The 56,023-nt window shown below is 66.9% G+C and carries 52 protein-coding genes and 1 pseudogene (2 of these 53 cut by a window edge); 33 read left to right on the top strand and 20 right to left on the bottom strand.

Annotated elements, in window-relative coordinates; all coding sequences use genetic code 11:
- On the bottom strand, positions 1 to 743 hold the 5' portion of the coding sequence (locus tag ACNKW1_RS09460; protein WP_418364332.1) for a YdcF family protein. Its footprint begins 40 nt before the window's first position; 743 of the gene's 783 nt are visible here — the first part of the coding sequence; the start codon lies at positions 741 to 743; the stop codon falls past the left edge of the window.
- Positions 744 to 916: 173 nt separating this feature from the next.
- Here ACNKW1_RS09460 and ACNKW1_RS09455 point away from each other — a divergent pair, with 173 nt between their 5' ends.
- The 10 genes from ACNKW1_RS09455 (at position 917) to ACNKW1_RS09410 (ending at position 9,941) form a co-directional block, all read left to right on the top strand.
- Positions 917 to 1,567, top strand: coding sequence for a DUF2802 domain-containing protein (locus ACNKW1_RS09455; protein WP_418364331.1), 651 nt, complete (start codon positions 917 to 919; stop codon positions 1,565 to 1,567).
- A complete protein-coding gene (locus ACNKW1_RS09450; protein ID WP_418364330.1) occupies positions 1,564 to 2,187 on the top strand; it encodes an SPOR domain-containing protein in 624 nt (207 codons plus the stop codon). Before ACNKW1_RS09455 ends, ACNKW1_RS09450 begins: the two co-directional genes overlap by 4 nt.
- 78 nt (positions 2,188 to 2,265) lie before the next feature.
- Complete coding sequence (fliW, locus tag ACNKW1_RS09445) at positions 2,266 to 2,709, top strand: flagellar assembly protein FliW (protein WP_418364329.1); 444 nt, start codon at positions 2,266 to 2,268, stop codon at positions 2,707 to 2,709.
- Positions 2,710 to 2,844: 135 nt separating this feature from the next.
- Complete coding sequence (locus ACNKW1_RS09440) at positions 2,845 to 3,225, top strand: RidA family protein (RefSeq protein WP_418364328.1); 381 nt, start codon at positions 2,845 to 2,847, stop codon at positions 3,223 to 3,225.
- A gap of 90 nt (positions 3,226 to 3,315) precedes the next feature.
- On the top strand, positions 3,316 to 5,358 hold the full coding sequence (gene recG, locus ACNKW1_RS09435) for an ATP-dependent DNA helicase RecG (protein ID WP_418364327.1): 2,043 nt from the start codon (positions 3,316 to 3,318) through the stop codon (positions 5,356 to 5,358).
- Between the two features lie 26 nt (positions 5,359 to 5,384).
- On the top strand, positions 5,385 to 5,978 hold the full coding sequence (locus tag ACNKW1_RS09430) for a chorismate--pyruvate lyase family protein (protein ID WP_418364326.1): 594 nt from the start codon (positions 5,385 to 5,387) through the stop codon (positions 5,976 to 5,978).
- The gene (gene ubiA, locus ACNKW1_RS09425) at positions 5,975 to 6,856 is read left to right on the top strand and encodes a 4-hydroxybenzoate octaprenyltransferase (protein WP_418364325.1); all 882 of its coding nucleotides are present in this window, start codon (positions 5,975 to 5,977) and stop codon (positions 6,854 to 6,856) included. The genes ACNKW1_RS09430 and ubiA overlap by 4 nt, the downstream gene beginning before the upstream one ends.
- Positions 6,857 to 6,925: 69 nt before the next feature.
- On the top strand, positions 6,926 to 7,750 hold the full coding sequence (pyrF, locus tag ACNKW1_RS09420) for an orotidine-5'-phosphate decarboxylase (protein ID WP_418364324.1): 825 nt from the start codon (positions 6,926 to 6,928) through the stop codon (positions 7,748 to 7,750).
- 131 nt (positions 7,751 to 7,881) lie between these two features.
- A complete protein-coding gene (ubiD, locus tag ACNKW1_RS09415; protein WP_418364323.1) occupies positions 7,882 to 9,372 on the top strand; it encodes a 4-hydroxy-3-polyprenylbenzoate decarboxylase in 1,491 nt (496 codons plus the stop codon).
- A 149-nt stretch (positions 9,373 to 9,521) separates the two neighbouring features.
- Positions 9,522 to 9,941 (top strand): DUF4870 family protein, encoded by a 420-nt coding sequence (locus tag ACNKW1_RS09410; protein ID WP_418364322.1) that lies wholly within the window; start codon positions 9,522 to 9,524, stop codon positions 9,939 to 9,941.
- A gap of 22 nt (positions 9,942 to 9,963) precedes the next feature.
- Here ACNKW1_RS09410 and dacB read toward each other — a convergent pair whose 3' ends face one another.
- Positions 9,964 to 11,412: a D-alanyl-D-alanine carboxypeptidase/D-alanyl-D-alanine-endopeptidase gene (gene dacB, locus ACNKW1_RS09405; protein WP_418364321.1), complete on the bottom strand. Its 1,449-nt coding sequence runs from the start codon at positions 11,410 to 11,412 to the stop codon at positions 9,964 to 9,966.
- Between the two features lie 150 nt (positions 11,413 to 11,562).
- Here dacB and ACNKW1_RS09400 point away from each other — a divergent pair, with 150 nt between their 5' ends.
- A complete protein-coding gene (locus tag ACNKW1_RS09400; RefSeq protein ID WP_418364320.1) occupies positions 11,563 to 11,925 on the top strand; it encodes a hypothetical protein in 363 nt (120 codons plus the stop codon).
- A gap of 37 nt (positions 11,926 to 11,962) precedes the next feature.
- Here the strand turns inward: ACNKW1_RS09400 and lysA are convergent, their stop codons facing one another.
- Both lysA and lptM read right to left on the bottom strand, forming a co-directional pair.
- Positions 11,963 to 13,237 carry a diaminopimelate decarboxylase gene (lysA, locus tag ACNKW1_RS09395; protein WP_418364319.1) on the bottom strand — a complete coding sequence of 425 codons (1,275 nt, stop codon included), beginning with the start codon at positions 13,235 to 13,237 and terminating at the stop codon, positions 11,963 to 11,965.
- Positions 13,234 to 13,407, bottom strand: a complete 174-nt coding sequence (lptM, locus tag ACNKW1_RS09390) for an LPS translocon maturation chaperone LptM (RefSeq protein WP_418364318.1) — start codon at positions 13,405 to 13,407, stop codon at positions 13,234 to 13,236. Before lptM ends, lysA begins: the two co-directional genes overlap by 4 nt.
- Positions 13,408 to 13,452: 45 nt before the next feature.
- On the opposite strand from lptM, the gene cyaY reads away from it, so the two are divergent.
- Positions 13,453 to 13,779, top strand: coding sequence for an iron donor protein CyaY (gene cyaY, locus ACNKW1_RS09385; protein WP_418364317.1), 327 nt, complete (start codon positions 13,453 to 13,455; stop codon positions 13,777 to 13,779).
- Positions 13,780 to 13,791: 12 nt separating this feature from the next.
- Here cyaY and ACNKW1_RS09380 read toward each other — a convergent pair whose 3' ends face one another.
- Positions 13,792 to 16,209: a penicillin-binding protein 1A gene (locus ACNKW1_RS09380; RefSeq protein ID WP_418364316.1), complete on the bottom strand. Its 2,418-nt coding sequence runs from the start codon at positions 16,207 to 16,209 to the stop codon at positions 13,792 to 13,794.
- 189 nt (positions 16,210 to 16,398) lie between these two features.
- Here ACNKW1_RS09380 and ACNKW1_RS09375 point away from each other — a divergent pair, with 189 nt between their 5' ends.
- The 10 genes from ACNKW1_RS09375 (at position 16,399) to ACNKW1_RS09330 (ending at position 26,208) form a co-directional block, all read left to right on the top strand.
- Entirely contained in the window at positions 16,399 to 17,475 is a 1,077-nt protein-coding gene (locus ACNKW1_RS09375; RefSeq protein WP_418364315.1) for a pilus assembly protein PilM, read from the top strand.
- Positions 17,472 to 18,065, top strand: a complete 594-nt coding sequence (locus ACNKW1_RS09370) for a PilN domain-containing protein (RefSeq protein WP_418364314.1) — start codon at positions 17,472 to 17,474, stop codon at positions 18,063 to 18,065. Before ACNKW1_RS09375 ends, ACNKW1_RS09370 begins: the two co-directional genes overlap by 4 nt.
- Positions 18,062 to 18,742, top strand: a complete 681-nt coding sequence (locus ACNKW1_RS09365) for a type 4a pilus biogenesis protein PilO (protein ID WP_418364313.1) — start codon at positions 18,062 to 18,064, stop codon at positions 18,740 to 18,742. Before ACNKW1_RS09370 ends, ACNKW1_RS09365 begins: the two co-directional genes overlap by 4 nt.
- The gene (locus ACNKW1_RS09360; protein ID WP_418364312.1) at positions 18,742 to 19,263 is read left to right on the top strand and encodes a pilus assembly protein PilP; all 522 of its coding nucleotides are present in this window, start codon (positions 18,742 to 18,744) and stop codon (positions 19,261 to 19,263) included. Before ACNKW1_RS09365 ends, ACNKW1_RS09360 begins: the two co-directional genes overlap by 1 nt.
- Complete coding sequence (gene pilQ, locus ACNKW1_RS09355) at positions 19,260 to 21,413, top strand: type IV pilus secretin PilQ (protein WP_418364311.1); 2,154 nt, start codon at positions 19,260 to 19,262, stop codon at positions 21,411 to 21,413. The genes ACNKW1_RS09360 and pilQ overlap by 4 nt, the downstream gene beginning before the upstream one ends.
- Before the next feature lie 88 nt (positions 21,414 to 21,501).
- Complete coding sequence (locus ACNKW1_RS09350; protein ID WP_418364310.1) at positions 21,502 to 22,032, top strand: shikimate kinase; 531 nt, start codon at positions 21,502 to 21,504, stop codon at positions 22,030 to 22,032.
- Positions 22,020 to 23,102, top strand: a complete 1,083-nt coding sequence (gene aroB / locus ACNKW1_RS09345) for a 3-dehydroquinate synthase (protein ID WP_418364309.1) — start codon at positions 22,020 to 22,022, stop codon at positions 23,100 to 23,102. The genes ACNKW1_RS09350 and aroB overlap by 13 nt, the downstream gene beginning before the upstream one ends.
- A 36-nt stretch (positions 23,103 to 23,138) precedes the next feature.
- Complete coding sequence (locus ACNKW1_RS09340; protein ID WP_418364308.1) at positions 23,139 to 24,263, top strand: deoxyguanosinetriphosphate triphosphohydrolase; 1,125 nt, start codon at positions 23,139 to 23,141, stop codon at positions 24,261 to 24,263.
- 66 nt (positions 24,264 to 24,329) lie between these two features.
- Positions 24,330 to 24,893, top strand: coding sequence for a 1,6-anhydro-N-acetylmuramyl-L-alanine amidase AmpD (gene ampD, locus ACNKW1_RS09335; RefSeq protein WP_418364307.1), 564 nt, complete (start codon positions 24,330 to 24,332; stop codon positions 24,891 to 24,893).
- 469 nt (positions 24,894 to 25,362) lie between these two features.
- Positions 25,363 to 26,208, top strand: coding sequence for a transglycosylase SLT domain-containing protein (locus ACNKW1_RS09330; protein WP_418364306.1), 846 nt, complete (start codon positions 25,363 to 25,365; stop codon positions 26,206 to 26,208).
- 91 nt (positions 26,209 to 26,299) lie between these two features.
- On the opposite strand, the gene ACNKW1_RS09325 is transcribed toward ACNKW1_RS09330, so the two are convergent.
- Both ACNKW1_RS09325 and ACNKW1_RS09320 read right to left on the bottom strand, forming a co-directional pair.
- Positions 26,300 to 27,475 (bottom strand): pyridoxal phosphate-dependent aminotransferase, encoded by a 1,176-nt coding sequence (locus ACNKW1_RS09325; RefSeq protein WP_418364305.1) that lies wholly within the window; start codon positions 27,473 to 27,475, stop codon positions 26,300 to 26,302.
- A gap of 100 nt (positions 27,476 to 27,575) precedes the next feature.
- Entirely contained in the window at positions 27,576 to 29,423 is a 1,848-nt protein-coding gene (locus ACNKW1_RS09320) for a phosphoenolpyruvate carboxykinase (GTP) (protein ID WP_418364304.1), read from the bottom strand.
- A 441-nt stretch (positions 29,424 to 29,864) separates the two neighbouring features.
- Here ACNKW1_RS09320 and ACNKW1_RS09315 point away from each other — a divergent pair, with 441 nt between their 5' ends.
- The 3 genes from ACNKW1_RS09315 to pbpG all read left to right on the top strand — a co-directional run bounded on the left by ACNKW1_RS09315 (position 29,865) and on the right by pbpG (position 34,622).
- Complete coding sequence (locus ACNKW1_RS09315) at positions 29,865 to 32,138, top strand: NADP-dependent malic enzyme (RefSeq protein ID WP_418364303.1); 2,274 nt, start codon at positions 29,865 to 29,867, stop codon at positions 32,136 to 32,138.
- A 100-nt stretch (positions 32,139 to 32,238) separates the two neighbouring features.
- On the top strand, positions 32,239 to 33,378 hold the full coding sequence (locus ACNKW1_RS09310; protein WP_418364372.1) for a patatin-like phospholipase family protein: 1,140 nt from the start codon (positions 32,239 to 32,241) through the stop codon (positions 33,376 to 33,378).
- A 164-nt stretch (positions 33,379 to 33,542) separates the two neighbouring features.
- A complete protein-coding gene (pbpG, locus tag ACNKW1_RS09305; protein WP_418364302.1) occupies positions 33,543 to 34,622 on the top strand; it encodes a D-alanyl-D-alanine endopeptidase in 1,080 nt (359 codons plus the stop codon).
- 18 nt (positions 34,623 to 34,640) lie between these two features.
- Here pbpG and ACNKW1_RS09300 read toward each other — a convergent pair whose 3' ends face one another.
- A complete protein-coding gene (locus ACNKW1_RS09300) occupies positions 34,641 to 35,372 on the bottom strand; it encodes an IclR family transcriptional regulator (protein ID WP_418364371.1) in 732 nt (243 codons plus the stop codon).
- Positions 35,373 to 35,714: 342 nt separating this feature from the next.
- Here ACNKW1_RS09300 and ACNKW1_RS09295 point away from each other — a divergent pair, with 342 nt between their 5' ends.
- From ACNKW1_RS09295 to ACNKW1_RS09265, 7 genes and pseudogenes are all read left to right on the top strand, one after another.
- A complete protein-coding gene (locus ACNKW1_RS09295; RefSeq protein WP_418364301.1) occupies positions 35,715 to 38,576 on the top strand; it encodes a monovalent cation/H+ antiporter subunit A in 2,862 nt (953 codons plus the stop codon).
- Positions 38,576 to 38,887: pseudogene (locus ACNKW1_RS09290) on the top strand (Na+/H+ antiporter subunit C); the annotation flags it as partial. The gene ACNKW1_RS09295 and the pseudogene ACNKW1_RS09290, both read left to right, overlap by 1 nt.
- A gap of 119 nt (positions 38,888 to 39,006) precedes the next feature.
- Positions 39,007 to 40,530 carry a monovalent cation/H+ antiporter subunit D gene (locus tag ACNKW1_RS09285; RefSeq protein WP_418364300.1) on the top strand — a complete coding sequence of 508 codons (1,524 nt, stop codon included), beginning with the start codon at positions 39,007 to 39,009 and terminating at the stop codon, positions 40,528 to 40,530.
- Positions 40,530 to 41,057 (top strand): Na+/H+ antiporter subunit E, encoded by a 528-nt coding sequence (locus tag ACNKW1_RS09280; protein WP_418364299.1) that lies wholly within the window; start codon positions 40,530 to 40,532, stop codon positions 41,055 to 41,057. Before ACNKW1_RS09285 ends, ACNKW1_RS09280 begins: the two co-directional genes overlap by 1 nt.
- Positions 41,054 to 41,323 carry a K+/H+ antiporter subunit F gene (locus ACNKW1_RS09275; protein ID WP_418364298.1) on the top strand — a complete coding sequence of 90 codons (270 nt, stop codon included), beginning with the start codon at positions 41,054 to 41,056 and terminating at the stop codon, positions 41,321 to 41,323. The genes ACNKW1_RS09280 and ACNKW1_RS09275 overlap by 4 nt, the downstream gene beginning before the upstream one ends.
- Positions 41,324 to 41,333: 10 nt before the next feature.
- Positions 41,334 to 41,747, top strand: a complete 414-nt coding sequence (locus ACNKW1_RS09270) for a Na+/H+ antiporter subunit G (protein ID WP_418364297.1) — start codon at positions 41,334 to 41,336, stop codon at positions 41,745 to 41,747.
- A gap of 84 nt (positions 41,748 to 41,831) precedes the next feature.
- The gene (locus tag ACNKW1_RS09265; protein WP_418364296.1) at positions 41,832 to 42,920 is read left to right on the top strand and encodes a pseudouridine synthase; all 1,089 of its coding nucleotides are present in this window, start codon (positions 41,832 to 41,834) and stop codon (positions 42,918 to 42,920) included.
- A gap of 5 nt (positions 42,921 to 42,925) precedes the next feature.
- Here the strand turns inward: ACNKW1_RS09265 and mnhG are convergent, their stop codons facing one another.
- The 12 genes from mnhG to ACNKW1_RS09205 all read right to left on the bottom strand — a co-directional run bounded on the left by mnhG (position 42,926) and on the right by ACNKW1_RS09205 (position 55,528).
- Positions 42,926 to 43,318 carry a monovalent cation/H(+) antiporter subunit G gene (gene mnhG / locus ACNKW1_RS09260; RefSeq protein ID WP_418364295.1) on the bottom strand — a complete coding sequence of 131 codons (393 nt, stop codon included), beginning with the start codon at positions 43,316 to 43,318 and terminating at the stop codon, positions 42,926 to 42,928.
- Positions 43,315 to 43,683, bottom strand: a complete 369-nt coding sequence (locus ACNKW1_RS09255; protein WP_418364294.1) for a monovalent cation/H+ antiporter complex subunit F — start codon at positions 43,681 to 43,683, stop codon at positions 43,315 to 43,317. The genes mnhG and ACNKW1_RS09255 overlap by 4 nt, the downstream gene beginning before the upstream one ends.
- The gene (locus tag ACNKW1_RS09250) at positions 43,680 to 44,219 is read right to left on the bottom strand and encodes a Na+/H+ antiporter subunit E (RefSeq protein ID WP_418364293.1); all 540 of its coding nucleotides are present in this window, start codon (positions 44,217 to 44,219) and stop codon (positions 43,680 to 43,682) included. Before ACNKW1_RS09250 ends, ACNKW1_RS09255 begins: the two co-directional genes overlap by 4 nt.
- Before the next feature lie 2 nt (positions 44,220 to 44,221).
- Positions 44,222 to 45,715, bottom strand: coding sequence for a proton-conducting transporter membrane subunit (locus tag ACNKW1_RS09245; RefSeq protein WP_418364292.1), 1,494 nt, complete (start codon positions 45,713 to 45,715; stop codon positions 44,222 to 44,224).
- On the bottom strand, positions 45,712 to 46,122 hold the full coding sequence (locus ACNKW1_RS09240) for a sodium:proton antiporter (RefSeq protein ID WP_418364291.1): 411 nt from the start codon (positions 46,120 to 46,122) through the stop codon (positions 45,712 to 45,714). Before ACNKW1_RS09240 ends, ACNKW1_RS09245 begins: the two co-directional genes overlap by 4 nt.
- A gap of 1 nt (position 46,123) precedes the next feature.
- Entirely contained in the window at positions 46,124 to 48,850 is a 2,727-nt protein-coding gene (mbhE, locus tag ACNKW1_RS09235) for a hydrogen gas-evolving membrane-bound hydrogenase subunit E (protein ID WP_418364290.1), read from the bottom strand.
- A 180-nt stretch (positions 48,851 to 49,030) separates the two neighbouring features.
- Positions 49,031 to 49,243, bottom strand: coding sequence for a hypothetical protein (locus ACNKW1_RS09230; RefSeq protein ID WP_418364289.1), 213 nt, complete (start codon positions 49,241 to 49,243; stop codon positions 49,031 to 49,033).
- Positions 49,244 to 49,430: 187 nt separating this feature from the next.
- Positions 49,431 to 50,630, bottom strand: coding sequence for an ABC transporter permease (locus ACNKW1_RS09225; RefSeq protein WP_418364288.1), 1,200 nt, complete (start codon positions 50,628 to 50,630; stop codon positions 49,431 to 49,433).
- Between the two features lie 11 nt (positions 50,631 to 50,641).
- Positions 50,642 to 51,850, bottom strand: a complete 1,209-nt coding sequence (locus ACNKW1_RS09220) for an ABC transporter permease (protein ID WP_418364287.1) — start codon at positions 51,848 to 51,850, stop codon at positions 50,642 to 50,644.
- Complete coding sequence (locus ACNKW1_RS09215) at positions 51,847 to 52,566, bottom strand: ABC transporter ATP-binding protein (protein ID WP_418364286.1); 720 nt, start codon at positions 52,564 to 52,566, stop codon at positions 51,847 to 51,849. Before ACNKW1_RS09215 ends, ACNKW1_RS09220 begins: the two co-directional genes overlap by 4 nt.
- Before the next feature lie 25 nt (positions 52,567 to 52,591).
- Positions 52,592 to 53,740, bottom strand: coding sequence for an efflux RND transporter periplasmic adaptor subunit (locus ACNKW1_RS09210; RefSeq protein WP_418364285.1), 1,149 nt, complete (start codon positions 53,738 to 53,740; stop codon positions 52,592 to 52,594).
- Positions 53,741 to 53,794: 54 nt separating this feature from the next.
- Positions 53,795 to 55,528: a glutamine--tRNA ligase/YqeY domain fusion protein gene (locus ACNKW1_RS09205; RefSeq protein ID WP_418364284.1), complete on the bottom strand. Its 1,734-nt coding sequence runs from the start codon at positions 55,526 to 55,528 to the stop codon at positions 53,795 to 53,797.
- A 157-nt stretch (positions 55,529 to 55,685) separates the two neighbouring features.
- Here ACNKW1_RS09205 and crcB point away from each other — a divergent pair, with 157 nt between their 5' ends.
- Positions 55,686 to 56,023, top strand: partial view of a fluoride efflux transporter CrcB gene (crcB, locus tag ACNKW1_RS09200; RefSeq protein WP_418364283.1) — the 5' portion only. Its footprint extends 46 nt past the window's final position; the window shows 338 of its 384 coding nt (coding positions 1-338); its start codon is at positions 55,686 to 55,688; its stop codon lies off the right edge, out of view.

Below are 56,023 nucleotides of genomic sequence, written 5' to 3'. Positions count from 1 at the left end.
TGCAGTGCGAACCACGCAGCGTAGGCGGTGTTCTGCCCGGGGATGAACTGCAGGCCCTGTTCTTCCGCGCCGTTGCCGCCCCCTCCGCCCAGCCACGCCGTCTGCGCGGGAGTCACTCTCAGCCCGGCCGCTTCGAATTCCGCACGTGCGCGCTCCATGTGCATGGCGTGCGTGACCAGAAGGATGCTGCGCACGCCCGCAGCCTGGAGGTGGGTTGCCGAAAAGCGTGCGTTCTCCCGCGTGTCGCGCGATGCGGACTCCAGCCAGCGCGGGCTGATGCCGAAGTCCTCGCGCAGGCTGCGTTGCATCAGCACGGCCTCCGGTACGCCTCCTTGCGGGGCACCGCCGCTGGCCAGGACCGGGAGCCCGGTCTCGCGCGCAAGGCGGGCCGCATAGCGCAGACGCTCGAGCGCGAGGCGGTTGACGGTGTCGCCGCCAAACTCGGGCGCATGCTTGCGCCGCCCGGCGCCGAGAACGACGATGGCTTCCGCGTCCTGTGCGGCACCCGGCGCGAGCGCATGCGGGTATTCGACCCGGGCCACGAGCCAGTTCACGCTTGCGGGCGTCACCAGCGCCAGGCTCAGGACCACGCCGGTCCAGGCGAAGCATCGGCCGAGGCGGGGGCGGCGCTCGAGCAGCAGCAGGCCGGCAACGATGGGCAGCAAGGGCATCAGCGGCGGCAGCGCAGCCACGGCCAGCGCCTTCTTCAGCCAGAACAACAGGGAGGTCAGCTCGAGTTCCATTCGCATGCACCGGGCTTGTCGTTTGTCGGTGGGGATAGGGGCAAGTATTATCGGTGCATCGAGCCCGACACGTCGCCCATGCGCAGAACGATAACGCCTTCTTTCCCCTCCGCCTCGCGCACGCCCCCGTTCCACACCCCGCTTTCCGCGGTGGAAGAGGGGTGCGTACGCACATGAGCCTGCGCGATCTGCTCTGGCTGGCCGTGATCGCTTTGCTTGGCTACGCGAGCTGGCAGTTCGTGCGCGCCTTGCGTGCCCCGCGCGAGCCTGGCGCTGCCCACGTGCAGGCTCCGGCACGCGGGCCGACCGGGCCGACCGGGCCGGCTGGCCCGCGTGAGTCGGAGGAGGCGGGTGCCAAGGCGACGATTGCAGATGATGAGGATGGACTGGACGAGGGTGATTTCGAGTACGCGCCGGTGCTGGCCTCCCGCCCTGTCGTTGCGCCGGCGCCTGCGGAGCCGGCGGCCGGCGGGTATGGCTCGTCTGGAGCCGGGTCTGCCGAGCAGCCGGGTGGTGGAGCCGAAGCGGAGGTCTTTGCGCTGCAGCTGGAGAATTCCCGGCTACGCCAGGAGTTCCAGGCGCAGCGCGATCTGGTCGCCTTGCAGCAGCAGGAGATCACCCGGCTGGTAGAGGATGTCACTGCGCTGCAGGATGAACTCGACCGCATCAGGGTACAGCCCGCGAGTTCGCCAGAGTACTCCGAAGCGCTGCTGCTTGCCTCACAGGGGCTCAATGCGGAGATGATCGCGGCCCGCTGCGGCATCACGCTCGCCGAGGCGGAGCTTGTGCTTTCCTTGAGTCGGCGGGGCGAGGGGGGGACATGAGCGCACGTCTGACCGCTCCACGGCGCGTACTGCTGTTGCGCGCCACGGCAGCGCTGGCCGCAGCGGTGGCGCTCGGTCTTGCGGCCTTGTTGCTGAGTGCCCGGCCTGAGGTGCCGGCCCCCTGGCCGCAGGCCGCCCCACCGGTCGCCCCACCGGTCGCCCCACCGGCCGCCCAACCGGCCGCCGAAAGTGTCGCTCCGTCTCGGTTGCCTGCGGTGGTGCCAGTGCCGGTGGAGACGTCCACCGCACTGGCGCTCGAGCACCCCGAGGTTTCTCTGGAGCCCGCTGCAAGCCCTGCGCCTGCCAGCGCCGAGAATCCCGCTGCGCCGGCCAGCACCCCTCCTTCCGTGCCGGAAGTGCCCGAGGGTGTGCTGTTGCCGCACGCCGCGGCGAGTGGCGGCGGCCCGGGCTACCGGATTCAGCTAGGGGTCTTCGGCGACCCGGCCAATGCCCTGCAACTCTACGAGCGGCTGGCGGCGGAAGGGTACGCTGCGGGCATCCAGAGCCGTGTCGTCCTGGGCCCCTTTGCCGACCGGGACGCTGCGGAGCGGGCGCGCCGCAAGTTGCGCGAGGGGGGGCATGGCGCGGGCGTGCTCGTGCCGCCGCCGCGTTCGAATTGATGCGCCGTGACTGCCTTCACGGCGTGCAAGGCCCCACAGGGGGGACGATGCATCCATTTTTGAGGAGAGGGTGAGCCAATGCAGATCAAGAGTCCGATGTTTGGCAGTGCGGAAGTGCCCGAGGACAAGATCATCGAGTTCCCGATGGGCTTGCCGGGCTTCGAGGAGTGCAGGCGTTTTGCGCTCGTGCACGAAGAGGGCGGGGGCGCCGAGGTACTCCTGTTGCAGAGCGTCGACGACCCTCAGGTGGCGTTCTCGATCACCTTGCCCGAGCGGCTCGGCATCAACCTCGAGTTCCAGCTGAGCGACGAGGAGGTCGCCATGCTGAAGCTTCAGTCGCCCGAGGATGCCGCGGTCGCGGTGATCGTGCGCAAGGACGACGGGCCGTCGAGCGGACCCGCCTCGGCCGGGCTACGGGCCAATTTCGTCGCGCCGCTGGTGATCAACGTTGGCGCGCGGGTTGGCATGCAGAAGGTGATCAACCGCCTGGGCTGCGACATCACCCTGCGCGCCCAGGCTTGAGCGCGAGCGGCCCTGTGCGGATGGGGCCGATTCGCGAGGCAGTTCGCCCGCCGTGCCTTCGGGCGCAGCGGGCGGTGCGTGCGCCCCCGGCAGGCGCGGGTACAATCACGCTTTTGTGATTCCGGAGGCAAGTCCGTGGCCCGTCAGATCATTTCCACCCCCAACGCACCGGCCGCGATCGGCCCCTATTCGCAGGCCGTCAAGGCCGGCAACCAGGTGTTCCTGTCGGGGCAGATCGGCCTGGATCCCGCGACCATGGAGATGGTCGAGGGGGTGGAGGCGCAGGCGCAACGCGTTTTCGCCAACCTGCAGGCGGTGGCCGAGGCTGCGGGCGGCTCGTTCGCGGATGTGGTCAAGATCACCATCTATCTCACCGACCTGTCGAATTTCGGCGTCGTCAATGAGGTCATGAAGTCCTGCTTCGCCGAGCCCTATCCGGCGCGCGCGACCGTTGGGGTGCGCGAGCTCCCGCGGGGTGCGCTGGTCGAGGCAGACCTGGTGCTCGTGGTCGATTGAGCAGGGCCAGGCTCAAGGCGCAGGTGTGAAGGGTCTGGCGTGAGGGGGGGGAGCCTGACGGCGGGGCAAGCGAAATCGCCTGCTCCGGCGTTGCAGCCGCAGGGCTGGGCCGGCGTGGGTGGGGCGCTTGCGGCCCGCCTCGCCAGGCTCGATCTCCGCGCGCCACGCGACGTGCTGCTGCACTTGCCCTTGCGCTATGAGGACGAAACGCGGCTCACTCCCATCGGGGCAGCGCGGCCTGGTTTGCCGGCGCAGGTGGAGGGCGAGGTGGTGTCGTGCGAGATCATGCTGCGCCCGCGGCGCCAGCTCGTGGCGCGGGTCGGGGACGGTAGCGGAACCCTGGTGGCGCGCTGGCTGAACTTCTACCCCTCGCAGCAGAAGCAGCTTGCGCCGGGTCGGCGGGTCCGCCTGTTCGGCGAGGTCCGCGGCGGGTTCTTCGGCGACGAGATGGTGCATCCACGGGTGCGCAGCGTCGACGCGGGCGAGCCGTTGCCGCAGGCCCTGACCCCGGTCTATCCGACCACGGCCGGCGTGGGGCAGGCGACTTTACGCAAGCTGGTCGATCGTGCGCTGCAGACGGAGCCCCTGGACGAGTTGCTGCCCGAAGAGTGGCTGCAGCGCCTCGGGCTTCCAGGCCTCGCGGATGCCCTGCATGCACTCCATCACCCTGCGCCGGACGCCGCTCCCGATGCCCTTGAGCGTCGGACTCATCCCGCCTGGCGGCGGATGAAGTTCGAGGAACTGCTGGTGCAGCAGCTGTCGCTGCGCCGTGCCTACCTCGCACGCCGCGCGCGCTCGGCGGTGGCGCTGCCGGCGCGCGCAGTCCTGACCGCGGCGCTGCTCGACACCCTGCCCTTCCGGCCGACGGGCGCGCAGGCGCGTGCCTGGAGCGAGATCGCCGCCGATCTCGCCGCGCCGCATCCGATGCAGCGCCTGCTGCAGGGCGATGTGGGCTCGGGCAAGACCCTGGTGGCTGCGCTCGCGATGCTGCAAGCCGCCGAGAATGGCTGGCAGGCCGCGATGATGGCGCCCACCGAGATTCTCGCGGAGCAGCACTGGAGAAAGCTCTCGGCCTGGCTCGCGCCGCTGGGCGTCGAAGTCGCCTGGCTGTCGGGCGGACGCAGGAAGCGCGAGCGCGAGGCCGCACTGGCCCGTCTGGCCAGTGGCGAGGTGCTGCTTGCCGTGGGCACGCATGCGCTGATCGAAGATCCGGTGACCCTGCCACGGCTGGCGCTCGCGGTGGTCGATGAGCAGCACCGCTTCGGTGTGCGCCAGCGCCTGGCGCTGCGCGAGAAGGGCGAAGGAGGGCGGCGTCCGCACATGCTGATGATGTCGGCGACGCCGATCCCGCGTACGCTGGCGATGACCCATTACGCCGATCTCGACGTGTCGGTGCTCGATGAACTGCCTCCAGGCCGTACCCCGATCCGCACCCGGCTGGTCTCCGAGGCGCGCCGTGAACAGGTTGTGGCGCGCATGCGCGCGGCCTGCCTGGGGGGGCGGCAAGCCTACTGGGTGTGCCCGCTGATCGAGGAATCCGAGGCCCTGCAACTGCAGACGGCGCAGGACACCTGGGCGGCACTGGTTGAGGCCCTGCCGGAGTTGCGCATCGGGCTGATCCATGGCCGCCTGAAGAACGACGAGAAGTCCACCACAATGGCGGCGTTTGCGGCGGCGGAGCTCGATGTGCTGGTGGCCACCACCGTGATCGAGGTCGGTGTGGATGTGCCCAATGCCAGCCTGATGGTGATCGAGCATGCGGAACGCTTCGGGCTCGCGCAACTGCACCAGTTGCGCGGCCGGGTCGGGCGCGGTACGGCGGAGTCGGAGTGCATCCTGATCTACGCCCAGCCACTCTCCGCGACTGGCCGTGCGCGCCTGAGAGTGATCTACGAGAACACCGATGGCTTCGCGATTGCGCGCGAGGATCTGGGAATCCGTGGCCCGGGTGAGTTCGTCGGCGCGCGCCAGAGCGGCGTGCCGCTGCTGCGTTACGCAGACCTCGAAGCCGATGCCGACCTGATCGAGCCTGCGCGCGCACTTGCTGAAGATCTCCTGCGACGCGAGCCGGCCGCCGCCGAGGCCCTGATGGTGCGCTGGCTGGGCGGGCGGGAGGCCCTGTTGCGGGCCTGAGCGCCGCGCGTCACCCAATCCGAACCATGCGTCCGCTGATCGCCTTTCCTCTCCATACCGGGCCGCGCCACGAAACCTGGCTGGCCCATCCACCGCGCGCCGGCATACCCGAGGCCTTGCGCCCGTGGCTGCGCGATCCGGGTTCGCTCACCGCACGCATCCGGGCACGCTGCGGGCGCTTCGCCGTGCAGGTGGTGTGTCAGCAACTGGCGCGGGTGCATCGTGACGAGGCCTTGCTGCTCGGCCTGCGGCCGGGCGAGCGCGCCTGGCTGCGCGAGGTCCTGCTCCTCGCCGATGGCCGGCCGGTGGTGTTCGCACGCTCGCTGCTGCCGCGGCGCAACGTGCGCGGGACCTGGAACCTCTTTCATGGCATGGGCTCGCGCCCGCTCGGGCAGGCCCTGTTCTCCGACCCTGAGATCAGCCGTCTGCCGCTCGCCTGTCGCCGTCTGGACAGGCGCGATGCGCGGTATCATCGCGCCCAAGCCGCACTGGCCCACCATGCCCCGGGACAGTTCGTGCCGCGCGCCTTGTGGGCGCGGCGCTCGATCTTTCTCCTGCGCGGCAGCGCGCTGATGGTGAGCGAAGCCTTCCTGCCCGAAATCCTGGAACTGCCCCGATGACGTTCGGCATGAGCCTGCACGACAAGTTGCCCCACTATGTCCGCTTGATGCGGATCGACAAGCCGATCGGCACCCTGCTGCTGCTGTGGCCCACCCTGTGGGCGCTGTGGGTGGCGGCCGGCGGACTGCCGCCCTTGCACATCCTGGTGATTTTCGTGATCGGCACCTTCCTGATGCGCTCCGCAGGTTGCGTGATCAACGACTATGCCGACCGCGACATAGACGGTCACGTGGAGCGCACGCTCGATCGCCCGCTCGCAACCGGCCGTGTTCGCGCAGGCGAGGCTTTGTGGCTTGCAGCGGGGCTTTCCGCGGTGGCCTTCCTGCTCGTGCTGCCGCTGGGCTCGCTGGTGATCTGGCTTTCCATTCCGGCATTGTTCCTGGCCGGCAGCTATCCGTTCACCAAGCGCTTCTTCGCGCTGCCGCAGGCCTATCTGGGGCTGGCCTTCGGTTTTTCGATCCCGATGGGGTTTGCGGCAGTGCTGGGCGAGGTGCCTGCGCTGGCGTGGGTGATGCTGCTGGCCAACACCTTATGGACGATCGCCTACGATACCGAATATGCCATGGTGGACCGTCCGGATGACCTCCGGCTCGGCATTCGCACGGCTGCGATCACCTTTGGTCGCTACGATGTCGCTGCGGTGATGCTGTGCTACGGTGCCGCGATCGTGCTGCTGGGTGTGGTCGGGGTCATGATCGGTGCCGGATTCGTCTACTACCTTGGCCTTGCTGCCGCCTCGGTGATCGCGGGTTACCACTACACCCTGATCCGGGGACGTGCGCGGGCCGGATGTTTCAAGGCTTTCCGCCACAACAACTGGTTCGGTGCCGTCGTGTTTGCCGGCATCTTCTTCGACCTCCTCCAGTGCGCAGCGTGAGCGCGGGGCGCCACCTGCGGGTGCGCGCCCCGCGCGCGCGATGATTTCGCACTTCCTACCGGACATCCCATGCACTTCATGACCGCTCTCGAAGCCGCCTGGCAGCAGCGCAACAGCCTGCTCTGTGTCGGCCTCGATCCCGATCCCGCAAAATTCCCCGCCCATCTGCGGGGGCGCCCGGATGCGATCCTCGCGTTCTGCACGCAGATCGTCGACGCCACTGCCGACCTGGTGTGCTGCTTCAAGCCGCAGATCGCCTACTTCGCCGCGCACCGCGCGGAGGAGCAGCTTGAGGCCCTGATCGAGCATATCCATGCGGCTCACCCCGACACCCCGGTCATCCTCGACGCCAAACGCGGCGATATCGGCAGTACCGCCGAGCAGTACGCCATCGAGGCCTTCGAACGCTTCAAGGCCGACGCGATCACGGTCAATCCGTACATGGGCCGCGACTCGGTCGATCCTTACCTGGCCTACCCCGACAAGGGCGTGATCCTGCTGTGCCGCACCTCCAACCCCGGCGGCTCGGACCTGCAGTTCCTGGAGGTCGATACGCCGAAGGGCCGCATGAAACTCTACGAACATGTTGCGCGCACCGTTGCGGAGGACTGGAACGCGAGCGGGAACTGTGGCCTGGTCGTCGGTGCCACCTACCCGGCCGAGATCGCCCGCGTGCGCGAACTGACCGGCAACCTGCCGCTGCTGGTGCCGGGGATCGGCGCCCAGGGCGGCGACATCGCCGCCACGCTGGCGGCGGGGCGCACGGCGAAGGGCGCCGGGTTGATGATCAACTCCTCGCGTGCGGTGCTGTATGCCGGCAAGGGCGAGGACTTCGCCGAGGCCGCGCGGAAGGTCGCGCTGGAGACCCGCGACGCGATCAATGCCCATCGCTGAGCACACCTGTTCGAGCGTGACTGCACCCAGCACGTACGCTCGCGTGTGACCACAACTTCGCGCCGGCGGGCGCGTCAATGCCTGACCAGGGCTCGCCCGCCCATGCCACGCATCCAACACGAGACGCCCGAATGAAATACGACGACCTGCGCGACTTCATCTCCCAACTCGAGGCGCGCGGAGAATTGAAGCGCATCACCGCCCCGGTCGACACCCACCTCGAGATGACCGAGATCGCTGACCGCGTCCTGCGCGCCGGCGGGCCGGCGTTGCTGTTCGAGAAGCCGGTGACGAAGGGTGTGCCGCAGTCGATCCCGGTGCTCGCCAACCTCTTCGGCACCCCGCAGCGGGTGGCGATGGGCATGGGCGAGGATGTCGCCGACGGCAACTGGAGCACGCCACTGCGCGAGGTGGGCAAGCTGCTCGCCTACCTGAAGGAGCCCGAGCCGCCCAAGGGCCTGAAGGACGCCTGGGAAAAGCTGCCGGTGCTGAAGCAGGTGCTGAACATTGCACCGAAGGAAGTGCGCTCTGCGCCCTGCCAGCAGGTGGTGTGGGCGGGCGATGAAGTTGACCTCGCGAAGCTGCCGATCCAGCACTGCTGGCCGGGCGACGCCGCGCCGCTGATCACCTGGGGCCTGGTGGTGACGCGCGGGCCGCACAAGAAGCGCCAGAATCTAGGCATCTACCGCCAGCAGGTGATCGGCCGCAACCGCGTGATCATGCGCTGGCTGGCGCATCGGGGCGGCGCGCTGGATTTCCTCGAGCACCAGCGCGCCCATCCGGGCGAGCCTTTTCCGATCTCGGTGGTGCTCGGTTGCGATCCGGCGACCATCCTCGGCGCGGTGACGCCGGTGCCGGATTCGATCTCGGAGTACCAGTTCGCCGGCCTGCTGCGTGGCGCCAAGACCGAGCTGGTGAAGTGCCTGGGCAACGACCTGCAGGTGCCGGCCTCGGCCGAGATCGTGCTCGAAGGCGCGATCCACCCGAACGACATGGCGCCTGAAGGCCCCTACGGCGACCATACGGGCTATTACAACGAGGTCTCCGATTTCCCCGTGTTCACCATCGAGCGCATCACCCTGCGTCGCGACCCGATCTACCACAGCACCTACACCGGCAAGCCGCCCGACGAGCCGGCGATGCTGGGCGTGGCGCTGAACGAGGTCTTCGTGCCGTTGCTGCAGAAGCAGTTCACCGAGATCGTCGACTTCTACCTGCCGCCGGAGGGCTGCTCCTACCGCCTGGCGGTGGTCAGCATCCGCAAGCAGTACCCGGGCCATGCCAAGCGCGTGATGTTCGGCATCTGGAGCTTTCTGCGCCAGTTCATGTACACCAAGTTCATCATCGTGGTGGACGAGGACGTGAACATCCGCGACTGGAAGGAGGTGATCTGGGCGCTCACCACGCGCATGGACGCCACCCGCGACACCACGCTGGTCGACAACACGCCCATTGATTACCTCGATTTCGCCAGCCCGGTCGCCGGCCTGGGCAGCAAGATGGGGCTGGATGCGACCAACAAGTGGCCAGGCGAGACCAGCCGCGAATGGGGCACGCCGATCGTCATGGACGCGGCGGTGAAGGCGAGGGTGGACGCGATGTGGGGTGAGTTGGGGCTGTAGCGCGGGGCCTGAACGCACGAACCGTAATGCGGGCGCGCGTTACGTTTTGTTGTTGCGCGTTGTGCGGACAGGCGTCATGGTCCGCGCTCGAAGTCTTCTTCATGCGCCGCGGAGTTTCCCGGCGCGGGCTTCATTTTCGAGGAAAGTCGATGAGCACCCCCTATCCCGCTCCGCTCCAGGTGGACCAGCCGTCCGAGAACATGGTCACCGTCACCCATCTGGTCTATGCGCTGCACGCCTTCGCGGTGTTTTCGGCGGTGGTCGGTTCGGCGACGATCATCTTCAGCTTCGTCGCCAGCCTGCCCTCCATTGCAGCAGTGGTGCTGAACTACTGGAATCAGAACGCGGTGCGCGGTACCTGGCTGGAGAGCCATTTCCGCTGGCAGATCCGCACCTTCTGGTTCGCGGTGCTTTGGGTCGTGGTGGCCGGACTGATGGTGCTGACCATCATCGGTGTGCCATTCGCGATCGGGCTGCTGCTGATCGTCGGCCTGTGGATCCTGTACCGTATCGTGCGCGGCTGGTGGGTGCTGATGCAGCGGCGGCCGCTGCCGATGCCGCCGACCTGAGGCCCTGTAACTGCCGGGCTGCTTATCCGCCGCCTGCCCAGATCCATTCGAGCAATGCATCCTGCGCCGCAGCGCTCTGGGCGGCTTCCGGGTGATTGATCATCATCACCAGCGCATGACGACGCCCATGGCGGTCGAGCAGGTAGCCGCCCATTGCGCGCACGCCGTTGAGGGTCCCGGTCTTGATGTGCGCCTGTCCGGACACCGGGCTGCCAGACAGCCGGCGACGTGCCGTGCCGTCCAGGCCGGCGACGGGCAGCGCCGAGATGTATTCCGGCATCCAGGGACGTTGCCATGCCGCGATCAGCAACTGCCCCAGGCTGTCGGCGCGGATGCGCTCGATGCGTGAAAGACCCGACCCATTCTCGATCACCAGGCCCTCGGTACCGATGCCCGCGGCTGCAAGCGCTTCCTGCGCGGACTGTGCCCCGGCGGTGACCATGTCGGTGGCGGACTGGGGGAGCTCGGGACGGCTCGCGCCGAGTGTGGCGAGCAGCTGGCGCGCAATCACGTTGCTCGACCATTTATTCATTTCCCGGATCACGTCGGCCAGCGCAGGAGAGTCGTCGCGGATGAGTTCCGTGGCGCCGGTCGGCGTCGTTCCCTCACGCACCTGTCCTCCCAGCCGGCCGCCTGCCTCGCTCCACAGCGCACTGACCAGTGCCGTGCCGAATTCGGCGGGGGGCAGTGGTGCGGCGCTCCAGGTGCGGGGGCCGCAGGCGCGCGGGAGGGTGCCGCTGAGCACCAGGCGTTGGCCCGGCTCGATCTGCGCCTGAAGATCCTTGTACCAGGTGCCGCAGGGCGCGTCGGACGTCCTGATCCGGTTGTCGATGGTGACGCCGGCAAGCGGTGGTTCCGCAGCGAGGGTGACCGGCTCGCTCGCCGCCTTGCCCGGGTAGAGGCCCAGCAGCACGGTGTTGTAGTGCATCAGCAGGCCGTGGGGGCCACTGTTGTAGGGCCGCAGCCCGCGTCCGTCAAAGGCGTCCGGGTCGTGCGGGGGCAGGCGCAGCACGGACGCGTCGAGCACGATGTCGCCCGCCACACCTTCGATACCCAGGTTGCGCACGCGGCGCAGCATCTTCCACAGGCGGTCGTAGCCGAGCATCGGGTCGGCTCCGCCAAGCAGGTGGAGGTCGCCCTCGAGCAACCCGCCCCGAATGGGGCCCGTTACCGCGAGGCGCGTACGCCAGGTGTGTGCAGGGCCCAACTGCTCGAGTGCGGCGAAGCTGGTCACCAGCTTCATGACCGAGGCCGGATTCATGGGCTGGTCTGCCCGGATGGCGAGCGTGGGGCGGTCGGCATCCACGGGCTGGACCCACACCGAAACCGCCTCCACGGGGATGTGGGCTGCGTCGAGTGCCAGGCGCACGCCGGGCGGGAGCGGGGCGCTGACGGTCGCTCCTTGCGCGGGCGGGCCGAGAAAAAGCACGCCAGCGAGGGGCAGCAGTCTTAAGAAATACCTGATGGCCATGAAACGTATCCTGATCGGATGGCGCGGGGAGAACGGCTAGAATGAAGGCCTTGCGGCGGACAGTGAGATTGTCTGCATTTTAAATGGGGGCGTCCCGGCCTCGGCGCTTGGTGCAGGAAAGGTGTGCCAGGTCTGGGGCCGGCAGGAACGATGAGCGGATTCGGACATTACACTCGTACGGCAGATGAGCTTGAGCGTGAGATCGTCAAGCGTGGTATTGCGATTGGCGTCGATTGGCAGGATCAGGCCCGCATGCGCGACCTGGCGCGGCAGGCGCTGAGTTGCTCGTCGGACTGCATGATGAAGTTGCTGCGCAGTCCGGTGCGGCAGGAAAAGCTCACTGGCGAGCTGTTCGCGCTTTCGGAGCTGATGCTTGAGAACATGCGCCAGAGTGCGGAAATGGGGCTTCACACGCACGGTGGCCCGGCATGGAAGGCTTTCGGGCGAGCCTTGAACGAGGAGTACGACGCAGGGATCCGGCGCCCCGTGCCCAAGGAAGGGCTGCAGGCCTGACGCTTTGCGGTCGTCGGAACCCGGGGGCGATGCCGATTCAGTTGGCCACGCGCTCGCCGGCGAAGAGTTCGGCGACGGTTTCGCGCTCGCGCACGACGAGCGCGCGGCTCCCCTCCACCAGGATCTCGGCGGCGCGGGGGCGGGTGTTGTAGTTGGAGCTCATGGTCATGCCATAGGCACCTGCGGAGAGGATCGCGAGCAGATCGCCTTCGGCCACGTCGAGCATCCGTCCGCGGGCGAGGAAGTCGCCGCTCTCGCAGATCGGGCCGACCACGTCGTACTGCGCAGCAGATGCCGCGCACGGACGGACTTCGACCACTTCGTGCCATGCATCGTACAGCGCCGGGCGTGCAAGGTCGTTCATGGCAGCGTCGACGATGGCGAAGTTCTTTGTTTCGCCGGGCTTGAGGTATTCGATCCGGGTCAGCAGCAGCCCCGCGTTGCCGACCAGCGAACGACCGGGCTCGAAGCAGAGCTCCTCGTTACGACCGGCGAACACCTCGAGCAGCGGCGCCAGGTAATCGGTCGCCGAAGGGGGTGTTTCGTCACGGTAGCGGATGCCCAGCCCCCCACCCAGGTCGATGTGCTCGAGCGCGATTCCCTCGGCTGCGAGTTGCTCGACCAGGTCGCGCAACTTCTCCGCCGCCTCGGCCATGGGCGCGGGGTCGAGCAGCTGGGAGCCGATATGGCAGGCTACTCCGCTGATCCGCAGGTGGGGCAGTCTGGAGGCCTGCCGGTAGAGCGCAAGTGCGTCGGCAAAGGCGACGCCGAACTTGTTGCCCTTCAGGCCGGTGGAGATGTAAGGGTGGGTCTTCGGATCGACGTCCGGATTGACTCGCAGCGCGATCGGCGCCTGCTTGCCGAGTTCGCCTGCCAGCGCATTCAGGCGCTCCAGTTCGGCTGCCGACTCGATGTTGAAGCAGCGGATCCCTGCCTCCAGCGCCTGTCGCATCTCCGCGCGGGTCTTGCCCACGCCCGAGAACACGACCTTGTCCGCGCGGCCCCCCGCAGCGAGGACACGGGCGAGTTCGCCGCCGGAAACGATGTCGAAGCCAGCGCCAAGACGGGCGAAGACTGAAAGAATGCCGAGGTTCGAGTTGGCCTTGACGGCGTAGCACACCAGCGCGCGGCGTCCGGCGAGCGCCTGTTTCCAGGCAGCGAAGGCGGATTCCAGTGCTGCACGCGAATAGACATAGGTCGGTGTGCCAAAGCGCTGGGCGATGTCTTCCAGTGAAGTCTCCTCCAACCACAATGCGCCTTCGCGCAGCGTGAGCGTGGGGAGAGGCCAGGCGGGCGTAGCAGAGATGTTCATTGGAGCAGGGAGTCGGAGGTGAGGTCCGGCGGGACGAGGGGTTTGTTATGATCGGCGCCCGCACTCGAGGCGGGGGAGGTGCCAGGCTCGGGCAGATAGAGCGGGCCCTTGATGCCACAGGCCGACAGCAGCGCGCAGCACAGCGCGATGAAGGGAATTCTGGCTCGCATCGCCATTCTTCAGGTAAAACCGGAATCCTAACAGAAGGAATCAGCATGGAAGAATCCGCGTTCAACGCACTGGCCGAGGCCGAACTGGCACGCATCGAGTCCGCGCTTGAGGACTGCGGTGTGGATCTGGACATCGAGCCGAAGCCCGGAGGCATCCTGGAGCTGGAATTCGAGAACGGCACGAAGATGATCATCAACCGCCACACCGCGGCGCGTGAGATCTGGGTGGCGGCCAGATCGGGTGGCTTCCACTTTCGTCTGCTCGACGGACAGTGGATCAATACCCGCGATGGCGGGGAGCTGTGGAAGATGCTCGCCGGCTTGATCGGAGCGCAGGCTGGCGAGCCTGTGGTGTTGACCCCGCCGGCCTGAAGGGGAAGCCGCTCAACGCCTGATCGGCGTCGGCAGGCGGTCTTCGACCGGGGCTGGGGCCTGTGCCGGAAAGCCCGGAAGTTGCGAACGGGTGACCGGCGCCGGCGGGATGGCCTCGGTTTCCGCTTCCATGGCGGGCAGTCCGTCGCCGGCGAACATCTCCTGCAGCCAGTCCGGGGCGATCGACGGCGTCGGTGGGGCGTACTCGGCATAGTGATAGTCCTCGCCGGAGCCCAGGCCATTCTCGACGAGCTTCAGTCCGGGTGGGGGCGGGGGCGAAACGTCCGGCACGCCTTCGAGCGCCGTGCGCATGTAGTCGACCCAGATCGGTAGTGCCGCTGCGCCGCCGGTTTCGCCTCGGCCCAGGTTGCGCGGCTGGCCGAACCCGACCCAGCTCACGGCGACCAGATCCGGGTGGTAGCCACAGAACCATGCATCGACATAGTCGTTGGTGGTCCCCGTCTTGCCTGCGAGATCCTGGCGCTTGAGCACCTTCGCTCTTGTTGCCGTTCCGCGCTGTACTACGTCGCGCATCATCGAATCCATCAGCCAGGCATTGCGCGCGTCGATCACGCGCGCTGCGCTCTGGCCGGCCACGGGCGGGTCCGTCCGTGCGATCAGGCGACCGCTGCCGTCGTAGATCTCCTTCACCACGTAGGGCTCAATGCGGTAGCCGCCATTGGCGAACACCGCATAGCCGGCGGCCATCTGCCAAGGCGTTGCAGCGCCTGCGCCCAGCGCCATGGTCAGATAGGCGGGGTTCTGGCTGCGGTCGAAGCCGAAGCGGCCGAGGAATTCCTGCGCGTACGCGGGGGAGATCTCCTCGAGCAGGCGGATCGAGACCATGTTTTTCGAGCGTGCCAGTGCCTCGCGCAGCGTCATCGGGCCGGCATAGCGGCCGTCGTAGTTCTTGGGCTCCCATGCCTTCGAGCCCGTGACCCCCGCAGGATAGTAGAGGGGGCCGTCTTCAAGGACATTGCCTGGTCCGAAACTGCGCTCGAGCGCGGCAGAGAAGATGAAGGGCTTGAAGCTCGACCCCGGCTGGCGCACCGCCTGCGTGACATGGTTGAACTTGTTGCGTTCGAAATCGAAGCTGCCAACCAGGGCGCGTACGGAGCCGTTGTGCGGGTCGATGGCGACGAATCCTGCCTGGACCTCGGGGAGTTGGGCGATCTCCCAGGCGTCCTTGCCGGTGCTGCGCAGGCGCACGATCGCTCCGGGGCGGATCCTGCGGCTCTGCGGCGCCTTCTCGGCCAGCATCGGCGCCGCAAGCCCGAGCCCCTTGCCAGCGATGCGCAGCGACTCGCCGCGGCGATAGGCGACGACTTCCTTCGAAGAGGCTCTCAGGACGATCGCGGCGAGGAGGTCATCGTGGTCGCCATGATTCTCCAGGGCTTCATCGAGCAACTCGGGTGCGATGTCGCCGCTGGGCAACTCCACAAAGGCCTCCGGGCCCCGATAGCCGTGACGGCGGTCGTAAGTGAGCACACCCTTGCGCAGGGCAGCGTAGGCGGCCTCCTGGTCCTTGCGGGTGATCGTGGTGACGATGCGGATACCCAATTCGTAGGCCTGATCGCCGAACTGCTCGAGGGCGATCTGGCGCGCCATCTCGGCGACATGGTCGGCGTGGAGCGTGATGTCCTGGTGCTTGCGCGCTCGCGCCGTGTCGTGCCGGCTCTGTGCAGGTGTGGCGAAGGCGAGCGCCTCCTGGTATTGGGCTGCGCCGATGAAGCCGGCCTCGAGCATGCGGCGCAGCACGTACTGCTGGCGAACTGCCGCGCGAGCAGGATTGACGATCGGGTTGAACGCAGAGGGGGCCTTGGGCAGGCCAGCAAGCATCGCAGCTTCGGGCAGGGTCAGCTCATCGAGCGTCTTGCCGTAGTAGGCGCGTGCCGCCTGAGCGAAACCATAGGAGCGCTGGCCGAGGAAGATCTGGTTGATGTACAGCTCCAGAATCTGGTCCTTCGTGAGGTTCTGCTCGATCTTCAGGGAAAGCAGGATCTCGTAGAGCTTGCGGCTGTATGTCTTCTCGCGCGTGAGGAAGAAGTTGCGTGCGACCTGCATCGTGATCGTGGAGGCACCCTGTCCCCGGCCACCGCTGGAGAGGTTCGCGAGCGCTGCGCGCGCCAATCCTACCGGGTCTATGCCGCTGTGCTCGTAGAAGCGTTCATCCTCTGCTGCCAGAATCGCGTGCTTGAGGTGGGAAGGAACCTCGGCGATGCGCACTACGTCACGCCGTTCTTCACCGAACTCGCCGATGAGGTGGCCATCCGCCGTATATACTCGCAGCGGAATGCGAGGACGATAGTCCGTAAGCGAGTCAAGTGCCGGCAGGTTCGGCCAGGCGAGCGTGGCCATCGCGGCAAGGGTGGCGAGGCCGAGGATGACAAGCGCAATCAGCGCTGCGATCGGATACAGGACCCAGCGCATGGGCAGTCCAGAAGTGGTTTCGAACGGGTGGGCATTATACGGGATGCGGGCGCGGCGCCATCGGGCCGCCTTGTTAGCAGGCGTTAAGCGTGAACAAGTTCCCTTTACAGCGCGGGGGACTTGGCGTTAGCATGCGAGAGCATGACTGAGCAATAGCGCGTAACATAAAGAAATGTAAGGACTTTCTTTGTGATTGACCTCCCCTTTTTGAAGTCGGCGACGCGTCAACTCGCCGGACTCGACATCTCTTCTTCATCCGTCAAGCTCGTCGAGCTTTCCGGGGGAGACAAGGGCGCTTACAAAGTCGAGCGATATGCCATCGAGCCTCTGCCGCGCGATGCGGTGGTGGATGGCAACATCGCCAGCCTCGAACCTGTAACGGAAGCCATCAAGCGCGCTCTCCGGCGATTTGGCGGTGGCGTGAAGAACGTTGCGGTGGCGCTGCCCTCCTCGTCGGTCATCACGAAGAAAGTCATCCTTCCGGCGGGTATGCGCGAAACCGAGATGGAGTTCGCAGTCGAGGGCGAAGCAAATCAGTACATTCCCTTCGCGCTGGACGAGGTTAATCTGGATTTTCAGGAGATCGGCCCCGCGGCGAGCAGCCCTGGTGATGTCGAGGTGCTGATCGCCGCCTCGCGCAAGGACAAGGTCGAGGACCGAGTCGCCGTGGCACAGGCTGCCGGGCTCAAGGCGGTGATCGTCGATGTCGAGTCGCTCGCCACCGAATCCGCGCTGGAGCTCGTTTCGGCCCAGCTTCCGCAGCGGGCGCGTGACCAGGTGATCGCGCTGGTCGACGTCGGCGCGACGGTTCTGACCGTAACCATGTTCCGCAACGGGCAGTCGATCTACTCGCGGGAGCAGGCGTTCGGCGGAAACCAGCTCACGCAGGACATCTCTCGTCAGTACGGGATGAGCTTCGAGGAGGCCGAAGCCGCCAAGCGCACCGGGTCGCTGCCGGACAACTACGCACGCGATCTCATGCGGCCGTTCATGGACAGCCTTGCGCTTGAGGTGTCTCGGGCACTGCAGTTCTTCTTCACATCGACGCCCTATAACCAGGTCGACCATGTGGTGCTTGCCGGAGGCTGTGCGGTGATGCCCGGCCTCGGTGAAATCGTCGGCGCGCGCACCCAGGTTGACACGATCATCGCCAATCCGTTTGCCAGCATGACGCTCGGGAGCAAGCTGCGGCCGAAGGCCCTGCTTGCCGATGCGCCGTCCCTGATGGTCGCCTGCGGCCTGGCGCTGAGGAGGTTCGACGCATGATCCGCATCAACCTTCTTCCGCATCGCGCCGAGAAGCGCCGCTTGCGGAAACAGCAGTTCCTCGTTTTGTTCGTGCTGTCGATCCTCCTGGGCGCCCTGATTGGCTTCGGCGTGCGCGCAGTATATGTCGGCCAGATCGAAGCTCAGGAGGCGCGCAACACCCAACTCAAGACCGAGATCGCAAAGCTGGATCGTGAGATTGCTGAAATACGCCGGCTTGGCGAGCAGATCGATGCCTTGCTCGCACGCAAGCAGGTCATCGAATCCCTGCAGAGCGTGCGCGCCGAGACGGTTCATCTTTTCAACGAGCTCGCGCAGCGCATGCCTGAGGGCGTCTATCTGAAATCGATCAAGCAGAGCGGAAAGCGGGTGACGCTTCAGGGCTACGCCCAATCGAACGCGCGCGTGTCGCATTTGATGCGCAACGTGGAGGCTTCGCCCTTCCTTGAACTGCCGATCCTGATCGAAGCCAAGGCAAGCACGGTCGATTCCCGTCGTGTAAGCGAATTCACGCTAGGCATCGGCATCCGTCAGCCGCAGGCCGAAGAAACGGCCGCCGGGGCGGTTGTAGCCAAGGGAGCTGCCAGATGAGCGCAACCCGAACGACGGCAAACAAAGGCCGGGGCATCGACCTTCAGCGTCTGGCGCAGGATTTTCGCGGGCTGGATCCGAATGATCCCGGCCTCTGGCCGGCTGCGCCGCAGGTGGCTGTTTACCTGGCGGTGCTGGTGCTGACCGTGGCGGCTTTCTGGTGGTTCGACTGGCAGGACCAGGCGTTGACACTGGAGGCCCGTCGTGCGGAAGAGACCCAGCTCCGCGATAGCTGGGTGGCAAAGAAGCGTCAGGCAGTCAATCTTGAAGAATATCGTCGCCAGTTGGAGGAGATCGACCGCCAGTTCGGTGCGCTGCTGAAGCAGTTGCCTAACCGGGCCGAAATGGACTCCCTGCTGTCGGATATCAACCAGGCCGGCTTGGGGCGCGGCCTGCAGTTCGAGCTGTTCAAGCCAGGCGCGGACGTGGTGAAGGAGTTCTACGCCGAGATGCCGATCGAAGTGCGCCTCTCGGGTGGCTACCATGACCTCGGCGAGTTCGTGTCGGACGTGGCGAGCATGCCGCGTGTCGTGACCCTCAACGACGTCGGGCTAACGGCGGACAAGGACGGCGTCCTGAAGATGGATGCCAAGGCGACGACCTATCGTTACCTGGACGAAGAAGAACTCGCCCGGCAGCGCCAGGCGGCGCAGGCAGCGAAGAAGGGGAACAAGTAATGAAGGCCTTCCTCATTCTCGGCGCTTGCGCCTTGCTTGCCGGCTGCGCGGGGGGCAATCAGGATGATCTTCAGGCCTGGATGGCTGGCCAGGCGAAGAACCTGCGCGGACAGGTGAAGCCCACGCCTGAACTGAAGCCGTTTCCGGTGGTGGCTTATGCGGGTGCGCAGGGCGATGATCCTTTCCGGGCGGCACGCATGGAGCCGGACCGGACGGCTTCGTCCGGTGCGCTCCGTCCCGACATGGATCGCCGCCGGGAGCCCCTCGAATCCTATCCGCTGGAGTCGTTGCATATGGTCGGCGTGCTCATGCAGGGTGCCACCATCCACGCCTTGATCAGCGTGAACAATGCGCTCCACCAGGTGAAGGTCGGAAACTACATGGGACAGAATTTCGGCGTGGTGACGAGCATTACCGAGCACGAGGTTGTTTTGCGCGAACTCGTGGAAGATGCGTATGGCGACTGGGTGGAGCGCACCAGCACGCTGACACTGCAGGAGCGGCAGGAGGCCGGGAAATGAAACATCGAATCGGGACGCTGCTGTTTGCAGCCGCTTTTACCGGGATCGCACCGGCGCCTGTTGTCCTTGCGCAGGAAACCGGGCAGACGCAGGTGCTCGCCAACCAGATCGAAGGATTTGAGGTGGCCGAGCAAGGCGGCACGGTTTACGTGCGAATGACACTGCGTGAGCCACTCTCGGCGCCGCCGCCGAGCTTCTCTGTTGCCAATCCTGCACGAATCGCTTTCGATTTCTCCGGAACGGGGAATGCGCTCGGACGTAATACACAAAGTATCGAGCAGGGTGACCTGCGCAGCGCGAACATTGTTCAGGTCGGGGACCGGACCCGGGTGGTGCTGAACCTCGTGAAGATGAATCCCTACGAAGCGAGGATTCAGGGTCGTGACCTGATCATCGCGATCTCCCCTGCCGCTGCGCAGGCGGTTCGCAGCACGGTGGTCAGTGAGTCTCAGGGTAATTTCGCAGGCCCCGGCGGCGCCCTGACGAGCGGCCTCGCCGTGCGGGACATCAACTTCCGCCGAGGAACCGAAGGGGAGGGCCGCGTCGTCGTCGATCTGTCGAATCCGGATGCCGGCATCGACATTCGGCGCCAGGGGGCCAATCTGGTCGTGGACTTCCTGAAGGCTTCACTGCCCGATCATCTGCGCCGCCGCTCCGACGTCACGGACTTTGCCACGCCGGTCACGGCGATGACAGCACAGCAGGTGGGTGACCGTGTGCGCCTGACCGTGACGCCCAATGGCCTGTGGGAGCACAACGCCTACCAGAGCGACAACCGTTTCGTGCTGGAGGTCAAACGCGTCATCGAGGATCCGAACAAGCTCGTGCAGGGAGGCCGGGGGCAGTTCCAGGGTGAGAAGCTCTCGCTGAACTTCCAGAACGTCGATGTGCGCTCCGTGCTTCAGGTCATCGCCGATTTCACCGATTTCAACATCATTACGTCCGACTCGGTGCAGGGCAACCTGACCCTGCGCCTGAAGGATGTGCCCTGGGATCAGGCGCTGGACATCATCCTGCAGGCCAAGGGTCTGGACATGCGCAAGAACGGCAACGTCATCTGGATTGCCCCAGGGGACGAACTGGCGGCGCGAGAGAAACTGCAACTCGAAGCCAAGGCCCAGATCGGCGATCTGGAGCCGTTGAGCACCGAGAGCTTCCAGATTAACTACCACAAGGCGAAGGAGATCTTCGACTTCCTGAAGAGCAAGGACCAGACCATGCTCTCCAAGCGCGGCAGCGTGGTGGTGGATGAGCGCAGCAACAAGGTGTTCGTCACCGATGTGCCCTCCCGGCTCGATGCGTTGCGCAGGCTTGTACAGGAGATTGACGTCGCCCCGCGCCAGGTTCTGATCGAGGCGCGAATCGTTGAGGCGAACAAGACGTTCGCGCGCGATCTCGGGGTCCGCCTCGGCTTTGGCAGTCGCGGTACGGCCTCGCTCGGGAATGGTGCGAAGATCGGGTTTGGGTCGTCCGAGTTCGCCGCCATCAAGGATGGAAAGATCGATACCGACAGCGATACCTTGGTTACAACCATGATTCAACGCGTCGGTGAATCGGCCACGTCGGGTAACGGTATAGACAAGACGCCTTATGGCGCACTCAGCATGACCCTGTTCAACAGCGGGCTCACCCGCTTCCTCAATCTCGAACTGCAGGCGCTGGAGTCAGACGGGCGTGGTCGCGTGGTTTCGAGCCCGCGTGTGCTCACCGCTAATCAGGTCGAAGCCTCGATCGAGCAGGGTACGGAGATTCCGTATCAGGAAGCGTCCAGTTCCGGGGCGACCAGTGTGTCGTTCAAGAAGGCGGTGCTGTCACTGAAAGTGAAGCCGCAGATCACTCCGGATGGGCGGCTTCAGCTGTCGATCGAGGTCAACAAGGACCGTCCGCTCTACGAGCAGGCGCTGCTTGGCGTTCCCCCGATCGAGACCAAGAACGTCAAGAGCGAGGTGTTGATCGAGAATGGCGGGACCGTCGTGATTGGAGGTATCTATGAGGAGGAGGAGGGCACGGGGGTAGACAAGGTGCCGCTGCTGGGCGACGTGCCCGTTCTTGGGCATCTTTTCAAGACGCAGAGCAGAATTTCGAACCGCAAGGAACTCCTCGTCTTCATCACGCCCCGCATTGTTTCCGATGCGCTTACCCTCCGCTGACGCTGGCGTGTAGCTGTTACAATCCCGGGGGCGGGCATCCCGAAAGGGTGCCCGCCCCTTTTTCATCTGGATTTCCGACGAGTCACGCGTGAGCTGTCTGATACTGATCGGCATGATGGGTGCCGGCAAGACCACGGTCGGCAAGGAGTTGGCGCGGCGGCGAAAGATACGCTTCGCCGACTGCGACCATGAGATTGTCGCGCGCACGGGCGTGAGCATTCCGACCATCTTCGAAATCGAGGGTGAGGCCGGTTTTCGCCGTCGCGAAACGCAGATGATCGATGAACTGACCCAGGCGTCCGACATCGTCATCGCAACCGGCGGCGGTGTCGTGATTGCAGCGGAGAACCGTGCGCTGATGCGCGAGCGCGGCGTGGTGATCTATCTCAATGTGGCGCCGCAGATCCTTTTCGAGCGCACCCGGCACGACCGCAACCGTCCCTTGCTTCAGGTCGAGAATCCGCGTCAGCGCATCGAGGAACTCCATCGCCAGCGCGACCCGCTGTACCGCGAGGTCGCGCACATCATCGTCGACGGCGGGCGTACCAACCCGGGCGCCATGGTGCGCGCCATCGAGGAGGCGCTGCGCAAACACGAGGCCAGACCATGCACTCCCTGAATGTCGCACTTGGCGACCGTGCTTACGCCATCCACATCGGGCGTGGCCTGCTGGAGCAGGCAGGGCGGATCCTGCCTTGCCTGAAAACGCAGCGTGTTGCCATCGTCACCAATGACGTGGTCGGGCCACTGTATCTCGAGCGTTTACGCCGTGCGCTCGAGGGTGAAGGGGTGGTGGTGTCGACGGTGGTGCTGCCCGACGGCGAGGCGCATAAGGATTGGCAGACGCTCAATCGGATCTTCGACATGTTGCTTGCCGAGCGCTGCGAACGTTCGACCACGTTGATCGCGCTCGGTGGCGGTGTGGTGGGCGACATGGGGGGCTTCGCTGCCGCATGTTACCAGCGCGGCATGCCCTTCATCCAGATCCCGACCACGCTGCTGGCCCAGGTGGACTCTTCGGTCGGAGGCAAAACCGCAATCAACCACCCGCTCGGCAAGAACATGATCGGCGCCTTCTACCAGCCCAGGCTGGTGCTCGCCGACATCGATACCCTGGATACGCTGCCGGATCGTGAGCTTTCCGCGGGGTTGGCGGAGGTGATCAAGTACGGGCTGATCCGCGATCCGGAGTTCCTTGCCTGGATCGAGACCCACCTCGATCGCCTGTTGGCGCGCGACACCGCGGCACTTGCGTTTGCCATCGAGCGCTCCTGCCGCAACAAGGCCGAGGTGGTGGCTGCCGATGAGACGGAGCAGGGCGAGCGCGCGCTGCTCAATCTCGGTCATACATTCGGGCATGCGATCGAAACCGGCATGGGCTACGGTCAGTGGCTGCACGGCGAGGCGGTCGCAGCGGGGACGATGATGGCTGCAGAGCTGTCGCGCGCGCTCGGCTGGATCGGGAAGGAGGATGTGGCCCGGGTCGAGGCGCTGTTCGAGCGCGCTCGCCTGCCTGTCTGGGGGCCGAGGCTCGGCGTGCAGCGTTATCTCGAGTTCATGTCGCATGACAAGAAGGTCGAGGCGGGCCGCCTGCGCCTGGTCCTGCTGCGCGCGCTTGGACGCGCGGTGATTCACGGCGATGCAACGCAGGGTGAGATCGCCGCTGCGATCGAGGCGCGCTGCCGCTGAAAGCCGCTTCGGCAAGCCTGCAATGAGGACAATCTGATGCTGCAACTCGCAAGCTACGCCGTCACCGAAGCAAACTCCCAGGGGCGCACGCATGATGAGGCGGCCCCGGTCGCGCGCGGCCAGTTTCAGCGCGACCGCGACCGGATCGTGCATTCGACCGCCTTCCGGCGCCTGGAGTACAAGACCCAGGTGTTTGTGAATCATGAGGGCGACCTGTTCCGCACGCGCCTCACCCACAGCATCGAGGTTGCGCAGATTACGCGCGGAATCGCCCGCCAGCTCGGTCTGAACGAGGATCTGGCCGAGGCGATCGCACTCGCGCACGACCTTGGCCATACACCCTTCGGCCATGCCGGGCAGGAGGCGCTCAATGCGTGCATGAAGGATTACGGCGGTTTCGAGCACAACCTGCAATCCTTGCGCACCGTGGATGTGCTCGAGGACCGTTATGCCGGTTTCGATGGATTGAATCTGATGTTCGAAACGCGCGAGGGCATCCTGAAGCACTGCTCGCGCATTCACGCTGAGCGCCTGGGCGCCGTCGGGCAGCGTTTCCTCGAGGGCACCCAGCCTTCGCTCGAGGCCCAGCTTGCGAACCTCGCCGACGAGATTGCATACAACAATCACGACGTAGACGATGGCCTGCGTTCGGGCCTGATCACGCTCGAGCAACTCGAAGCGGTGCCGCTGTTCTCGACCCAGCGTCGCGAAGTGGAGGCGCGCTGGCCAGGACTGTCCGGGCGCAAGCTGATCCACGAAACAGTGCGGCGCATGATCCACCTGATGGTGATCGATCTTATCGACCAGACCCGCGCGAACATCGAGGCGGCCGGCGTCAGAACGCTCGAGGATGTCCGCAACGCCCCGCGCCTGGTGGCCTATTCCGCAGCGCTGCAGTCGCCGCTGCGGGAATTGAAGGGCTTCCTGCGCGACAAGCTGTACCGCCACTACCAGGTGCTGCGCATGACCAACAAGGCGCGCCGGATCGTCGGCGACCTGTTTGCCGCCTTCATGGAAGACCCGCAGATCCTGCCGCCGCAGTACCAGGCGATGGCGCGCGAGGACAAGCCGCGTGCCATCGCTGACTACATTGCCGGCATGACTGACCGCTACGCGATGAAGGAGCATCGACGGCTCTTTGCCGTGGGTGAGATTCATTGAGCGCGGGCGGCGCAATGGGTTTGCCTGAGGGCTGACCATACCGTGATACGGGATCTTCTTGCGTGCGTGGCGCCCTTGCCCTCTGCGCCCGATGCCCTCAGGGTGCGGGTGTGCGCATCGCCCAATCAGGATGAACGACCTCCCGGCCTGCCAGTCAGCCTGATCGTGGTGCATGCGATCAGCCTGCCGCCGGACTCCTTTGGTGGGCCCGGGGTGGAGCAGCTATTCACCAACACGCTCGATCCCGCGGAGCATCCCTACTACGCGGAGATCCATCACCTGCGCGTGTCCGCACATTATCTCGTGCGGCGGGACGGCGAGGTCCTCCAGTTCGTCGAGCCCGCGCAGCGCGCGTGGCACGCTGGCGTCTCAAGCTGGAATGGGCGTGCGCGCTGCAACGACTTCTCGATCGGTATCGAGCTCGAGGGGTGCGACAGTCTTCCGTTCGAACCCGTGCAGTACGCGCGCCTGGCCGACCTGGTCCGCGCCTTGCAAGGGCGCTTCCCGATCGAGGCGGTGGTCGGGCACTCCGACATCGCGCCCGGACGCAAGACCGATCCCGGACCATGCTTCGACTGGATGCGCTTGACTGCAGAGCTCGGGCGGGGGCGGATCGCCAGCGAGGCTTGAGCGCAGCGGTTGCCGAGGCGGCGATTCCGGCCTCCTTTCTGGTCGAAGAATGGAAAAACGGCTGTGAGGTGCGTCGGGTTACGGGTTCCAGAGACCGTTTCGGGGCGGCTCCGGTAGATCGAGTGCCCGGGTCTGGCGGCCACTCTGGCGGTCAACTCTGGCGGTCAACTTTTGACAAAATGGATGGCGACGAATAGAATCCGCCGGCTGTTGCGATGCAACATCTGTTTTGCTCGGTGCGGGGCTGTTCCCATTGGGGGGATGGCTGCAGTTTCATGGACGCTCGCACCGCGGGGTCCGTCGTCTGGTTGCGGCGGCGGGCTTGATACCCACTGGCGACCGAGTTCACTTGTCCGTCTTGCGGCCCACTCGCCGCAGGGCGCAGGCGTTGCCCCAAGCGGCGGCGCCGGCGAGGCCCGTACCCGGGCGTAGCCGCGGCAAGGACTCCGGCCACAGCACGGAGGACACCATGAAACACGCAACTCGATTCAAGGCGCTCGCGCGTCAGGCGGGCGGTGTTGTGCGCAGTATTGCGCAGGGCGCGGTGCTCACCGCGGGCATCATGGGCGTGTCCCATCTTGGCGGCAACATGGCCAACGTCTCGGGCATCGGGTTCGATGATCTCGTGGGGCAGGCCGAAGCCGGTCCTACCTCTGCCGAACTGGCGATGGTGGCGAGCGATTTCGAGCGCTTCGCGCTTCGCATCGGCCGCCCGGAATCGGACACGATGAGTCTGCGCGCGAGCTTTGCAGAGAAGTCCGCGGGTGCCGGTCTGAAATCCGCGCTCGATGAGCTCGCAGGCGTGGCCGAAGACCCCTTCGCGGAAGACGAGGGCGCGCTCTCTGCAGAAATGGCACGCGTGCGGGACTGGATTGCCGATACCTATCGTGTTTCCGAAACTGCGCTCGAGCCGGCGCTGGCTGCGGCCGAGACCTCGGCACAGGAGCTTGGCTTCGACCCCCTGTTGATCGTTGCCATCATGGGCGTCGAGTCTAGCTTCAATTCCCGCGCCGTCAGCCACATGGGGGCGCAGGGGCTGATGCAGGTGATTCCGCGCTATCACAAGGACAAGATCGGTCCGGACGCAGGGCGTAATGCGCTCTTCGATCCCCAGACCAACGTCCGGGTCGGCGCGCTCGTTCTGCACGAGGGCCTGCAACGCTACGGGACCATGCAGCGCGCGCTGCAGTATTACAACGGCTCGCTCAAGGATCCGAACGCGCGTTACACGCGCAAGGTTCTGGCGCTCAAGAAGCGCTTGATGCTGGTGGCGGGGCGCGAAGCAGCGCCCATGCTGGTCGGCCAGGCCGGCTGAGCACGGTGCCTGCTTGATCTGGCGGCACACGCGGGCGGAAGCCTCGTGTGCCGCGCTGCGTTGACGAGGCCCGAGTTCAGACGCCGCAGATTCAGGCGGTACGCAGCAGGCGCTGCATACGTTCGACTGCGTCGAGCAGACGCTCGCGTCGAGTGGTGTAGGCGATGCGAAGGTGATGGCGCGCCAGATGGTGGCCGAAATCCAGCCCTGGTGTTGCAGCGACGCCAGCCTCTTCGATGAGGCGACGGGCAAAGGCTTCGGCGTCGTCCGCAATGCGCGAGAGATCTGCGTAGATGTAGAACGCACCCTGTGGTTCGGCGGTGATGCCAAAGCCGAGTTCGCGTAGCGCAGGCAGCAGTGCATCGCGCCGCTCGGCGAAGGTGTTACGGCGCTCCTCCAGGATGTCCAGCGTGGCGGGTGCAAACGCGGCAAGTGCCGCGTACTGTGCGGGTGTGGAAGGCGAAATGAAAAAGTGCTGCGCCAGCTTCTCGATCTCACGCGCATAGCCCTGCGGTACCACCAGCCAGCCCAGGCGCCAGCCCGTCATGCCGAAGTACTTCGAGAAGCTGTTCACGACGAAGACGTCGTCCGCCCGATTAAGCACGGGGTCGGCGAGGGCCGCGCAGGCCGCGACACCGTAGCTCAGCCCCTGGTAGATTTCGTCCACCAGGAGTACGCCGCCGTGCGCCCGCGTGCGCTGGTGCAGGGCTGCGACTTCGCTTGATTCGAGCAGGGTGCCGGTCGGATTGGAAGGCGTGGCGATCATGAGGCCGCGTGTGCGCGCCTGCCAGGCGTCATCGACCTGCATTGGCGTGGGCTGGTAACGCGTGGCGGCGTCGACAGGCAGTGCCCGGGCTACGCCTTCGAAGGCGCGCACCAGGTGGCGGTTGGATGGATAGCCGGGGTCGGGCAGCAGCCACTCGTCCCCCGGGTCGGTCGTTGCGGCGAGTGCCAGCATCAGCGCACCCGAGGCGCCGGCGGTGATGACGATGCGCTCCGGCGGCACATCGGCGCCGAAGCGTGTGTGATAAAAGCCCGCGATGGCTTCGCGTAATGCGGGTAGACCGAGACCGGGCGTGTAATGCACGTCGCCGCCGGCCAGGTATGTCTGTGCCGCCTCGATGATGGGCTGCGGGGTCGGGAAGTCCGGTTCCCCAACCTCCATGTGGATGATGTCCCGACCCTGCGCCTCAAGTTCCCGTGCTCGGCGCAGCAGTTCCATGACGTGAAAGGGCTGGATGTCCTGGAGGCGGTGGGAGCAGTACATGGGGAGGGTCCTCGGAAGGGTTGGGGAGGCTGAAAAGGAAAAAGCGCCGGAGGCGCTTTTTCCTGGTCCGGGAAGGTCGCGGCGGGGGCCGCGGCGGTCCTCAGTCGGCGTTGAGCGCCAGTTCGAACAGCTCGCGCTTGAGTACCAGTTGGCGCGGCAGGCGGTCCTGCAGCTTGTCGAACCACTCCTTGTGGGAGTTCAGCTCGGCGCGCCAGGCTTCGGCGTCCACCTGGGTCAAGGCCTCGAATTCTTCGCGGCTGACGTCGGCGCCGCTCCAGTCCAGATCCTCGAAGCGCGGCATCCAGCCGAGCGCGGTCTCCTTGGCGGCGATCTTGCCCTTGCAGCGGTCGACGATCCACTTGAGCACGCGCATGTTGTCGCCGAAGCCCGGCCACATGAACTCGCCCTTCTCATTCATGCGGAACCAGTTCACGCAGAAGATCTTGGGGGTGTCCTCGACCACGTGGCCCATCCGCAGCCAGTGGTTGAAGTAGTCGCCCATATGGTAGCCGCAGAAGGGCAGCATCGCGAACGGGTCGCGGCGCACCACGCCCTGTGCGCCGAAGGCGGCGGCGGTGGTTTCGGAGCCGAGCGTCGAAGCCATGTAGACGCCGAAATTCCAGTTGAACGCCTGGTACACCAGCGGAACCGTGGTGGCGCGGCGGCCGCCGAAGATGAAGGCCGAGATCGGCACGCCGGCAGGGTCTTCCCAGGCGGGGTCGACCGAAGGGCACTGGCTGGCCGGTGCGGTGAAGCGCGCGTTCGGGTGCGCGGCCTTGCGGCCGGTTTCCTTGGCGATCTCGGGCGTCCAGTCCTTGCCCTGCCAGTCGACCAGGTGAGCCGGTGCCTCCTTGGTCATGCCCTCCCACCACACGTCGCCATCGTCGGTCAGTGCGACGTTGGTGAAGATGATGTTTTCCTTCAGCGTGGCCATCGCGTTGAAGTTGGTCTTCTCGGAGGTGCCGGGGGCGACGCCGAAGTAGCCGAACTCGGGGTTGATGGCGCGGAACTTGCCGTCGGGGCCGGGCTTGATCCAGGCGATGTCGTCACCGACGGTGGTGATCTTCCAGCCGTCGAAGGACTTCGGCGGGATCAGCATGGCGAAATTGGTCTTGCCGCAGGCCGACGGGAAGGCGGCGGCGACGTAGGACTTCTCGCCCTCGGGGGACTCGACGCCGAGGATCAGCATGTGCTCGGCCAGCCAGCCTTCGTCACGCGCCATGGTGGAGGCGATGCGCAGCGCGAAGCACTTCTTGCCGAGCAGGGCGTTGCCGCCGTAGCCCGAGCCGTAGGACCAGATCTCGCGGGTTTCGGGGTAGTGCACGATGTACTTGGTCGTGGGGTTGCACGGCCAGCGGCTGTCCTTCTCGCCCTGGGCGAGCGGGGCGCCGACGGTGTGCACGCAGGGCACGAACTCGCCTTCGGTGCCGAGCACCTCGATCGCGCCCTTGCCCATGCGGGTCATGATGCGCATGTTGGTGACGACGTAGGGGCTGTCGGAGATCTCGACGCCGATGTGGGCGATCGGGCTACCGAGCGGACCCATGGAGAACGGGATCACGTACATGGTGCGGCCATGCATCGAGCCCTTGAACAGGCCGTTCAGCGTGTCGCGCATCACCGCCGGGTCTTCCCAGTTGTTGGTCGGGCCGGCATCTTCCTTCTTCTGCGAGCAGATGAAGGTGCGGTCTTCGACACGGGCGACGTCCGAAGGGTCGGACCAGGCGAGGAAGGAGTTCTTGCGTTTCTCCGGATTCAGCTTGATGAGCATGCCGGATTCGACCATCTCGGCGCACAGGCGGTCGTATTCTTCCTGCGAGCCGTCGCACCAGACCACGCGGTCGGGTTCGGTGAGCGCGGCGATTTCGCCGACCCACTGCTTCAGGCCTTCGTGGCGGACGTATTCAGGGGCAGCGGCGATTGCCGCCTGGGCGTGGTTCTGAGACATGTAAACAGCTCTCCCGTGCTGTGATGCGAAACCATTCCCGTCGGTCGGCCATCTGAAACGCAGGCTGCTGCCTGGCCGGCGGGCTGCTCGGGCTCCCCGCCAGGGGCGCCCCGACCTCCGCTTGCGACGTCCCGCGACAAATCGCAATCGGTGAAAGCCCGTAATTATGCCACGGCACAGGGGGGCTTTTGAACGTGGTCGAGAGGATTGTTGCAGTCGAGCGAAGCGGCCGCCGCTCGGCAGGCGGGCGGCGGCCCTTGGCGTCGACAGAGCGGGGGGTGTGATTTTCCACGATGTAGTTATTAATTTCGTAATGCGGTATAAACGGTTTCGCGCTATGCTTCGTAGGCTCGCGCGAGGCCGAGGTGGAGCGTGCCGAAAAGGCTGAAGCCCCGCTTGCCTGCATTCCGATCGACGTGTTGAAGAGACAGGACAAAGACAATGGATGAGCTGATCCGCAACGCCGCCCTCGACTATCACCGCTATCCGCGTCCGGGCAAGATCTCGGTGACGCCTACCAAGGTGCTGTCCAACCAGCGCGACCTGTCGCTGGCCTATTCGCCCGGCGTGGCTGCGGCCTGCGACGCGATCGTCGAAGACCCGGCGCAGGCGGCCGAGCTCACCGCGCGCTCCAACCTGATCGGTGTGGTCACCAATGGTACCGCCGTGCTTGGCCTGGGCAACATTGGCCCGCTCGCCGCCAAGCCGGTGATGGAAGGCAAGGGTGTGCTGTTCAAGAAGTTTGCCGGCATCGACGTCTTCGACCTCGAGATCGACGAGCCCGACGCCGACAAGCTGATCGACATGATCGCCGCGCTCGAACCCACCTTCGGCGGCATCAACCTCGAGGACATCAAGGCGCCCGAGTGTTTCTACATCGAGGCCAAGCTGCGCGAGCGCATGAAGATCCCGGTCTTCCACGACGATCAGCACGGTACGGCGATCGTGGTGGGCGCCGCGGTGCTGAACGGCCTGCACCTGCAGAGCAAGGACCTCAAGAAGGTCAAGCTGGTGACCTCCGGCGCTGGCGCCGCGGCGCTCGCCTGCCTGGGCCTGCTGGTCAAGCTCGGCGTGCCGGTGGAGAACATCTGGGTCACCGATATCGAGGGCGTGGTCTATGAGGGGCGCACCGTGCTGATGGACCCGATCAAGGCGCGCTACGCCAAGCACACGGATGCAAGGAAGCTCGCCGAGGTCATCGAAGGCGCGGACGTGTTCCTCGGGCTGTCGGCGGGTGGTGTGCTCAAGGGCGATATGGTGGCGAAGATGGCGGCTAATCCGCTCATCCTTGCGCTCGCCAACCCGACTCCGGAGATCCTCCCCGACGAGGTCAAGGCGGTGCGCAGCGACGCGATCATCGCTACGGGGCGTTCGGACTACCCGAACCAGGTCAACAACGTGCTGTGCTTCCCCTTCATCTTCCGCGGTGCGCTCGATGTCGGCGCGACCACCATCACCGACGAGATGCAACTCGCCGCGGTGAAGGCGATCGCCGAGCTGGCGCGCGTGGAGCAGAGCGACATCGTTGCCGCCGCATATGGCGAGAAGGTCGGCGGTTTCGGCCCCGAATACATCATCCCGCGCCCCTTCGATCCGCGCCTGATCGTAAAGATCGCGCCCGCGGTCGCCGAGGCAGGTATGAGCTCGGGCGTGGCCACCCGGCCGATCAGCGACTGGAACGCCTATCGCAGCCAGCTCAACAATTTCGTGTGGCACTCCGGCCTGATCATGAAGCCGGTGTTCGCCGCCGCGCACAAGAATCCGAAGCGCATCATCTTCTCCGAGGGCGAGTCCGAGAAGGTGCTGCGCGCCGTGCAGCAGGTGGTGGACGAGGGCCTGGCGCGCCCGATCCTCATCGGTCGCCCGGACGTGGTGAAGCACAACATCGAGCGCTTTGGCCTGCGCATGGCCGTGGAGCGCGACTATGAGCTGGTGAATCCGGATTCCGATCCGCGCTTCAACGAACTGTGGCAGCACTACCACGCGTTGATGGAGCGCCGTGGCGTGTCGGTCGAATACGCCAAGAAGGAGGTTCGCCGCCGCACCACGCTGATCGGTACGCTGCTGCTCAAGTTCGGCTACGGCGACGGCCTCATCTGCGGCACCTATGGCATGCATCGCCTGCACCGCGAGTTCGTCGAGACCGTGCTCGGTCGTCGCGAAGGGGTGGATAACCTGTACACGGTGAACCTGCTCAGCCTGCCCGGCCGCACCTTGTTCCTCGCTGACACCTACGTCAATTACGACCCCACGCCAGAGCAGGTGGTCGAGATGACGCTGCTTGCCGCGGAAGAGATGCAGCGCTTCGGTGTCGAGCCGCGGGTGGCGCTGCTGTCGCACTCGTCCTTCGGTTCGGCCGATTCGCCCACTGCCGAAAAGATGCGTGCGGCGATGCGCATGCTGCACGAGCGGCATCCGGAGCTGCAGGTCGAGGGCGAGATGCACGGAGACTCCGCGCTGGACGCGAACCACCGCCTGCAGATCTTCCCCAACGCAAAGATGCGGGAGGACGCAAACCTGCTGATCTTCCCGACCCTGGATGCAGCCAACATCGCCTTCAACCTGCTGAAGAACGCTGCCGGCAGTGGCATGACCGTGGGCCCGATCCTGCTCGGTGCTGCCAAGCCGGTGCACATCCTCACCCCCTCGGCGACTGTGCGCCGCATCATCAACATGACGGCCCTGACCGTGGTCGAGGCCGGCCAGGCAGGCTGAGGGCCGCAGATCGTTTCATGCCGGAGCGTGCGCCTTGGCGCTTGCCTCCGGCAGGCCGCATGCGCGATGCTTCCCTCCGTGGAGCGCAATGGGAGCGGTGATGGCGGAGGGGACGGGGCGTGCGGCACTGGTGCTGACGGGAGGCGGGGCGCGCGCGGCCTATCAGGTCGGCGTGCTGCATGCCATTCGTGAGTTGCGTGGCAAGCGTTCTGGCAACCCCTTCCCGATCCTGTGCGGCACTTCTGCAGGTGCGATCAATGCGGTGGCGCTCGCCACCCACGCCGGCGACTTCAACCGTGCGGTGCGGCACATCACCCGGATCTGGCGTGGGCTGCATGTGGCCGACGTTTACCGTGTCGACCCACCGGCTCTGCTCGGCAGCGGCTTGCGTTGGGGGTCGGCGCTGTTCGGGGGCTGGCTGTTGCGGCAGACCCCGCGCTCGCTGCTCGACAATGCACCGCTGCGCGCCCTGCTGCAGCACGCGCTCGACTTCGGGGCAATCGATCGTGCGATTGCGTCAGGTGATCTGTATGCGGTGAGCGTCACGGCGTCTGGCTACTCCAGTGGCGAGAGCCTCGCCTTTTATCAGGGCGCCTGCGATATCCAGCCCTGGCGTCGGGCGAAGCGCCTGGGCGTGCGAGGCAGCCTGGAGGTGGATCACCTCCTCGCGAGCGCGGCCCTTCCGTTCGTCTTTCCCGCAGTGAAGATCCATCGTGAGTATTTCGGTGACGGCTCCATGCGTCAGCTCGCGCCGGTCAGCCCCGCGGTTCATCTCGGGGCTGACCGCATCCTGGTGATCGGCGCTGGCCGCACTGCGGAGGAAGGTCGGGTGCGTAGCGATCAGTACCCGTCGCCGGCGCAGATTGCCGGTCACGCCTTGTCGAGCATCTTTCTCGACACGCTGGAGGTGGATCTGGAGCGGCTGGCGCGGATCAACGACACGGTGAGCCGCCTGGACCCTGCGCAGCGCGAGGTGGCCGGGATCGGGCTGCGACCGATCGAAGCCCTCGTCATCCAGCCCTCGCAGCGGCTCGACACCATCGCAGCGCGTCATGCGCGCAGCCTTCCGCCCCTGCTGCGCGTGGTGCTGCGCGGCCTGGGTACGCTGCGCCGCGAAGGCTCCACGCTGCTGTCCTACCTCCTTTTCGAGCCGGGATTCACACGTGCGTTGATCGAACTCGGCTACCATGACGCGCTTGCGCAGTCGGGCGCGATACGCCGCTTTCTGCGCATCGAGTGAGGCAATGGTGCGTGCAAGGGCGGGCAGGGCCGCGGCGAAAGTCACATTTCAAGAGGAAATTCCGGCCTGTGTCTAGAAATGACTTGAAATCATTTCTGTATCTGCTTATTTTTGAAACAAAACGCAGGTTCAAGCAATCTCCCTCTCAAGCACGCTTCCAAACCATGAAAGCAAAAGCCCTCGTTGCCGTGCTTGCCGCACTGTTCGCACTGCAGTCCGGCGTGGCCATTGCCGCCTCCTCGGCATCGCGCACATCTGCAAAGCCGGCGGCAGCAAGCGCCAAGCCGGCGGCCAGAAAGGCCGCGGCCAAGAAGCCTGCGGTGACGAAGAAGGCGTCGGGGAAGAAGGCAGGCAGCAAGAAGGTGGTGGCGAAGAAGTCCCCTGCCAAGAAGGCTGCTGCTGCGGCACTCCCCGCGGCGGCGGGCGCGGTCGAGCCCGACACGCCGCTCGTGCTCGATGCCAGCGGCCGTCCGGTACTCGGCTCCAGCGCCTTTTATGTGGTGAACCAGAACACCGGCGAGGTGCTTCTCGAACAGAACGCGATGGCCGTGCTGCCGATCGCCTCCATCACCAAGCTCATGACCGCGATGGTCGTGCTCGACGCAGGCCAGTCCCTCTCCGAGGCGCTCGCCATCACCGAGGGCGACATCGACCGGCTGAAGGGCACGGGGTCGCGCCTTGGCATCGGGACGCGACTGACACGCGAGGACATGCTGCATCTGGCGCTGATGTCTTCCGAGAATCGCGCAGCCTCCGCGCTCGCACGCAATTATCCCGGCGGGGAGAAGGCCTTCGTGCAGGCCATGAACGTCAAGGCCCGTCTGCTCGGTCTGTGGGACACTCGCTTCCACGACAGCACCGGGCTGGATCCGGCCAACGTTTCCAGTCCGCGCGACCTCGCCAGGCTCGTCGCTGCTTCGGCTTCGTATCCACTCATCCGTGCGTTCTCGACCTCGCACGAGCGCCATGTCGCAGTGGGCGGGCGCATGCTGCGGTTCGGCAACACCAACAGTCTGGTGAAGAGCCCTGAATGGGCGATCAGCGTGTCGAAGACGGGCTACATCTCCGAGGCGGGGCGTTGCCTCGTCATGCAGACCTGGCTGCACCAGCAACCTGTGGTGATGGTGCTGATGGACTCGACCGGACGCTACACGCGCACCGCCGACGCAAAGCGTGTGCGCCGGTGGCTCGAGGAGCATTCCGTGCAGCGCCTCGCCGCTGCACCGCAAAAAGTGGGGCTGTAAGCGGCAGGCGCGGCCCGCTCAAGCTGCGCGCGGCGCGACGTAGCCGAGCGCGTGCGAGATCTCGTTCGCCGTTTCACGTACCAGTGGCGCCCAGTCGGGGTTGAAGCGCTCGGATGGCGTCGATAGTGACAGGCCCGCGATCAGCTCTCCTGCGTCATCGCGAATCCCCGCTGCGATGCAGCGCACCCCGGCTTCCACCTCGTCCAGGTCGAATGCGACGTCGTGCCTGCGCACACGCTCGAGTTCCTTTTCCAGCGCGGGGAGGGCGGTGATCGACGTCGGGGTCGACGCGGGCAGACCCGTGCGGCGCGCATAGTCGCGAATGCGCTCAGGCCCGTCCTCGGCGAGGAAGAGCTTGCCGGTGGCTGTGGTGTGCAGCGGCGCGCGGGCACCGACGATGTGTACCACGCGCACCGATGCCCGGCCGCTCGAGCTGCGTTCTACATAGACGATCTCGTCTCCCGCGCGCACCCCGAGGTTAACGCTCTCGCCGGTGGCCGCATGCAGCTTGACCATGTAGGGCATGGCCGTTTCACGCAAGGAGATGCGCGACTTGACCAGGCTCCCCAGTTCCAGCAGGCGGATACCGAGACGGTAGGCGCCCGCGTCCGAGCGCTCGACGAAGCCGCTGTGCGTCATCGCGCCCAGAATCCGGTGGGCGGTGGAGGGGTGGAGTCCGGTTTCTGCGGCAAGTTGCTTCAGCGGAATGGGATCGGCATGCTCGGCAAGTACGTCGAGCAGTTTCATCATGCGCTCGATGACCTGGATCGAGGCCTTGCCTTCGGTGCCTGGGGCGGGGTCGGTCTTGGCGATGGGCGTTCTGGAGGCGGACACGGTGGGAGAGGTTCGGAAGGCGGGAAGGGGCGGATCTGGCCCGGTGAGGGGGGACGTCAGGCATGGTAAACGCGTGTTTGAATTTCGCCTAGTGAAACAGGCTTCCGTGCGGAGCCATCAGTGCTTGCGTATATACTTTGGGCGCAACAAAGATGCCGGAGCCACGGCGTGCGGCCATTTTGCCGCCGCGCTCGAATGCGCTGCAGGCCAGCGCGCACGGCGTGAATTCGTACCTCGTCCCCTAGTCGAGATGCCCCGATGAGCCTCGTCCTGATCGTGTTGTTACCCTTCATCGGTGCGCTGTTTCCCGCGCTGATGATTCGTGCCGGGCGCAACGCGTGCGCCACGAGCGCCTTCTTTTTCAGCCTGCTCGCCTTCGCATTGCTGCTCTCGCATGCGCCGGCGGTGTTCCGCGGCGAAACGCTTACCGCGAGTTGGGACTGGCTGCCCGCGCTCGGCCTGCAGGCGAGCTTCTTCCTCGACGGGCTGGGCCTGTTCTTTGCCGGGCTGATCCTGGGCATCGGCCTGCTCATCATCGTCTACGCGCGCTATTACCTCGCCAAGGAAGACCCGATGGGGGTGTTCTACACCTATCTGCTGCTCTTCCAGGGCGCGATGGTGGGCGTGGTGCTGTCGGACAACATCCTGCTGCTGCTGGTGTTCTGGGAGCTCACCAGCCTGTCGTCCTTCCTGCTGATCGGCTACTGGAAGCACCTGCCCGAAGGCCGCCAGGGCGCGCGCATGGCGCTCACCGTCACCGGCGCCGGCGGGCTGGCGATGATCGCCGGCATGCTGATCCTGGGCGACATCGCCGGCTCGTACAACCTCACCGAGATCCTGCAGAAGCGGGAGGCGATCCAGGCCTCGCCGCTGTACCTGCCCGCGCTGGTGCTGATCCTCGCCGGCTGCTTCACCAAGAGCGCGCAGTTCCCTTTCCATTTCTGGCTGCCGCACGCGATGGCGGCGCCCACGCCGGTGTCGGCCTACCTGCACTCGGCGACCATGGTGAAGGCGGGGCTCTTTCTGATGGCGCGCATGTGGCCGGTGCTCGCCGGCACGCCCGAATGGTTCTACATCGTCGCCACCACCGGCCTGGTGACCATGCTGGTGGCGGCCGGGATCGCGCTATTCAAGGACGACCTCAAGGGTCTGCTCGCCTACTCCACCGTGAGCCACCTCGGCCTGGTGACCATGCTGCTCGGCTTCGGTACGCCGATGGCGGCAGTGGCGGCGGTATTCCACATCCTGAATCACGCCAGCTTCAAGGCGGCGCTGTTCATGAACGCCGGCATCGTCGACCACGAGGCCGGTACGCGCGACATCAAGCGCCTCGGCGGGCTGCTGCAGCTGATGCCGATCACCGCCACGCTGGCGATGGTGGCGGGGGCGTCGATGGCCGGCCTGCCGCCCTTCAACGGCTTCATCTCCAAGGAAATGATGCTGCACGAGGCGGTGCACACCTCCTGGCTCGGCAGCGACTGGGCGATCCCCGCGCTGGCGGCGCTGGCGGCCTGCTTCTCGGTTGCGTACTCGTTCCGCTACATCGTGCATGTGTTCTTCGGCGCGAAGCGCGACGACTATCCGCATACGCCGCACGATCCGCCCGCGGGCATGTGGCTGCCTCCGGCGGTCCTGGTGGCGCTGGTGGTGGCGATCGGGCTGTTCCCGCACACCCTGGCCGGGCCGCTGGTGGCCGTGGTGTCGGGGGCGGTGATCGGTGCGCCCGCGCCCGAGCATCATCTGGCCCTGTGGCATGGCTTCAACCCGGCGCTGGCGCTGTCGGCGATCGCGGTGGTGGTCGGCCTGGCCGCGCTCGCCGCCTATCGCCGCGTGCGCGCGGTGTGGCAGGCCGGCCCGCATCCCGAGGCGAAGGCGATGTTCGACGCTCTCATCGACGCGGCGGTGCACCTGGCGGCGTGGATCACGCACCGCGTGCACAACGGTTCGCTGCAGCGCTACCTGGCCTTCGCGGTGAGCGCCTTCGTGTTCGCGGGCTTCGTCGCCTTCTTCGCCGCGCCGCATGCGGCGGGGACGCGCGCGCTGCTGCCAGCCAATCCGGTGGCGGTCGTGGCCTGGTTGCTGCTCGTGGCGGGTTGTCTGCTCACCGTCGCGCTGTTCCGCCGCCGCGTGTTGTCAGTGCTGATCGTGGGCACGGTAGGCTTGATCGTGTGCGTCGGGTTCATCTACCTGTCCGCGCCCGATCTGGCGCTCACGCAGATCTCGGTCGAGGTCACCACGGTGATCCTGATCCTGCTCGCGCTGTACTTCCTGCCCAAGTACGGGCCGCCGAGCTCGGCGGTGCAGGCCGATCCGGTGCGCCACACCCGGGATGCAGTGCTGGCTGGCCTGGCCGGCCTGGGTATGGCGGGGGCGAGTTGGGCGATGATGACGCGCGATGTCGAGTCGCTGTCCGGGTACTACCTCGATAACGCGGTGTCGGGTGGCGGCGGTACCAACGTGGTGAACGTGATCCTGGTGGACTTCCGCGGCTTCGACACCTTTGGCGAGATCACGGTGCTCGGCATTGCGGCGCTGGCCATCTACGCGCTGCTCGACGGCTCGCTGTTCGGCCGCGTCGGGCGCCGCCTGAGCGCCTGGTCGCCGGACCTGCCGCAGTCGGCCGACCGCCATCCGATGATCATGGTGGTGGCCACGCGCGTGATGTTGCCGCTGGCGATGCTGGTGGGCGCGTACATTTTCCTGCGTGGCCACAACCAGCCCGGCGGCGGTTTCATCGCAGCGTTGGTGGTGTCGATCGCGCTCATCATGCAGTACATGGCGAGCGGTTTCGGTTGGGCCGCGCAGCGGGTGCGCATCAATTACCACGCCATGATCGGTACCGGCGTGCTGGTCGCGGCGGCGACCGGTATCGCGGCGATGGTCATGGAGCAACCCTTCCTGACCTCCGCCTTCGCGCATGTGCATCTGCCGCTGGTGGGCGAGTTCGAGGTGGCGAGCGCGATGGCCTTCGATACCGGCGTGTTCCTCACCGTGGTGGGTGCGGTGATGCTGGCGCTCGCGAATCTGTCGCGCATGGGCCGGTGGACGGCGCCCCGGGGCGTCAACGAGGCGGCCATGGATGTCGATCCGAGCGTCACCGCCGCAGGAGGCCGTAGCTGATGGAATTTCTCGTTGCCAGTGCGATTGGCGTGATGACGGCCACCGGGCTCTACCTGGTGCTGCGCACGCGCACCTTCCCGGTGGTGATGGGCCTGTCGCTGCTCACCTATGCCACCAACCTGTTTCTCTTCGCCACCGGCCGGCTCGACATCAACCGTCCGCCGGTGATCGGCGCAAGCCTCAATGGCTACATCGATCCGCTGCCGCAGGCGCTCGTGCTCACTGCGATCGTGATCTCCTTCGGCATGACCGCAGTGGTGGTGGTCATGGCGCTGCGCGCTTATCTCGAAACCGGCAACGACCACGTCGACCTGCCCGGCGACGCCTCGCCCGAGGCACAGGAGGACGACTGGAAACTGCGTGCCAGCCGGCCGTCCGCGCCCACGCCTGCGCCACAGACTGGTGCGAACGGCAAGCGTGGGGGCGCAGCATGAATCACACGCTGATCCTCCCCATCCTGATACCGGCGGTGGTCGGCGCGCTGCTGGTCATCGCGGCGCGCCATGACCGCGTGCTGGCGAGGGTGTTCTCGCTCGCGTCGATGGTGCTGATGCTGGGCGTCGCGGTCACGCTGCTGGTGATGGCCAGCGACGGCCAGGTGCGCTCGTACGCGCTCGGCGCCTGGCCCGCGCCCTTCGGCATCGTCATCGTGCTCGATCGCCTTTCGGCGCTGATGCTGGTGCTCACCGGACTGCTCGGGCTCGGAGTGCTGTTGTATGCGATCACTGGCTGGGACATGCGTGGCAAGCATTTCCATCCGCTGTATCAGTTTCAACTGATGGGCATCAACGGCGCCTTCCTCACCGGCGACTTCTTCAACCTGTTCGTGTTCTTCGAGATCCTGCTGATCGCCTCGTATGGCCTGATGGTGCACGGCGGTGGCGGACTGCGGGTGAAGGCGGGCGTGCAGTACGTGGTGACCAACCTGGTCGGCTCCTCGGTGTTCCTGATCGCGGCGGGCCTGATGTACAGCGTTACGGGCACGCTCAATATGGCGGATCTGGCGGTGAAGGTGCCGCAGGTGCCGGCCGCCGACCAGGCGTTGCTGCAGACCGGCGCGGTGCTGCTGCTGCTGGTGTTCGCGGTCAAGGCGGCGCTGGTGCCGCTGCATTTCTGGTTGCCGGGCACGTACGCCAATGCGCCGGGGCCGGTGGCCGCGCTGTTCGCCATCCTCACCAAGGTCGGGGCCTACTCGATCATCCGGCTCTATGTGTTGGCCTTTGGCGCCGATGCGGGCGATGCGGCCTGGCTGGCTGCGCCGTGGTTGCTCCCGGCCGGGCTGGTGACGCTGGTGCTGGGCATGACCGGCGTGCTCGCGGCGCGCAGCCTCGGCCAGATTGCGAGCTTCGCGGTTGTTGGTTCGATGGGCATGCTGCTCGCCACGGTGGGGGTGTTCACCGAACAGGCCACCAGCGCCGCGCTGTACTACCTGATCCACTCCACGTTCGCGGCGGCTGCTCTGTTCCTGATCGCCGACCTCGTCGCCGAACGCCGCGGCGTGCAGCGCGACCGCCTGGCCGTGGGGCCGCGCTTTACACAGATCGGGCTGATCTCGGCGTTGTTCTTCGTCGCCGCCATCGGTATCACCGGCATGCCACCGCTGTCGGGTTTCATCGGCAAGCTGCTGGTGCTCGACGGCGTGCGCAGCTCCACCCATGCTGGCTGGTTCTGGGCGCTGATCCTGTCGACCTCGCTGATCGCCATCGTCGGCTTCTCGCGCGGCGGCAGCATGCTGTTCTGGAAGACGCGTCCGATGCCGGCGGCGCAGTCGGGCACGCGCGGTGCGCCGGCGGCGCTACCCTTCGTTGCGGTGGGTGGGTTGCTCGCCTGCCTGCTGCTGCTCACCGTGTTCGCGGGCGCGATCCACGGCTGGCTGGATCTGGTCGCCGCGCAGCTGTATGCGCCGGCGGGATACATCGAAGCGGTGCTGGGCGCCGCGCAAGGGGGGCGCTGATGGGCGTGCATCAGGAACCGAAGCCGCAGCGCAGCCTGCGCGAGCGCTGGTTGCCGCACCCGGTGCTCACCGTGGTGCTGGTGCTGCTGTGGATGCTGTTGCTCAACAACTTCAGCATTGGCGGGCTGGTGATGGGCGTGTTGCTCGCCCTGATCATCACCCGCGTGACGAGCAATTTCTGGCCCGAGCGCCCGCCCGTGAAGTCCTGGCGGAAGGCCTTCTCCTATCTCGGCCTGGTGGCTTGGGACGTGGTGGTGGCCAACCTCGAAGTGTCGCGCCTGATCCTCTTCCGTCCTACCTCGCAATTGCGCACGCGCTGGGTCACGGTGCCGCTCGAGCTGTGCTCGCCGGAGGCCATCACCGTGCTCGCGGGCACCATCACGATGACGCCCGGTACGGTGTCGTGCGATCTTTCGGCCGATGGCCGCAGCCTGCTCGTGCATTGCCTGGATGCGCAGGATGCCGAGGAAACGGTGCGCCAGATGAAGGGCCGCTACGAGACCCGTCTGAAGGAGATTTTCCCGTGATCGAATACGCGCTTGCCTTCGGTTTCCTCGCGCTGTCGCTGGCGGTGCTGCTCAACCTTTGGCGTCTGTTCAAGGGGCCCTCGCTGATGGACCGCGTGCTTGCGGTCGACACCATGGTGATCAACGCCATCGCGCTGATCATCCTGTTCGGCATCCAGCAGCGCACCACCATCTTCTTCGAGGCCGCGCTGCTGTTCGCGATGTTCGGCTTCATTTCCACCGTCGCCTACTGCCGCTTCACGCTGCGCGGCGACGTCATCGAGTGAGGGGCGCGGCATGGACTTCATCGTCGAACTGGTGGTGTCGGTGCTGATCGTGCTGGGGGGCATCTTCGCCCTCGTCGGCTCGGTCGGCATGGTCAAGCTGCCTGATCTGCTCACCCGCCTGCACGCGCCGACCAAGGCCACCACCCTGGGTGTGGGGGGGGCGCTGGTGGCGTCGATGGTCTTCTTCGCCGGCCTCGAGGGCAGGTTGTCGATCCACGAGGTGCTGATCACCGCCTTCCTGTTCCTGACCGCGCCGATCAGCGCGCACTTCATCGCCAAGGCCCATCTGCACGAATACCCCGAGCTGCGCGAGGATCTCCCGGATACCGGGCGGCCGCTGGGCTGGAGCACCTTCGAGCGCATGCCTGACGAAGACGAGGTGACAGAGGAGACGGAGGACGACCGCCACGCGGCGCATCACTGAAATTGAACACGCGCCCCGGGGCGGGCGTGTGTAGCGTTGAATGCGCGATAATGACGGCTCGCACATGCCCGTCCGGGGATCATCTTGAGCACCCAACGCAGAAAAACACCCCAGCCCGTACCCACCCGCGTCTCCGGCACGCTCGGATTGCCCGCGCGCAAGCCTGCCGAAAGTGATGTGACCACGCCCCCCGCGCGCCAGCCCGGCGCGGGTGAGGCGCAGGGCGGGCCGGCACGCAAGCCCGCGCGCCCGCGCGACGAAGCGCCGCCGCGGCCACGTGACACAAAGCCGGCCCGCCCGCGAGAAGAGGTGCCGCCCCGCGCACGCGACGGGAAGCCCGCCCGTCCTGTGCAAGCGCGGGGAAGCCGCCCGCCGGCCCAAGTGGCCTCGGTGCCCGCCCGCGGGGCGGCCGCTCCGCAGCCGCGCGCTACCACCGACGTCGCCGAAGGCGTTCGCCTGTCCAAGGTCATGGCCGAACGTGGTATCTGCTCGCGTCGCGAGGCGGACGAATTCATCGCACGCGGCTGGGTCTTCGTCGATGGCCGCCGCGTGTCCGAGCTCGGCACCCGCATCGACCCGGACGCCCGCGTCACGCTCGCCCCCGAGGCCACGCGCACCCAGCAGCAGCGCGTCACCATCCTGCTGCACAAGCCGGTAGGGTACGTGTCCGGTCAGCCCGAACCCGGCTACGCCCCGGCGGCGAGCCTGATCGGCCCTGACAACCAGTTCGACCGCGACACCGCACAGCGCTTCCACCCCAGCCATCTGAAGAACCTCGCGCCGGCCGGCCGGCTCGACATCGACTCCACCGGCCTGCTCGTGCTGACCCAGGATGGGCGCGTGGCTCGTCAGCTGATCGGTGACCATTCGAGCGTGGACAAGGAGTACCTGGTGCGCGTCGAGGGGCAGCTGGCCCCGGATGGACTGGCGCTGCTCAACCACGGTCTTTCGCTGGACGACCGCCCGCTGCGCCCGGCCCAGGTCGAGTGGCTCAACGCGGATCAGTTGCGCTTCGTGCTGCGTGAGGGGCGCAAGCGTCAGATCCGGCGCATGTGCGAGCTCGTGGGCCTGAAGGTCGTCGGGTTGAAGCGGGTGCGCATCGGCTGCGTGAAGCTCGGCGACCTTCCGGTCGGCCAGTGGCGCTTCCTGCGCGACGACGAGCGCTTTGCCTGAGGCGCTCAGCGCTTGCCCGCCGTCGGCGGCGCTGAAGCGGCCGGGTTTCCTTCGGTGTGTCCGTTGCCATCCTCGTCGGCCAGCGCATCCCCCAAGGGGCCCGTCGCCGGAGTGATTCCCGCGCGATGCGCAGCGCGCGCCATCGCGTGCGCGGCCAGCGGTGCGGTGGCGAGCAGGATCGCCATCGCGAACAGCGCCGCGAGCGCGAAGGCGCCTTCGCTCGCGGCTGCCACGCCGGCCAGGATCAGTGCCGTGCCCAGTGCGCCGGCCTTGCTCGCCGCATGCATCCGCGTGTAGCTGTCGGGCAGGCGCAGCACCCCGATCGCCCCGATCAGGCCGATCAGAGCACCCAGCAGCAGCAGGACCGACGACAGCCAGGGCAGGAATCCGTTGCTCATCGCATCCTCTCCCGGTCGGGGGGCGCAGCGACGGTCTCGTCTGCCGCGGGTTTGCGGTCGTTCCAGGTCACCACCTCGTCCGGCCCGCGGCCGCGTCGGCGGAAGAGCAGGATGAAAGCCGCCGTGCCCAGGAAGGACATCAGCGCCAGTACCACCGCTGCATCGAGCAGCATCGGCTGGCCTGTGGCAAGGGCGAAGAGCGCGATTGCGGCGATCGCGAGCATGGTCAGTGCATCGATCGCCACCACCCGGTCGGCGGCGCGTGGGCCGCGGATCAGGCGCACCAGCACCAGCGCCGCACTCAACGCCAGCAACGTGAAGCTCAGCGGCAGCACCCAGACCGCGCCGGCAATGATCGTGCTCATCTCGGGCCTCTCATCGCCTGATCCTCGTCTTTTTTCCGCTCCGTGTGACGTTCCACAGCGGGTACCTCACCGGCCTCGAGCCAGCGCAGCAGGCGGCGCTCGATCTCGCGTATGCCTGCTTCGACCTCGGCGGCGCTGCGTGCGTCGAGCGCGTGGATGAACATGTGACCGGTTTCGGGGCAGTAGTCCAGCGCCATCGTTCCCGGCGTGAGCGTGAGCAGGCAGCCGAGCAGGGTGGCGAAGCGCTCGTCCTGGCGTGCGAGCACCATCGATACCACGGCGGGCTGTGGCGTCACGCTGCGCGCGAACACGATGCGCGCCACGCCGAGGCTTGCGCGGAAGACTTCGCCGATGAACCAGAACACGAAGGCCGTGCCGATCTCGAGCCGGCGCAGATAGTGCCGCAGCCCGAGGAGGTCGATCGCGAGCCGCAGCGCCACGTAGATGACGAGGAATGCTGCACAGACCCCCAGCGGGCTCAGCGCGTCAGCGTAGGCAGCGAGACCTGCGGCAAGCAGAAGATGAAGGCCGAGCATGGTCATCGCCCTCCCGCGCGGATCACGGCGTCGATGTAGCCCAACGGCGTGCTGAGCTGTTCGGCCGCGGCCACCGCGTAGTCCATCACCGGCCCCGCGGCCAGGCCGATCAGCACGGTCATGGCTGCCAGCACACTCACCGCCCACACCGCGGGCTGCAGCCCGGCAGCGCTGCGTTCGCCTTCCCGGCCCGCTGGATGTGGTTTGAGGAAGGCCTCGTTCCAGATCTTGCTCATCGACAGCAGTGTGAAGATGCCGGTGACCAGCGCCACCGCGGCGGCGATCCACGCGCTCGTCTCCAGGCTCGCCTTGACCAGCAAGAACTTGGCCCAGAAGCCCGACAGCGGCGGGATGCCGGCGAGCGATAGCGCGGGAATCGCGAACAGCAGCGCCAGCCACGGCGCGCGTGCGTACAGCCCGCCCATCGCCGCGAGCCGCTCCGAGCCGGTCAGGCGCGCGGCGATGCCGCCGATGAAGAACAGGTTGGCCTTCACCACGATATGGTGGATGAGGTAGAACACCGCCCCGGCGAGCGCGAGCGGGGTGGCCAGCGCCAGGCCCAGGATCATGTAGCCGACCTGGCTGACGATGTGGAAGGACAGGATGCGCCGCACCTCGGTCTGAGCTGCGGCGCCAAGCACGCCGATCAGCATGGTTGCGCACGCTACCCACAGCAGCACCTCGTGGGCGACGCCTGCGTCCGGCCAGAACAAGGTCACGATGCGGATCAGCGCATACACGCCAACCTTGGTGAGCAGGCCGGCGAACAGCGCCGATACCGGCGTCCATGCCACGTGGTAGGACGCCGGCAGCCAGCCGAACACCGGGAACAGCGCGGCCTTGATCGAGAACGCCGTCAGCATCAGTACCACCGCTGCATGCGCTGTGATCGGTACCTCTCCGGCCGCAAAGGCCCGCGCCAGCAGCGCCATGTTGAGACTGCCGGTGGCGCCGTAGAGCATGCCGGCCGCGAGCAGGAACATCATCGTCGCTACCAGGTTGAGCACCACGTACACCACCGTGCCCGACAACCTGCGCTTGCCGCCGCCCAGCACCAGCAGCGCGAAGGAGCCGACCAGCAGTACCTCGAACCATACGTACAGGTTGAACACGTCGCCGGTGATGAAGGCGCCGCACACGCCCACCAGCAGACCATGTACCAACGGGTGGAAGTCGCGGCAGCGTGCCGGGTCGTCGTCGTGCGCGAGCGCGAACACCAGCGTCGCCAGACCGACGATGCCGGTGATCGCCACCATCACTGCCGAGAGGCGGTCAACCACGAGGGTGATGCCGTACGGCGCCGCCCAGTCGCCCGCCTGGGTGGCGAGGATGTGGCCCTGCGCGGCGAACCACACCAGGGCCAGCCCGGCCGCGGTGAGCGCCACCGCCCCGGCGAGGCTCAGCGCCTTGACCAGCGCCGGCGCGCGGCGCGCGAGCAGGGTCGCGACCAGGGTGGCGAGCGGGATCAGCAGCGGCGAGACGATCAGCGCGTTCATCGCTCTCCTCCATGGCCCGGTACCGAACCCCGGTCGGATTTCGGCACGGGCAGGTCGGGCGCCGTCTCCTCGGCGACTGCGGTGATGCGATCGGTCTCGACCTTGTCGTGCTCCTCCCAGCTACGCTTGAGCACGGCGAGCGCGAACACGAAGAGCGCGAAGCCGATCACGATCGCGGTGAGCACCAGCGCCTGCGGCAGCGGGTTGGCCGCGAGCGCGGTCGCGCCCGCCTCGGTGACGAATGCGGCGGCGCGGCCGTCGAGCCGGCCGGTGGAGAACACTGCCAGGTTCACCCCGTTGCCCAGCACCACGATGCCCAGCACCACGCGCAGCAGCCCGCGGTCGAGCAGCATCCACACCCCGATGGCGACGAGCAGGCCGGCGGTGATCGCCGCGACGATTTCCATCTCAGGCCTCCCGCTCGAGCAGACGGAGCAGCATGTGCAGCACCGCGCCGAGCACGGTGAGGTACACGCCGACATCGAACAGCAGCGGCGTGCCCAGCGGCAGCCCGCCCGGGAACACCCAGTTGCCGGTGAGGAAGGGCTGGCCCTGTGCGAGCGCGATCACCCCTGCGCCTGCGGCCACCGCAAGGCCTCCTGCCAGCAGCGCCACCGGCGCCACGCGCAGCAGCGCGCGCGCACGGTCCACGCCGAAGGCCAGCGCCAGCATCACGACCGCACCTGCCGCCACCAGCCCGCCGATGAAGCCGCCGCCCGGCAGGTTGTGGCCGCGCCACAGCAGCATCAGCGACACCAGCGCGAGCACCGCCGACAGGGGCAGAATGCCCTGCCGCAACAGCACTGAACCGAACTCGGCGCTGCCTTCGCGCGCCCCGGCGCCGGGTTTGCCCGTGCCGAGCAGGCTGGCCGCCGCCAGCGCCGCAAGACCCACGACCAGGATCTCGCCGAGTGTGTCGAGCGCGCGGAAGTCGACCAGGATCACGTTCACCACATTGGCACCCTGCCCAGCGGGCAGGCTGTTGGCCAGATACCACTGCGCGATGTCGCCGGGCAGGGGTTGGCTCATGGTCATCAGCATCATGGCCGTGACCACGCTGCCGAATACGATCGCGATCACCGCATGGAAGCGCTTCGCTGCCGGCTTGCGCGAGCCCACCAGGCGGGTCGGCGGCAGGCGGCGCAGGACGAAGGCGAGGAAGATCACCGTCAGCGTCTCCACCATGAGCTGGGTGATGGCCACGTCTGGCGCACGCGCGGCGAGGAAGAACATCGCCATGCCGAGGCCGCTCGCGCCCAGCGTGGCGACCAGGGCCACGCGGCCTGACATCACCGCCGCGGCTCCGGCGCCGGCGACCGCGAGCACGCAGCCGACGAGGGCGGCGGGGTTGATCGGGCTCGTGGCCTGTGGCCACGCGAACAGACCGTCGGTCGAGGCCGATAGGCCGATGAGCGCGAAGCCTGTGGTCGCGACCACCAGCACAGCCACATGCTGGCGCAGCGAGCCGTGCTGGAAGCGGTCAGCCACGCCGCTGGCGAAGACGAAGACGCGCTTGAGCAGTCGGTCCCACACCATGTCGCCACTCACCCGCCACAGCACCCGCCACAGCGACAGGCGCCGGCGCAGCCGGGTACGCTGCAGGTAGAAGAACACCCCGAGCGCCACCGTGACCAGGCTCGCCAGCAGGGCCGGCGTGACGCCGCCCCACAGGTACAGCTTCACCGGCACCGCTGCGCTCGACACCGCCTGCACCGCGGCGTCGATCAGCCACACCTCGGCGAGGTTGTTGAAGGCACCGAACACGAAGCCGCCCACCGCGAGCAGCATCGGCCCGAGCCACATCGGCAGGCTGGCTTCGTGTGGCGTATGCGGATAGTTGCCCTCCTTGCCCAGGAAGGTGCGCACGAAGACGACGCCGGCTGCGGTGAGCAGCAACGCATTGGTGAGGATCATCACCGCGGTGGTGATCCAGCCCGCGAGCCCGAGCTCGATCAGCCCCGCGTACTTGAACTCCTTGGCGATGAAACCGAAGAAAGGCGGCAGGCCCGCATTCGAGAACGCCGCCAGCGCAACCGCGAAGCCGGTGAGCGGCATGTAGCGCATCAGGCCACCCAGGCGGGCGATCTGCCGTGTGCCGGTGGCGTGATCCACCGCGCCCACCGCCATGAACAACGCCGCCTTGTAGAAGGCGTGCGCCACCAGGTAGATCGCGAAGGCCTGCAGGCCATAATGCGTGTTGGTGCCGAGCAGCATCGTGAGCTGGCCGAGCACGGTGACCGTGGTATAGGCGAGCACGCGCTTGAGGTCGGTCTGGCGGATCGCCAGCACCGCGCCCACGAGCGCGGTGGCGGCGCCGACGGTGATCAGGATCGTGCTCCACGCGATCGACTCGCCCAGGGTCGGGTTCAGGCGCGCGAGCAGATACACCCCGGCCTTGACCATGGTCGCCGAGTGCAGGAAGGCCGACACCGGCGTGGGTGCCGCCATGGCGTTGGGCAGCCAGAGGTGGAAGGGCAGCTGCGCCGACTTGGTGAAGGCGCCGAGCAGCACCAGCGCGAGGATCGCCGGGTAGAGCGCATGGCCGGCGATGGCCTCGCCCGACAGCCCCGAGAACTGCCAGCTGCCGCCGGCGATGCCGAGCAGCACCAGGCCGGCGAGCAGTGCGAGGCCGCCGCCCCCGGTAATCAGCAGCGCCTGCAGGGCCGCTCGGCGCGACTCGCCCTTGTCGTGCTGGAAGGCGATGAGCAGGAAGGAGGTGACGCTGGTCAGCTCCCAGAACACGAACATCGCGATGAGGTCGTCCGAGAGCACCAGGCCCAGCATGGCCGCCATGAAGGCGAGCAGATAGGCGTGGAAGCGGCCGAGATGATGATGGTCCGACAGGTAGGCGCCGGCGTAGAGGACGATCAGGGTGCCGATGCCGGTGATCAGCAGGGCGAAGAGCAGGGACAGGCCGTCGAGCCGGAAGGAGAGTTCGACGCCGAGCGCCGGCACCCAGGGCAGCGTCTGTTCGAGCACGCCGCCACCAGCGACGTCCCCCATCAGGACGAGGAAATGGACGAAGCAGGCAAGGGGCGCAATCGCCAACACCCACGCCGCCCGGCTCTGCAGGCGCGCGGTGAAGGCTGGTGCGAGTAGCGCGGCCAGGCCGATCAGGCCTATGCTCGCGAGCACGTCTCACCCCCGCGGATCGGCGTCATGTCATGGTCCCCTTGCGAAAAGGGCGTCGTCACGCTGCGTGCGACGCCCGATTGTGCTTTTGGGAGTAATGACCGGCGCGGGGACTTTCAGGTTCCGTCAAGGTTTTCCCGAAGTGCGATCAGTGGATCACTGCGTGGTCGATCACGTCGGCGATCAATGCACCGGCGCGTGACGTGGCTGGCCGTCGCGGCGGATCTCGGGGTGCGTTTCGTACAGGCCGCTCTGGCGTGCGAAGCAGGCGGCGAGCGGACATGCCTGACCCGGCGGGCAGCCGTGTTCGCAGGCGCATTCGCGGCGGGTTTCGTCCAGCAACACCATCTGGTGCATGGTTTCGCAACGGGCGATGGGGGCGTCGAATGTACACATGATGGTCTCCTGTCCTGGCGCACGGTCTCATGGGCTGTTTCCCTGAAGAACCGTGACTTATTTCACGGATTGCTCGCTTCCAATCTAGATGGCCGCGCCGCTTGATGCGCCTGGAATCTGAAGAAAGCTTGACCAAAGTCAACGAGTCGCAAGGTTTGCGCCGATGCATCGTTTGCGCGGCGCGCGCTCACTCGGCCCGCAACGCCTCCACTGCGTCCAGCCGGGCCGCGCGTCGCGCCGGCAGCACGCCCGCCGCGAGCCCCACCACCAGCGCCACCACTTCGGCGGCGAGCGCGAACTGCCAGGGCGTTGCCACCGGCATTGCCGGCACTGCGAGGCCGACGAGTTGCGCCAGCCCCGCCCCGGCAGCCAGCCCCAGCAGGCCGCCGATGCCGGAGAGCACCACCGCCTCGCCGAGGAACAGCGTGAGGATGGTGCGTCGCCGCGCCCCCAGGGCCACGAGCAGGCCGATCTCGCTGGTGCGTTCGGTGACGGCGATGCTCATGATGGTCACGATGCCTACGCCGCCCACCAGCAGCGAGATCCCGCCCAGCGCGCCCACCGCCGCGGTGAGGATGTCGAGGATGTTCGACAGCGTCGCGAGCATGTCCTCCTGGGTGATGATGGTGAAGTCCTCCAGGCCGTGGCGCGCGGTCATGAGTCGGCGAACAGACTCCGCCACCCGCGCCGCGGGTATGGCCTCCTCGTAGGTGAGCGCGATCTCCATGACGCCGTCGCGGCGGAACAGCGACATGCCGCGCGCCACCGGGATGTAGGCTGCGTCGTCCAGGTCGATGCCGAGGAACTGACCCTTCTCTTCCATGATGCCGATCACGCGGAAGCGCTCGTCGCCGATCTGCACGCGCTCGCCGAGCGCATTGGCGTTTCCGAACAGTTCGCGCTTGAGCTTGGCGCCCAGCACCACGAAAGCGCGCGCCGTGGCCGCATCGTCCGCGGGCAGGAACTGGCCGACGCGGGCGCGCATGGTGTAGACCTCCTGCATCTGCGGCCCCACGCCGAGCACCATGGTGCGCCGCACCCGACCCTGCGCGCGCACCTCGGCGTTGCCGCTGACCGAGGCGGTGACGTGGCGCACGTTGGGCAGGCGGGCGAGCGCGTCGGCATCGTCGAGAGTGAGCTCGCGCGCGGTCGAGGGCAGGCCGGGTGGTCCGCCGCGTGCACCCTGGCGCCCTGGGTTGATACTGAGCACGTTGGTGCCGAACTGGCTGAACTCCGCCAGCACGAAGCGGTGCAGGCCCTCGCCGATCGACGTGAGCAAGATCACTGCCGCGATGCCGACGCCGATCCCGAGCAGGGTCAGGAAGCTGCGCAACTGGTGCGCGGTGAGCGCACGCAGCGCAAGGTGGAGGGCGTCCTGCCAGCGCATCGTCGTCGGCCTCAGCGCTTGGACAAGGCCTGCACGGGGTCGAGCCCGGCGGCGCGGCGCGCCGGCAGCACGCCGAACAGCGCACCGGTGATGAGCGCCGTCGCCAGCGCCGCCGCCACCGCCCAGTCGGGCGGCCACGCGGGCAGCATCGGCCACGCCGTGCGCACGCCCCAGGCGCCCGCGTGGCCGAGCGCAAAGCCGCTGACGGCGCCCGCGAGCGACAGCAGCACCGCCTCGGCCAGGAAGGCGTGGCGGATGGTTGTCGTGCGCGCGCCCAGCGCCTTCAGCAGGCCGATCTCTGCGGTGCGCTGGGTGACGGCGACCAGCATCACGTTCATGACCAGGATGCCCGCCACTGCGAGGCTGATCCCTGCGATGCCGGCGACCGCGAGCGTTAGCGCGCCGAGGATGCGGTCGAAGGTGCCGAGCATGGCGTCCTGCGTGATCACGGTGATGTCGAGCTCGCCGTCGCGGCGCGTTCGCAGCAGTTCCTCGATCTGGTCCTGGGCGGGCGCGAGGGCGCTGCGCTCGGTGGTCTCGACGAAGATGCGGAACAGGCCGCTGGTGTCGAACATGGCCTGTGCGGTGGCGACCGGCACCAGCACGAGCTCGTCGGTGCTCATCCCCAGTCCGCGGCCGGCGGGCGCGAGTACGCCGATCACGCGCAGGCGGTTGTCGCCGATGCGGATCATGCGTCCGACTGCGGCCTGGTGGCCGAAGATCTCTACGCGGATCGCGTCGCCGATCACGGCGACCGCCCCCGCACGGTCGAAATCGGTGCGCGGCAGGAAGCTCCCCTGCGCGAGCGCCAGCCCGCGCAGGTCGAGAAAGTCCGCGCTCGTGCCGAGCACCATCACCTCGCGCAGCCGTCCTGCGGCGGCGATCTCGGAGTTGCCCACCGCGAGCGGCGCCACGCGGCGCACCAGCGGCAGGCGGGCGAGGGCGGCAGCGTCGTCGTTGGTGAGGTCGCGCGGGGTGCTGGTGACGAAGCTGCCGGCGCTGACGCCGCCGGTCTCGGTGCGCCCGGGAAGCACGATGAGCAGGTTCGCCCCGAGCGCGGCGAACTCGTCGACGACGTAGCGGCGCGCGCCTTCACCCAGCGCGGTGAGCACCACCACCGCGGCCACGCCGATGGACATCGCGAGCATCATCAGCGCAGTGCGCAGCGGGTAGGCGGTGGCCGCGCGGGTGGCGAAGCGCAGGGTGTCGGCGGGGTTCATGCGGGACGCCCGTCGCGCCTGTCGTGCCCGTCATGCTCCTCGCGCTCGTCGTGGACCAGGGCGCCGTCCTCCATCATCAGCCGTCGTCGCGCGCGCTCGCCCATCGTGGGGTCGTGGGTGACGACGATGAGCGTGGTGCCGGCGGCGTTGAGCGACTCGAGCAGGGCGGTGACTTCCTGCCCGGTGGCGCGGTCGAGGTTGCCGGTGGGTTCGTCGGCGAGCAGCAGCGCCGGGCGCATGATGGTGGCGCGCGCGATGGCGACGCGCTGGCGCTGGCCGCCGGAGAGTTCGTCGGGCCGGTGGTGGGCGCGCCCTTCGAGGCCGAAGTCGCTGACGGCCTGCGAGACGCGCACCCCGCGCTCGACGGCGGGCACGCCGGCGAGCACCAGCGGCAGGCCGATGTTCTCGGCGGCGGTGAGGCGGGGGACGAGGTGGAAGCTCTGGAACACGAAGCCGATGCGCGCGCTGCGCACGGCAGCCTGTTCGTCGGCCGAGAGCGTGGTGACGTCGCGGCCTTCGAGCCGGTAGGCGCCGGCGTTGGGGCGGTCGAGCAAACCGAGCAGGTTCAGCAGGGTGGACTTGCCCGAGCCGGATGGGCCCATGACCGAGACGTACTCGCCGGCCTCGATGCGCAGCGTGAGGTCGCGCAGGGCATGAACCTCGCTGTCGCCGAGCTTGAAGATGCGGTCGATGTGGTCGAGTTCGATCTGGGGCATGGGCTCGGGCCGTTGGCGTTCGTCGTCACCCTGCCGGTGCGGCGCGAACGACCACCCTGGCGCCAGTGATCACCCCCTCGCGCTCCAGTGAAGTCACCACGCGTTCTCCCTCGGCGATTCCCGACACCACCTCGGTGAACGCCCAGTTCGACACGCCCGTCTCCACGGTGCGCTCCGCCAGCACGTCGCCCTCCACCACCAGCACCCTGCCACCCTCGCGCAAGGCCCCGGTCGGAATCCGCAGCACGTCCGAGCGCGTCGCCAGCACGATCTCCACGTCCGTGCTGTAACCGACCAGCAGCCCGCGCGCCTCGTCCGGATTCACGAAATCCACATCCACCGCCACCGTGCGCGCCTGCTTTTCCACCGCGGTGATGTAGGGCGCCACGCGCCGCACCGTGCCCGCGAACACCTTGTCGGGCATGGCCTCGAGGGTGATGCGCACCGGGAGCCCGGGCTGGATCTTCGGGGCGTCGATCTCGTCCATCGGCGCCTTCACGTACAGGCAGGAATCGTCGATCAGGTCGATCGCCGGCGGCATCGGCACGCCGGGGGGCGAGGGCGTGGCGTATTCGCCGAGCTCGCCACTGATGTTCGCGACCGTGCCGGCGAAGGGGGCGACCAGCACCAGGCGCTGGCGTTCGGTCTCGGTGGCGGTGAGCTGGGCCTCGGCGGTGGCGACGTCGGCCTGTGCGGTGTCGCAGGCTGCGCGGCGGGCGCGGGCTTCGGTGCGCGCCATTTCCTCGGCGCTCGCCGAGACGAAGCCACGCTTGCGCAGCTGCGCCTGGCGCGCCGCCTCGCGCGCTGCGTTGGCCGCCATCGTGCAGACCTCCTGCACGCGTTGGCGCGTGGTAGCCAGTTGCGCGCGGGCGACCGCGGCACGCGCGTCGAGGTCACCGTGCCACAGTCGCATCAGCACCTGTCCCGCTTCGACCCGATCGCCTTCCTGGACCCCCAGCCACTCGATCCGCCCGCCGGCGATGGTCGCCATCTTCGCGCGCTGGCAGGACTCCACCTCGCCCGCGCGGGTGTTGGTCAGCGTGGCCTCGACCGTGCCGCGGGCCACCGCGTGCACCACCACCTCGACGGGCTTGGGGCGGGTCATCCACCACCCCCCGGCGCCCACCAGTGCGGCGAGGAGTGCGAGCAGGAGGAGGCGGCGCAGGGCTTTCATGAGCTTGTATTTCCGGTGCTCAACGCCTCGCCGTGCCTTCGGTCGGGTCGTGGCTCACTTTCCGCCCTTGGCCCACGAGTCCTTCAGCGTCACCGTGCGGTTGAACACCGGCGCGCCGGGTTTCGAATCCACCCGATCGGCTACGAAGTAGCCGTGGCGCTCGAACTGGAAGTGCTCCTCGGGCTGGGCATCCTTGAGCGCTGCTTCCAGATACGCGGTGATGACGCGCTTGCTGTCGGGGTTGATGTCGGTGAGGAAGTCGCGCTCGAAGTCGGGCGCGTCGCCCTCGCGGCGCTGGCCGGGGTGCGGGTGGGCGAAGAGGCGGTCGTAGATGCGTACCTCTGCCTCGTAGCCGTGCGCCGCCGACACCCAGTGCAGGTTGCCCTTGACCTTGTAGTTGTCGGCGCCCGGGGTGCCGGACTTGGAGTCGGGCATGTACTCGGCGAGCACCGCGGTGACGTTGCCGGCGGCGTCCTTCTCGCAGCCGGTGCACTTCACCACGAAACCGTAGCGCAGGCGCACCATGTTGCCGGGATACAGGCGGTGGAAGCCCTTGACCGGCTCTTCCATGAAGTCATCACGCTCGATCCACAGCTCGCGCGAGAACGGCATGTCGCGCTTGCCCAGTTCGGGCTTGAGCGGGTGGTTGGGCGCCTGGCACAGCTCGGAGGCACCTTCTTCATAGTTCGTGATGACCAGTTTCAGCGGGTCGAGCACCGCCACCCGGCGCTCGGCGGCTTCGTTGAGGTCGTCGCGCATGCATTCTTCGAGCACGCTCATGTCGATCCACGAGTCGGCCTTCGACACCCCGATGCGCTCTGCGAAGCGGCGGAAGCCGGCGGCGGTGAAGCCGCGGCGGCGGGCGCCGACGAGCGTGGGTAGCCGGGGGTCGTCCCAGCCGGCGACGTGGCCTTCATTCACGAGCTGGATCAGCTTGCGCTTGGAGAGCACCACGTAGGTGAGGTTGAGGCGGGCGAACTCGATCTGCTGCGGCAGCGGGCGTGGGAAGTGGCCTTCGCTGGCGAGCGCGTCGAGCAGCCAGTCGTAGAAGGGGCGCTGGTCCTCGAACTCGAGCGTGCACACCGAGTGGGTGATGTTCTCGATCGCGTCCTCGATCGGGTGGGCGAAGGCGTACATCGGGTAGATGCACCACGCGTCGCCGGTGCGATGGTGGGTGGCGTGGCGGATGCGGTAGATCGCCGGGTCGCGCAGGTTGATGTTGGGGCTGGCCATGTCGATCTTGGCGCGCAGGATGTGCGTGCCTTCAGCGAACTCGCCGGCGCGCATGCGCGCGAAGAGATCGAGATTCTCCTCGACGCTGCGCTCGCGGTAGGGGCTGTCCTTGCCCGCCTCGGTCAGCGTGCCTCGGTTGGCGCGCATCTCCTCGGCCGACTGCGAGTCCACATAGGCCTTGCCAGCCTGGATCAGGCTGATCGCGCAGTCGTGCATGCGGTCGAAGTAGTCCGAGGCGAAGTACAGGTGTTCGCCCCACTCGAAACCCAGCCATTGCACCGCCTCGAGGATGGCGTCGACGTACTCCTGCTCTTCCTTCTCGGGGTTGGTGTCGTCGAAGCGCATGTGGCAGGCGCCGCCGTAGGCCTCGGCGAGGCCGAAGTTCAGGCAGATCGACTTGGCGTGGCCGTAGTGCAGGTAGCCGTTGGGTTCGGGCGGGAAGCGCGTCTCGACGCGGCCGCCCCATTTCGCCGTACGGATGTCCTCGTCGATGATGTTGCGGATGAAATTGGATACGACGGGCGCTTCGGCGGCAGGGTTCTTTTCGGGTTTCATCGGGGTGTGCGGGAAGGAGGAAAAATCGGCCTGGGGCCGGTTTCGGGCATGCGCTGATTGTAGCCGATCGACCGTTCGTGTTCCGGCGGCGCGTTCCGGACTGGTTAGAATCGCAAGGTGCGGGTGCATGGCCTGCGTGTTCTGGGGAGGGCGGGTGATGAATCTCGCGGCATTCGCTGCGGTGGGGGTGGGCGCGGCCTGCGGCGCGTGGCTGCGCTGGGGACTCGGGCTGTGGCTCAATCCGGTGTTCGCACTGGTGCCGCTCGGCACACTGGCGGCGAACCTGTTGGGCGGCTTGCTGATGGGGCTTGCGCTGGCGGCGGTGCAGGCCTGGCCGACGATGACGCCGGCGTTGAAGCTATTGCTTACGACCGGGTTGCTCGGCGGACTGACGACCTTCTCGACCTTCTCGGCAGAGGCCTTTCATCTCTTGCAGCGCGGCGCGCTCGGCTGGCTGGGTGCGCACCTGCTGCTGCATGTGCTCGGCTCGGTGCT

This window comes from Thauera sp. WH-2, assembly GCF_048321015.1.
Classification (GTDB): Bacteria; Pseudomonadota; Gammaproteobacteria; order Burkholderiales; family Rhodocyclaceae; genus Thauera.
Note: the sequence above shows the minus strand (reverse complement) of the source record. Positions and strands in the feature narration are given on the sequence as shown.

Coding starts and splice junctions, on each gene's coding strand:
- ACNKW1_RS09450 (WP_418364330.1), top strand. CDS start 1,564: ATGAGCGCACGTCTGACCGCTCCACGGCGCGTACTGCTGTTGCGCGCC.
- ACNKW1_RS09280 (WP_418364299.1), top strand. CDS start 40,530: ATGGGCGTGCATCAGGAACCGAAGCCGCAGCGCAGCCTGCGCGAGCGC.
- ACNKW1_RS09215 (WP_418364286.1), bottom strand. CDS start 52,566: ATGCCCCAGATCGAACTCGACCACATCGACCGCATCTTCAAGCTCGGC.
- ACNKW1_RS09240 (WP_418364291.1), bottom strand. CDS start 46,122: ATGGAAATCGTCGCGGCGATCACCGCCGGCCTGCTCGTCGCCATCGGG.
- ACNKW1_RS09330 (WP_418364306.1), top strand. CDS start 25,363: ATGAAACACGCAACTCGATTCAAGGCGCTCGCGCGTCAGGCGGGCGGT.
- ACNKW1_RS09300 (WP_418364371.1), bottom strand. CDS start 35,372: ATGATGAAACTGCTCGACGTACTTGCCGAGCATGCCGATCCCATTCCG.
- ACNKW1_RS09230 (WP_418364289.1), bottom strand. CDS start 49,243: ATGTGTACATTCGACGCCCCCATCGCCCGTTGCGAAACCATGCACCAG.
- ACNKW1_RS09325 (WP_418364305.1), bottom strand. CDS start 27,475: ATGTACTGCTCCCACCGCCTCCAGGACATCCAGCCCTTTCACGTCATG.
- ACNKW1_RS09320 (WP_418364304.1), bottom strand. CDS start 29,423: ATGTCTCAGAACCACGCCCAGGCGGCAATCGCCGCTGCCCCTGAATAC.
- ACNKW1_RS09340 (WP_418364308.1), top strand. CDS start 23,139: ATGCTGCAACTCGCAAGCTACGCCGTCACCGAAGCAAACTCCCAGGGG.
- dacB (WP_418364321.1), bottom strand. CDS start 11,412: ATGGCCATCAGGTATTTCTTAAGACTGCTGCCCCTCGCTGGCGTGCTT.
- ACNKW1_RS09255 (WP_418364294.1), bottom strand. CDS start 43,683: ATGAGCACGATCATTGCCGGCGCGGTCTGGGTGCTGCCGCTGAGCTTC.
- ACNKW1_RS09310 (WP_418364372.1), top strand. CDS start 32,239: ATGGCGGAGGGGACGGGGCGTGCGGCACTGGTGCTGACGGGAGGCGGG.
- mnhG (WP_418364295.1), bottom strand. CDS start 43,318: ATGAGCAACGGATTCCTGCCCTGGCTGTCGTCGGTCCTGCTGCTGCTG.
- ACNKW1_RS09430 (WP_418364326.1), top strand. CDS start 5,385: ATGCGTCCGCTGATCGCCTTTCCTCTCCATACCGGGCCGCGCCACGAA.
- ACNKW1_RS09205 (WP_418364284.1), bottom strand. CDS start 55,528: ATGAAACCCGAAAAGAACCCTGCCGCCGAAGCGCCCGTCGTATCCAAT.
- ACNKW1_RS09225 (WP_418364288.1), bottom strand. CDS start 50,630: ATGCGCTGGCAGGACGCCCTCCACCTTGCGCTGCGTGCGCTCACCGCG.
- cyaY (WP_418364317.1), top strand. CDS start 13,453: ATGGAAGAATCCGCGTTCAACGCACTGGCCGAGGCCGAACTGGCACGC.
- ACNKW1_RS09285 (WP_418364300.1), top strand. CDS start 39,007: ATGAATCACACGCTGATCCTCCCCATCCTGATACCGGCGGTGGTCGGC.
- ACNKW1_RS09365 (WP_418364313.1), top strand. CDS start 18,062: ATGAGCGCAACCCGAACGACGGCAAACAAAGGCCGGGGCATCGACCTT.
- pbpG (WP_418364302.1), top strand. CDS start 33,543: ATGAAAGCAAAAGCCCTCGTTGCCGTGCTTGCCGCACTGTTCGCACTG.
- ACNKW1_RS09455 (WP_418364331.1), top strand. CDS start 917: ATGAGCCTGCGCGATCTGCTCTGGCTGGCCGTGATCGCTTTGCTTGGC.
- aroB (WP_418364309.1), top strand. CDS start 22,020: ATGCACTCCCTGAATGTCGCACTTGGCGACCGTGCTTACGCCATCCAC.
- pilQ (WP_418364311.1), top strand. CDS start 19,260: ATGAAACATCGAATCGGGACGCTGCTGTTTGCAGCCGCTTTTACCGGG.
- ubiA (WP_418364325.1), top strand. CDS start 5,975: ATGACGTTCGGCATGAGCCTGCACGACAAGTTGCCCCACTATGTCCGC.
- ACNKW1_RS09295 (WP_418364301.1), top strand. CDS start 35,715: ATGAGCCTCGTCCTGATCGTGTTGTTACCCTTCATCGGTGCGCTGTTT.
- ACNKW1_RS09370 (WP_418364314.1), top strand. CDS start 17,472: ATGATCCGCATCAACCTTCTTCCGCATCGCGCCGAGAAGCGCCGCTTG.
- ACNKW1_RS09220 (WP_418364287.1), bottom strand. CDS start 51,850: ATGAACCCCGCCGACACCCTGCGCTTCGCCACCCGCGCGGCCACCGCC.
- ACNKW1_RS09360 (WP_418364312.1), top strand. CDS start 18,742: ATGAAGGCCTTCCTCATTCTCGGCGCTTGCGCCTTGCTTGCCGGCTGC.
- lptM (WP_418364318.1), bottom strand. CDS start 13,407: ATGCGAGCCAGAATTCCCTTCATCGCGCTGTGCTGCGCGCTGCTGTCG.
- ACNKW1_RS09410 (WP_418364322.1), top strand. CDS start 9,522: ATGAGCACCCCCTATCCCGCTCCGCTCCAGGTGGACCAGCCGTCCGAG.
- pyrF (WP_418364324.1), top strand. CDS start 6,926: ATGCACTTCATGACCGCTCTCGAAGCCGCCTGGCAGCAGCGCAACAGC.
- ACNKW1_RS09380 (WP_418364316.1), bottom strand. CDS start 16,209: ATGCGCTGGGTCCTGTATCCGATCGCAGCGCTGATTGCGCTTGTCATC.
- lysA (WP_418364319.1), bottom strand. CDS start 13,237: ATGAACATCTCTGCTACGCCCGCCTGGCCTCTCCCCACGCTCACGCTG.
- ACNKW1_RS09315 (WP_418364303.1), top strand. CDS start 29,865: ATGGATGAGCTGATCCGCAACGCCGCCCTCGACTATCACCGCTATCCG.
- ACNKW1_RS09210 (WP_418364285.1), bottom strand. CDS start 53,740: ATGAAAGCCCTGCGCCGCCTCCTCCTGCTCGCACTCCTCGCCGCACTG.
- ACNKW1_RS09250 (WP_418364293.1), bottom strand. CDS start 44,219: ATGCTCGGCCTTCATCTTCTGCTTGCCGCAGGTCTCGCTGCCTACGCT.
- fliW (WP_418364329.1), top strand. CDS start 2,266: ATGCAGATCAAGAGTCCGATGTTTGGCAGTGCGGAAGTGCCCGAGGAC.
- ACNKW1_RS09400 (WP_418364320.1), top strand. CDS start 11,563: ATGAGCGGATTCGGACATTACACTCGTACGGCAGATGAGCTTGAGCGT.
- ubiD (WP_418364323.1), top strand. CDS start 7,882: ATGAAATACGACGACCTGCGCGACTTCATCTCCCAACTCGAGGCGCGC.
- ACNKW1_RS09245 (WP_418364292.1), bottom strand. CDS start 45,715: ATGAACGCGCTGATCGTCTCGCCGCTGCTGATCCCGCTCGCCACCCTG.
- ACNKW1_RS09270 (WP_418364297.1), top strand. CDS start 41,334: ATGGACTTCATCGTCGAACTGGTGGTGTCGGTGCTGATCGTGCTGGGG.